The sequence below is a fragment of the Pseudomonas sp. LPH60 genome, from assembly GCF_030718165.1.
GTDB lineage: Bacteria > Pseudomonadota > Gammaproteobacteria > Pseudomonadales > Pseudomonadaceae > Aquipseudomonas > Aquipseudomonas danubii.
The window spans coordinates 391,231-448,901 of the sequence record NZ_JAVAJH010000003.1 but is presented as its reverse complement, the minus strand read 5'-3'; the positions used below and the strand labels follow the sequence as shown (position 1 = coordinate 448,901).

The 57,671-nt window shown below is 59.2% G+C and carries 51 protein-coding genes and 1 pseudogene (2 of these 52 only partly in view); 46 read left to right on the top strand and 6 right to left on the bottom strand.

Annotation, left to right across the window (positions count from 1 at the left end; all coding sequences use genetic code 11):
• The 4 genes and pseudogenes from Q8O96_RS12480 to Q8O96_RS12465 all read left to right on the top strand — a co-directional run.
• Positions 1-633 carry the 3' portion of a hypothetical protein gene (locus tag Q8O96_RS12480; protein WP_305948866.1) on the top strand. The gene continues 1,284 nt to the left of window position 1, outside the view, so only the last 633 of its 1,917 coding nucleotides appear in the window; its start codon lies off the left edge, out of view; the stop codon is at positions 631-633.
• A complete protein-coding gene (locus Q8O96_RS12475; RefSeq protein ID WP_305948865.1) occupies positions 634-2,598 on the top strand; it encodes a hypothetical protein in 1,965 nt (654 codons plus the stop codon).
• On the top strand, positions 2,595-2,999 hold the full coding sequence (locus Q8O96_RS12470) for a hypothetical protein (RefSeq protein WP_305948864.1): 405 nt from the start codon (positions 2,595-2,597) through the stop codon (positions 2,997-2,999). The genes Q8O96_RS12475 and Q8O96_RS12470 overlap by 4 nt, the downstream gene beginning before the upstream one ends.
• 1,081 nt (positions 3,000-4,080) lie before the next feature.
• Positions 4,081-5,283: pseudogene (locus Q8O96_RS12465) on the top strand (cation:proton antiporter); the annotation flags it as partial.
• Positions 5,284-5,347: 64 nt separating this feature from the next.
• Here Q8O96_RS12465 and dapC read toward each other — a convergent pair.
• Genes dapC through map form a run of 3 tightly spaced genes read right to left on the bottom strand, consistent with a single transcriptional unit; the run spans position 5,348 to position 10,119 of the window.
• Positions 5,348-6,547, bottom strand: coding sequence for a succinyldiaminopimelate transaminase (dapC, locus tag Q8O96_RS12460; protein WP_305948863.1), 1,200 nt, complete (start codon positions 6,545-6,547; stop codon positions 5,348-5,350).
• A 38-nt stretch (positions 6,548-6,585) separates the two neighbouring features.
• Entirely contained in the window at positions 6,586-9,288 is a 2,703-nt protein-coding gene (locus tag Q8O96_RS12455; RefSeq protein WP_102861365.1) for a [protein-PII] uridylyltransferase, read from the bottom strand.
• Positions 9,289-9,336: 48 nt separating this feature from the next.
• Positions 9,337-10,119 (bottom strand): type I methionyl aminopeptidase, encoded by a 783-nt coding sequence (gene map / locus Q8O96_RS12450; RefSeq protein ID WP_102861366.1) that lies wholly within the window; start codon positions 10,117-10,119, stop codon positions 9,337-9,339.
• Positions 10,120-10,515: 396 nt separating this feature from the next.
• Between map and rpsB the strand changes: the two genes are divergently transcribed.
• From rpsB to ispD, 23 genes are all read left to right on the top strand, one after another.
• Positions 10,516-11,253, top strand: coding sequence for a 30S ribosomal protein S2 (gene rpsB, locus Q8O96_RS12445; RefSeq protein ID WP_011059524.1), 738 nt, complete (start codon positions 10,516-10,518; stop codon positions 11,251-11,253).
• A 203-nt stretch (positions 11,254-11,456) separates the two neighbouring features.
• Entirely contained in the window at positions 11,457-12,323 is an 867-nt protein-coding gene (gene tsf / locus Q8O96_RS12440; RefSeq protein ID WP_016962579.1) for a translation elongation factor Ts, read from the top strand.
• 208 nt (positions 12,324-12,531) lie between these two features.
• A complete protein-coding gene (gene pyrH / locus Q8O96_RS12435) occupies positions 12,532-13,275 on the top strand; it encodes a UMP kinase (protein WP_011059526.1) in 744 nt (247 codons plus the stop codon).
• Positions 13,272-13,829, top strand: a complete 558-nt coding sequence (gene frr / locus Q8O96_RS12430) for a ribosome recycling factor (protein ID WP_102861367.1) — start codon at positions 13,272-13,274, stop codon at positions 13,827-13,829. Before pyrH ends, frr begins: the two co-directional genes overlap by 4 nt.
• A 15-nt stretch (positions 13,830-13,844) precedes the next feature.
• Entirely contained in the window at positions 13,845-14,600 is a 756-nt protein-coding gene (uppS, locus tag Q8O96_RS12425; RefSeq protein WP_011059528.1) for a polyprenyl diphosphate synthase, read from the top strand.
• Positions 14,600-15,406, top strand: coding sequence for a phosphatidate cytidylyltransferase (locus Q8O96_RS12420; RefSeq protein ID WP_102861369.1), 807 nt, complete (start codon positions 14,600-14,602; stop codon positions 15,404-15,406). Before uppS ends, Q8O96_RS12420 begins: the two co-directional genes overlap by 1 nt.
• A complete protein-coding gene (gene ispC / locus Q8O96_RS12415) occupies positions 15,403-16,593 on the top strand; it encodes a 1-deoxy-D-xylulose-5-phosphate reductoisomerase (RefSeq protein ID WP_115581700.1) in 1,191 nt (396 codons plus the stop codon). Before Q8O96_RS12420 ends, ispC begins: the two co-directional genes overlap by 4 nt.
• Before the next feature lie 48 nt (positions 16,594-16,641).
• Positions 16,642-17,994 (top strand): sigma E protease regulator RseP, encoded by a 1,353-nt coding sequence (gene rseP, locus Q8O96_RS12410; RefSeq protein ID WP_102861371.1) that lies wholly within the window; start codon positions 16,642-16,644, stop codon positions 17,992-17,994.
• A gap of 74 nt (positions 17,995-18,068) precedes the next feature.
• The gene (gene bamA / locus Q8O96_RS12405; RefSeq protein ID WP_102861372.1) at positions 18,069-20,459 is read left to right on the top strand and encodes an outer membrane protein assembly factor BamA; all 2,391 of its coding nucleotides are present in this window, start codon (positions 18,069-18,071) and stop codon (positions 20,457-20,459) included.
• A 44-nt stretch (positions 20,460-20,503) separates the two neighbouring features.
• Positions 20,504-21,007 (top strand): OmpH family outer membrane protein, encoded by a 504-nt coding sequence (locus Q8O96_RS12400; protein WP_102861373.1) that lies wholly within the window; start codon positions 20,504-20,506, stop codon positions 21,005-21,007.
• A gap of 3 nt (positions 21,008-21,010) precedes the next feature.
• Positions 21,011-22,066, top strand: coding sequence for a UDP-3-O-(3-hydroxymyristoyl)glucosamine N-acyltransferase (gene lpxD, locus Q8O96_RS12395; RefSeq protein WP_115581703.1), 1,056 nt, complete (start codon positions 21,011-21,013; stop codon positions 22,064-22,066).
• Between the two features lie 109 nt (positions 22,067-22,175).
• Complete coding sequence (fabZ, locus tag Q8O96_RS12390) at positions 22,176-22,616, top strand: 3-hydroxyacyl-ACP dehydratase FabZ (RefSeq protein WP_007924058.1); 441 nt, start codon at positions 22,176-22,178, stop codon at positions 22,614-22,616.
• Positions 22,613-23,389, top strand: coding sequence for an acyl-ACP--UDP-N-acetylglucosamine O-acyltransferase (lpxA, locus tag Q8O96_RS12385; protein WP_102861375.1), 777 nt, complete (start codon positions 22,613-22,615; stop codon positions 23,387-23,389). The genes fabZ and lpxA overlap by 4 nt, the downstream gene beginning before the upstream one ends.
• Before the next feature lie 2 nt (positions 23,390-23,391).
• On the top strand, positions 23,392-24,522 hold the full coding sequence (gene lpxB, locus Q8O96_RS12380) for a lipid-A-disaccharide synthase (protein ID WP_102861376.1): 1,131 nt from the start codon (positions 23,392-23,394) through the stop codon (positions 24,520-24,522).
• Positions 24,523-24,533: 11 nt separating this feature from the next.
• On the top strand, positions 24,534-25,166 hold the full coding sequence (rnhB, locus tag Q8O96_RS12375) for a ribonuclease HII (RefSeq protein WP_102861377.1): 633 nt from the start codon (positions 24,534-24,536) through the stop codon (positions 25,164-25,166).
• 69 nt (positions 25,167-25,235) lie between these two features.
• Positions 25,236-28,757: a DNA polymerase III subunit alpha gene (gene dnaE, locus Q8O96_RS12370; protein WP_115581704.1), complete on the top strand. Its 3,522-nt coding sequence runs from the start codon at positions 25,236-25,238 to the stop codon at positions 28,755-28,757.
• A gap of 139 nt (positions 28,758-28,896) precedes the next feature.
• On the top strand, positions 28,897-29,844 hold the full coding sequence (locus tag Q8O96_RS12365; RefSeq protein WP_016964689.1) for an acetyl-CoA carboxylase carboxyltransferase subunit alpha: 948 nt from the start codon (positions 28,897-28,899) through the stop codon (positions 29,842-29,844).
• Between the two features lie 115 nt (positions 29,845-29,959).
• Positions 29,960-31,276 carry a tRNA lysidine(34) synthetase TilS gene (tilS, locus tag Q8O96_RS12360; RefSeq protein ID WP_305948862.1) on the top strand — a complete coding sequence of 439 codons (1,317 nt, stop codon included), beginning with the start codon at positions 29,960-29,962 and terminating at the stop codon, positions 31,274-31,276.
• A gap of 274 nt (positions 31,277-31,550) precedes the next feature.
• The gene (locus Q8O96_RS12355; RefSeq protein ID WP_102878557.1) at positions 31,551-33,182 is read left to right on the top strand and encodes a CTP synthase; all 1,632 of its coding nucleotides are present in this window, start codon (positions 31,551-31,553) and stop codon (positions 33,180-33,182) included.
• A gap of 5 nt (positions 33,183-33,187) precedes the next feature.
• Entirely contained in the window at positions 33,188-34,033 is an 846-nt protein-coding gene (gene kdsA / locus Q8O96_RS12350; protein ID WP_011059542.1) for a 3-deoxy-8-phosphooctulonate synthase, read from the top strand.
• A 157-nt stretch (positions 34,034-34,190) separates the two neighbouring features.
• Entirely contained in the window at positions 34,191-35,480 is a 1,290-nt protein-coding gene (gene eno, locus Q8O96_RS12345) for a phosphopyruvate hydratase (RefSeq protein WP_102861381.1), read from the top strand.
• Between the two features lie 172 nt (positions 35,481-35,652).
• Positions 35,653-35,931, top strand: a complete 279-nt coding sequence (gene ftsB / locus Q8O96_RS12340; RefSeq protein WP_102861382.1) for a cell division protein FtsB — start codon at positions 35,653-35,655, stop codon at positions 35,929-35,931.
• The gene (gene ispD / locus Q8O96_RS12335) at positions 35,928-36,635 is read left to right on the top strand and encodes a 2-C-methyl-D-erythritol 4-phosphate cytidylyltransferase (protein WP_305948861.1); all 708 of its coding nucleotides are present in this window, start codon (positions 35,928-35,930) and stop codon (positions 36,633-36,635) included. Before ftsB ends, ispD begins: the two co-directional genes overlap by 4 nt.
• A 116-nt stretch (positions 36,636-36,751) precedes the next feature.
• On the opposite strand, the gene Q8O96_RS12330 is transcribed toward ispD, so the two are convergent.
• On the bottom strand, positions 36,752-37,651 hold the full coding sequence (locus Q8O96_RS12330) for a LysR substrate-binding domain-containing protein (RefSeq protein ID WP_102878559.1): 900 nt from the start codon (positions 37,649-37,651) through the stop codon (positions 36,752-36,754).
• 104 nt (positions 37,652-37,755) lie between these two features.
• Here Q8O96_RS12330 and Q8O96_RS12325 point away from each other — a divergent pair, with 104 nt between their 5' ends.
• The 8 genes from Q8O96_RS12325 to rpoS all read left to right on the top strand — a co-directional run bounded on the left by Q8O96_RS12325 (position 37,756) and on the right by rpoS (position 44,983).
• Positions 37,756-38,868: an S-(hydroxymethyl)glutathione dehydrogenase/class III alcohol dehydrogenase gene (locus Q8O96_RS12325; RefSeq protein ID WP_102861385.1), complete on the top strand. Its 1,113-nt coding sequence runs from the start codon at positions 37,756-37,758 to the stop codon at positions 38,866-38,868.
• Positions 38,869-38,955: 87 nt separating this feature from the next.
• Complete coding sequence (gene fghA / locus Q8O96_RS12320; RefSeq protein ID WP_102861386.1) at positions 38,956-39,801, top strand: S-formylglutathione hydrolase; 846 nt, start codon at positions 38,956-38,958, stop codon at positions 39,799-39,801.
• 52 nt (positions 39,802-39,853) lie between these two features.
• Positions 39,854-40,327: a 2-C-methyl-D-erythritol 2,4-cyclodiphosphate synthase gene (gene ispF / locus Q8O96_RS12315; protein ID WP_060837777.1), complete on the top strand. Its 474-nt coding sequence runs from the start codon at positions 39,854-39,856 to the stop codon at positions 40,325-40,327.
• A complete protein-coding gene (gene truD / locus Q8O96_RS12310) occupies positions 40,324-41,382 on the top strand; it encodes a tRNA pseudouridine(13) synthase TruD (protein WP_102861387.1) in 1,059 nt (352 codons plus the stop codon). Before ispF ends, truD begins: the two co-directional genes overlap by 4 nt.
• Positions 41,370-42,119 (top strand): 5'/3'-nucleotidase SurE, encoded by a 750-nt coding sequence (gene surE, locus Q8O96_RS12305; RefSeq protein ID WP_305948860.1) that lies wholly within the window; start codon positions 41,370-41,372, stop codon positions 42,117-42,119. The genes truD and surE overlap by 13 nt, the downstream gene beginning before the upstream one ends.
• A gap of 41 nt (positions 42,120-42,160) precedes the next feature.
• Positions 42,161-42,796 carry a protein-L-isoaspartate(D-aspartate) O-methyltransferase gene (locus Q8O96_RS12300; protein WP_170001073.1) on the top strand — a complete coding sequence of 212 codons (636 nt, stop codon included), beginning with the start codon at positions 42,161-42,163 and terminating at the stop codon, positions 42,794-42,796.
• A 212-nt stretch (positions 42,797-43,008) separates the two neighbouring features.
• Complete coding sequence (locus Q8O96_RS12295) at positions 43,009-43,869, top strand: peptidoglycan DD-metalloendopeptidase family protein (RefSeq protein ID WP_102878564.1); 861 nt, start codon at positions 43,009-43,011, stop codon at positions 43,867-43,869.
• A gap of 106 nt (positions 43,870-43,975) precedes the next feature.
• A complete protein-coding gene (gene rpoS, locus Q8O96_RS12290) occupies positions 43,976-44,983 on the top strand; it encodes an RNA polymerase sigma factor RpoS (RefSeq protein ID WP_102861391.1) in 1,008 nt (335 codons plus the stop codon).
• Positions 44,984-45,500: 517 nt separating this feature from the next.
• Here the strand turns inward: rpoS and fdxA are convergent.
• Both fdxA and mutS read right to left on the bottom strand, forming a co-directional pair.
• Positions 45,501-45,824, bottom strand: coding sequence for a ferredoxin FdxA (gene fdxA, locus Q8O96_RS12285; RefSeq protein ID WP_102861392.1), 324 nt, complete (start codon positions 45,822-45,824; stop codon positions 45,501-45,503).
• A 142-nt stretch (positions 45,825-45,966) separates the two neighbouring features.
• Positions 45,967-48,546 carry a DNA mismatch repair protein MutS gene (gene mutS / locus Q8O96_RS12280; RefSeq protein ID WP_102861393.1) on the bottom strand — a complete coding sequence of 860 codons (2,580 nt, stop codon included), beginning with the start codon at positions 48,544-48,546 and terminating at the stop codon, positions 45,967-45,969.
• Between the two features lie 186 nt (positions 48,547-48,732).
• Here mutS and Q8O96_RS12275 point away from each other — a divergent pair, with 186 nt between their 5' ends.
• The 11 genes from Q8O96_RS12275 to Q8O96_RS12225 all read left to right on the top strand — a co-directional run.
• Positions 48,733-49,479: an XRE family transcriptional regulator gene (locus Q8O96_RS12275; protein WP_102861394.1), complete on the top strand. Its 747-nt coding sequence runs from the start codon at positions 48,733-48,735 to the stop codon at positions 49,477-49,479.
• Between the two features lie 519 nt (positions 49,480-49,998).
• Positions 49,999-50,349, top strand: a complete 351-nt coding sequence (locus tag Q8O96_RS12270; RefSeq protein WP_102861395.1) for a phage holin family protein — start codon at positions 49,999-50,001, stop codon at positions 50,347-50,349.
• Positions 50,350-50,428: 79 nt separating this feature from the next.
• Positions 50,429-50,950 carry a hypothetical protein gene (locus Q8O96_RS12265; RefSeq protein ID WP_305948859.1) on the top strand — a complete coding sequence of 174 codons (522 nt, stop codon included), beginning with the start codon at positions 50,429-50,431 and terminating at the stop codon, positions 50,948-50,950.
• Complete coding sequence (locus Q8O96_RS12260) at positions 50,947-51,537, top strand: phage baseplate assembly protein V (RefSeq protein WP_221809318.1); 591 nt, start codon at positions 50,947-50,949, stop codon at positions 51,535-51,537. Before Q8O96_RS12265 ends, Q8O96_RS12260 begins: the two co-directional genes overlap by 4 nt.
• A gap of 103 nt (positions 51,538-51,640) precedes the next feature.
• Positions 51,641-51,844 carry a hypothetical protein gene (locus Q8O96_RS12255; protein ID WP_305948858.1) on the top strand — a complete coding sequence of 68 codons (204 nt, stop codon included), beginning with the start codon at positions 51,641-51,643 and terminating at the stop codon, positions 51,842-51,844.
• Positions 51,845-51,848: 4 nt separating this feature from the next.
• Complete coding sequence (locus Q8O96_RS12250) at positions 51,849-52,175, top strand: GPW/gp25 family protein (RefSeq protein ID WP_102861399.1); 327 nt, start codon at positions 51,849-51,851, stop codon at positions 52,173-52,175.
• Entirely contained in the window at positions 52,172-53,053 is an 882-nt protein-coding gene (locus Q8O96_RS12245) for a baseplate J/gp47 family protein (RefSeq protein ID WP_305948857.1), read from the top strand. Before Q8O96_RS12250 ends, Q8O96_RS12245 begins: the two co-directional genes overlap by 4 nt.
• A gap of 1 nt (position 53,054) precedes the next feature.
• Positions 53,055-53,660 carry a phage tail protein I gene (locus Q8O96_RS12240; RefSeq protein WP_102878569.1) on the top strand — a complete coding sequence of 202 codons (606 nt, stop codon included), beginning with the start codon at positions 53,055-53,057 and terminating at the stop codon, positions 53,658-53,660.
• Positions 53,657-56,080, top strand: a complete 2,424-nt coding sequence (locus Q8O96_RS12235; protein ID WP_305948856.1) for a phage tail protein — start codon at positions 53,657-53,659, stop codon at positions 56,078-56,080. The genes Q8O96_RS12240 and Q8O96_RS12235 overlap by 4 nt, the downstream gene beginning before the upstream one ends.
• Before the next feature lie 12 nt (positions 56,081-56,092).
• Positions 56,093-56,521, top strand: a complete 429-nt coding sequence (locus tag Q8O96_RS12230; RefSeq protein ID WP_305948855.1) for a phage tail assembly chaperone — start codon at positions 56,093-56,095, stop codon at positions 56,519-56,521.
• Positions 56,522-56,622: 101 nt separating this feature from the next.
• Positions 56,623-57,671: the 5' portion of a phage tail sheath family protein gene (locus Q8O96_RS12225; RefSeq protein WP_207167144.1), read on the top strand. Its footprint extends 118 nt past the window's final position; the window shows 1,049 of its 1,167 coding nt (coding positions 1-1,049); it begins with the start codon at positions 56,623-56,625; its stop codon lies beyond the right edge, outside the window.

Genomic DNA, 57,671 nt, shown 5'->3' with positions numbered 1-57,671 from the left:
TTGTTAGCCAAGCTCCGACGGGTAGTCAACCCAGGTTTGCATGGAGTTGGCTATCGTGAGCTTCGGGTATATCACCACCATTCGAAAACTTCGGAACACGGTTTGGCCATTGCGGCAGAGTCAGCACAACATTCTGAGGAAACTGCTCTCCAAAGCTACACTGCTGGGAATGAGGAAGCCGTTATTGTCGAGGGTGTGATGTACTTCTCTGCCTTTGGTAGGGTTGTACAGGATCATGTAATAACGCAAGCAGGTGGATGCACGAGTAATCTAATTGATGCTGCGCAAATTGACACCCCAGCAGTGATAATTCCCGACTGCAAAAATCTCATCGGCTGCCTATTCTGTAAATATTACATTTTGCACTTAGATCTAAATGACGCCGCAAAATTGATTAGCATGGAATATCTAATAACCCAACTCGAAGTTATTAAGAATGATCCCGCTGAGTTTGCATTGGTATATGGCCCCACCTTGGCAAGGATAAGATGGCTGTTAGGCGTAATTGAAGGTTTCAACGATGAGTTAGGTTTTGATCTGCCTAGGTTACGCCAGAAGATTTATCGAGAGGAGTCACTGACAAGTTACTGGCAGGCAAAACTCAGCATTTTGGACGAAGTAGGAGTGATCTGAGTGGCAAAGGTTAGTTTAATTGAATATTTTGATTCGGTATCATCGCCTTGGCCAGCATCAGCTACCGAGTGGACAATGCCTGACAGCGATTATGTGATCTCAGTAGGCCCGGATGACATTGTGGTACGTTTTCGGGATGATAAATGGTTCTATTTCAATCGTGGTGTCGCGGCTAATAAGAAGAATTATATCGCGCTCAGATATAAGGGCGAACCTGAAAGCATAAAATTGTCTGGTAATTTAGATCAGTCCAAAAGTATTTTGGTTGCTCTCGATAAGCATGCTTTCAAATCCCCAGGTATGCCGCTAGGTTTGGCTTCCATGAATCGTTATAACTTAGCGTTACAGCACGTAAGGCGTTACTGTGTCAAAACTGGTCTCAGTGTGTTTAACGTTCTTTCCGACTCGGTAAATCTTGGGGCTGCATATGAGCAGTATAAAAAATCTGCGCCGGGTAGTTGTACGGCGCTATATGATCTTGCAGTCAAGCTGAGCTCGCTGCCACTTCGATATGTTGGGTTCAAGCCAGCTTCTATTCCTTTCGTAATGAAACGCTCGGCGTCAGGTGATGCTGCTCGTGAATATCATCAAACTGAAATTATACCAACTCAGATTTATCTTGATCTTCTCGTCGACTACAAAGCTACTGTTGAGGAATTTCTTTTAGTTAAAGATAAGCTCTTGGATTTTTCTCTGCGTGTATCTAATGATAAGCACTACGCTAGAAATGGAAATAGTCATAAAGGGAACTCGGCTTCTTACGAAGATGCATTAGAGGCTGTCGGTCTTGTAGAGTATGCAAAAAAGTATAACGTTTCTTCAGTGGTGGAGTTGCTTCGCCAGTTTGGGGCTGTTTATTATGCTTCGATTATGTTGATCTATGCGTTTACAGGTATGCGAAAGTCTGAGGCTTACAGCCTTACTCTTGACTCACTTAAAAAGTTCTCAAAAAAAGGTTTGGTGCAGACTAGAAAGCTTGTTGGTTTTACGACGAAATTCCGAGGTTTGCGCAAACGTGTTTCTTGGTACACTTCTTTAGATGTCGAGGCCCCTTTCGAGGCGGCGTCTTTTCTATGCAGGTTGATCATGAAGTGCAATAAGGTTGATGTCCCTGGGCAGTGTTTATTTATATCAACTGGCTATCTTCCATTTGCCGCTGCAAACGATAACCTTGCCTCGCTAACCTCCAAAGCCCCCACGTGTGGGAACTACGAGCCATCTAGATATCAAATGCATTTTTCTTCGATTGTCATCGGTGCTCATCACATCGAAGAGTTGAAATCTATCAATCCATTTCGCGTGTGGGAAGCTGAGAGCAAGTTTGACGTAGGAAGGCAATGGCCGCTCAAAATCCACCAGTTGCGCAGATCCACAGCTGTGTATGCGATAGCGAGTGGGCTCGTAAGTTTGCCTGCCCTGAAGGAAATCCTCAAGCATCTCACACTTGCCATGTCTCGTTACTATGCTAAAGGTTCTGTATATGCGCCCAATATTCTTGAAAGAAGTAAGGGGGACAAGGATGCGTGGGTTGTTAGATACCAAGAATCAGAGCTGTTTGTTCGTTCCTTTCAGTATGTCAAAGAACTCATCATCCCTGATGAAGTTCTCAAAGGCCCAGCTGGAACTTGGATTGAGCGTAATTCTAAACCCAGTTTGAGGTCTCTAGGTTACGCCGAAAGCTTAGAGCAGACGCTCTTGAAAATGAAAAAAGGACAGATATTTTATCGCCCAACTCCCGTTGGTGGGTGCACATTGAATGGAATGTGTGAAAAGCGGATCACTGTAAGTTTTGTTGGGTGTGACGGATGTTCAAACTCGACGGTGGTTCAGTCTAAATTGATTAGGCTTATTGCTATTCAGGAGAAAATAGTGGATAGGCTGGTAGGCCAGCCCGAGTATCAATTTGAAAATAATACCTTGTCTGAATTGAACGAGTTCGCGCAAAAATTGGAGGTTTTGCTATGACTGACGGAGGATTGGTTTTGCTGTGGGCAGCACTGCTGCGAATCTTGGCTGGGAAACCATTAATCGTTAACAAGAATGATCCCTTGTCATATGACCTAGTGTGTTTGGAAGCTGGCTTTAAGCGGGGCTATTTGAAGGCTAACAGGAAGCAGCATGACGAAATCCGTGCCCGCATTCGAGCGGAAATTGAGCGTCTGCCTGCTGCTCCCAAAAAAGCGACTAAAGCAGCAACGCGGGCAGCTACTCAGAAAAAGAATGAAGAAATTAGGCAGTTGAAGGCTCGTTATGAGCTAGTGCTCAGCAGGGAAATTCTGCTTATCGACTACATTAATCAGCTGGAGAAGAGGTTGGAGATTAGAAATAAACCACGGCTAGTACATTCTAATACGCCCTCCAGCTAGGTGTCTTTGTAGTGCTCAATCGGCGCTGGGTACAGATTCAGGTTTCTTGCGCAACAGTCTATAGCGCGAAGCCGTTGTGCAAATCCGATATTGTCCAGCCTGGCCGCTGCACTAGACAACAGCCTTTATCTTACTCGGTCATCAGTGTCGTCAAGTCATCCGCTTACTGGAGCGGTGTCGCTGTGATTTTTCCTCAGATTCAGACTCTGAACCATCCAGGTAGCGTCTGCTCCGCTGACGAAGACTGTGTCTACCGTATTGGCCTTTTTGCTTGCGGCGCCACTTAGCTAATCATGCATCTTGTAGCCCTTTAGCGCGCCTCAATGGCCTAGCTAGGCATCGGGTATGGCGGACATCGCCCAATCCACCGGCCTGCGAATCTCCAAATCTATCTACAACGGCAAGTCATGCCATCGGCCTGGCGTACATACATCGTTCATGTCACCGCACCGTGCAGCACCGGGGCTGTCATGGTGAATGTTTGATCAAGGATATTGGCAGTGTCGTAGCGCTCAGCCGAGTTCTGCTAGTGCGCACAACACACATGCTGTTGACACGGGCTTGATGCTTATGGGGCGTCTCTTGTTCAATTGTGCGAGCCTTGGCAAGGTATGACCTCTCCACGTTCAAGTTGCTACTGGGCGACTCTCCGCCGTAATGTGGTTCACTCACCAAAGGATTTCGCGGCCCAAGGCAGCTTCAGCTTAGGTGTAGGATCAGGCTGACAGCCTCACGCTTGAGGGCGGGGTAATAAGGTGCGCTGTCGTCTGCTCATCGAACACTTCTTGGGCGCGAATGTACTCGTCTACAAATGTGTCCGGGATTCGTCGGCCACTACACATTGTCGTTGCGCTAACTCCGCGCGGGTTCGATCAGACGTATTAGGCACTGCTTTCAACATCTCCCTGAATCATCAACACCTCATCCTTCCCACTCCCCGTGGCGCTTCGAGTGCTATTTCATCATCTGCTCTGATGGCGGGAGGGTAGTCGTTCCTGTCAGTCAGTTCTTCGTCGGATGTGGGTGTCTGTCCATCTGCGCGTATGGCGAGTAGTTGTTTTGTGTCCACATATGGTGAGTAGCCCTGATGAACGATGCCTCGGGCCTGGTGACTTTCAAGTTCGCCCTGGTGGCCGCCGTTACCGGGGTGTTCTCCCTGGCCAATGCCAGCCTGACCTTTGTCCTGGTGGCGGTGGGTGGCTTGGCGGTCGGTGTGGCCCTGAGCTGGCTGGTCGGGCGCCTGCGGGCCTGGATGATCGCCCGCGGCTGGGACGATCCGGCGACCCATGTGGTGTTCATGTTGCTATTGCCCTTCGCGGCTTACGTCCTGGCCGAGCGCCTGGGTGCCTCGGGCATTCTCTCGGCGGTGGCGGCGGGCATGATGCAGAGCTGGCTCGACCTGCTGCCGCGCCAGACCAGCACCCGACTGCTCAATCGCAGTGTCTGGTCGCTGCTGGAATTTGCCTTCAATGGCCTGATTTTTCTGCTCTTGGGCCTGCAACTGCCGGACATCGTCAAGGCCGTGGTCAGTCACGAGACCTCGCTCTGGCCGACCCTGTTCTACCGCTGCCTGGATGTGCTGGCGATCTTCCTGGTGCTGTTGGTATTGCGCTTTATCTGGGTGCAGAGCATCTGGCGCCTGTCCGGGTTGCTGCGGCGCTGGCGCGGCAAGGGCGAGCTGACCCTGGTGCCCACGGCGCGCTCCTGCTGGCTGCTGACGGTGGGCGGGGTGCGTGGGGCGGTGACCCTGGCCGGCGTGATGTCGGTGCCCTTGTTCCTGGGCGCCGGGGAGGCCTTCCCCGAACGTGATCTGCTGATCTTTATCGCCGCTGGAGTGATCCTGCTGTCCCTGGTGGCGGCCTGCATTGCCCTGCCGCTGCTGTTGCGCGGCATTGTGAAGAGCCCCGACGATAAGCGCCGCGGCGAAGTGCGCGATGCCTGGCGCAAGACCGCCGAGGCGGCGATCCATGCGTTGGAAGCCGAGGAAGTGGCTGAAACCAGTGAGGCCCCCGATGCGGCCCAGGCGGCACTGGCCACCGAGCTCAAGGGCCGTTTGATGGCTGAGTACCGGCATCAGTTGGAGGTCTACAACGATTCCGCCGAGGCCCAGGCCTTGGCATTGCAGATGGACTTGCTGGAACGGCGCCTGCGGCTCAAGGCCCTGCGGGCGCAACGGCTGGAGCTGTACCGCCTGAGCCGGCATCACCAGATCGGTGATGATGTGCTGCGAGAGGTGTTGGCGGACCTGGATTTGAGCGAGGCGAATCTGGGGCAGGTGAAGTAAGGCGTTCGCCGGCCAGCCGGCTCCTGTGCAAGTGATGCAGGAGCCGGCGCGCCGGAGAGGGACTTTAAGCGCGACGCAACACGAAATCGCGAATCCGCTCGGCGGCTTCCACGCACTCCGCCAGCGGCGCGACCAGCGCCATGCGCACCCGTCCGGCGCCCGGGTTGGTGCCGTCCACATCCCGCGACAGGTAGGAACCCGGGACCACGGTCACGTGTTCCTGCTCGAACAGGTCGCGGCAGAAGGCGGCGTCATCCCCGGCCACGTTGGGCCACAGGTAGAAGCTGCCGTCCGGGCGCTGCACGTCCATTACCGGCGCGAGGATCGCCAGCACCGCGTCGAACTTCTCGCGGTAGAGGGCGCGGTTGGCGCGTACGTGCACTTCGTCGTTCCAGGCGGCGACGCTGGCCAACTGGGTCTGCACCGGCATGGCGCAGCCGTGGTAGGTGCGGTACAGCAGGAAGCCCTTGAGGATGTCGGCGTCGCCGGCCACGAAGCCGGAGCGCAGGCCCGGCAGGTTGGAGCGTTTGGACAGGCTGTGGAACACCACGCAACGCTTGAAGTCTTTGCGGCCCAGTTCGACGCAGGCGCTGAGCAGCCCCGGCGGCGGGGTCTGTTCGTCGAAGTACAGCTCGCTGTAGCACTCGTCGGCGGCGATCACAAAGTCGTGTTCGTCGGCCAGGGCGATCAGTTTTTTCAGGGTGTCCAGCGGGATCAGCGCGCCGGTGGGGTTGCCCGGGGAGCACAGGAAGAGGATCTGGCAGCGCTGCCAGATCTCGGCCGATACGGCGTCGAAATCCGGGTTGAAGCCGTTTTCATCCAGGCACGGCAGGTAGTGCGGCTTGGCCCCGGCAAGGAAGGCTGCGCCTTCGTAGATCTGATAGAAGGGGTTGGGGCTGACCACCAAGGCGTCGTCACCGCGGTTGACTACGGTCTGGGTGAAGGCGAACAGGGCTTCGCGGGTGCCGTTGACCGGCAATACGTTGCGCGCCGGGTCGATCCAGCCGGTCGGCACGCCGAAGCGGCGCTCGCACCAGCCAGCGATGGCTTCACGCAGCGCCGGGATGCCCAGGGTGGTGGGGTACACCGCCATCTGATCGAGGTTGCTGGCCAGGGCTTCGGCGACAAAGCTCGGCGAGCGGTGCTTGGGTTCGCCGATGGACAGGGCGATCGGGCGCTTGTCCGGGTTGGGGGTCACGGTGCCGAGCAGGGCTCGCAGCTTTTCGAACGGGTAGGGCTGCAACTGGTTCAGAGCGTTGTTCATCGGTGCGTTTTCTCACTCAAAGCGGCGGTTCGGACCCTTCAGATGCTCAGGCGGGTCATTTCGATAGTCGGTTCATGGCTGACACTCAACTGTTCGACGATCGCATCCTGCAAGCGGCTGCACAGCTGGGGGTCGGAAAGGGGCTGGTTGTGCGCGTCGGTGATGAAGAACACGTCTTCCACGCGCTCGCCCAGGGTGGCGATCTTGGCATTCTGCAGCGACAGGTCGAACTCCAGGAAGATCTTGCCGATCCGCGCCAGCAGGCCTGGGCGATCCGGGGCACTGAGCTCCAGCACTGTGACCGGGCGCTGGGCGTCGTTGTGGATGGTCACTTCGGGGGCGAAGGCAAAATGCTTGAGCTGGCGCGGCACCCGGCGCTGGATGATGGTCGGGTAGTCGTCGGGGTTGCGCAGGGCATCGGTCAGGCCCTTGCGGATCTGTTCGACCCGCTGCGGGTTGTTGCCGATGGACTCGCCGTCGTTGTCCAGGACGATGTAGGTGTCGAGGGTGAACTGGCTGCTGGAGGTGATGATGCGTGCGTCATGGATGTTCAGGTTGAGCTGGTCCATGGCGGCCACGGTCACCGCGAAGAAGTCGTGCTGGTCCGGGGCGTAGATGAAAATCTGGGTGCCGCCCTCGAACTCGCGCTGGGTGATTTCCTTGATCAGCACCAACGGGCCGCCGTCCGCCGGCTGCTGGAGGATCGCGTCGCTGTGCCAGGCCACATCGCCGGCGGTGTGGCGCAGGAAGTAGTCGTCCCCCAGTTGCGACCAGAGTTGTTCCACTTCGTCCGGGTCGGTGCCGTTGCGCACCAGGATGTCCAGGGCGGCGCTCTGGGTCTGGCGGATCTGCTCTTCGCGGTCCACCGGGTTTTCCAGACCGCGGCGCAGGGCGCGCTTGGTTTCGGTGTAGAGCTGGCGCAACAGGCTGGCGCGCCAGGAGTTCCACAGGGTCGGGTTGGTGGCGTAGATGTCGGCGACCGTCAGCACGTAGAGATAGTCGAGACGGGTCTGGTCGACCACGGTCTGGGCGAAATCGTGGATCACCTGCGGGTCGGACAGGTCCTTGCGCTGGGCGGTGGTGGACATCACCAGATGGTTCTGCACCAGCCAGACGATCAGCCGGGTGTCCCATAAAGGCAGTTGGTGACGCACACAGAAGGCTTCGGCATCCACCGCGCCAATTTCCGAGTGGTCGCCGTGGCGGCCCTTGCCGATGTCGTGATACAGGCCGGCCAGGTAGATCAGCTCGGGCTTGGGCAGCTTGCCCATGAGCTTGCTGGCCAGGGGGAATTTCTCGGAGATCGGCGTGTACTGCATCTTGCGCAGGTGCTTGATCAGATTCAGCGTGTGGGCGTCCACGGTATAGATGTGGAACAGGTCGTGCTGCATCTGTCCGACGATGAAGCCGAACTCCGGCAGGTAGCGTCCGAGGATGCCGTAGCGGTTCATCCGCCGCAGGTTGCGGTGGATGCCGATCTCGCACTTGAACAGCTCGATGAACAGGCTGGTGTTGCGGATGTCGTGGCGGAAGTCGTCGTCGATCAGGTGCCGGTGTTCGCGCAGCAGGCGGATGGTGTCGGCGCGCACGCCCTTGATCTCCGGGTGCTGGGCCATCAGCACGAAGATTTCCAGCATGGCGAACGGCGTGCGTTTGAACACGTTGTCGTTGATCGCCTCGATATAGCCGTCATGCAGCTGGAAGCGGGCGTTGATCGGCTGCGGCGGGGCTTCGTCCTCGGGGGCGAGGATCACTTCCTCGAAGTGCTGGATGATCAGGTCGCTCAACTGAGCGATGCTCATCACCACCCGGTAGTACTGCTGCATGAAGCTTTCAATCGACTGTTTGACGTCTTCACCGCTGAAACCCAGTAGCTCGGCGATGGAGCGTTGGTGGTCCAGCAGCAGGCGGTCTTCGGCGCGGCCGGCGAGCATGTGCAGGGCGTAGCGGACCTTCCACAGGAACTCCTGAGAGGAGGCCAGCAGGGCGTTTTCGCTTTCCACCAGGAAGCCTTCGCCGGCCAGGGCTCGCAGATTCAGGGTGCCGTACTGGCGGCGGGCGACCCAGAGAATGGTCTGGATATCCCGCAGGCCGCCTGGGGAGCCTTTGACGTTGGGCTCCAGGTTGTATTCGGTGTCGTTGTACTTGTGGTGGCGGGCCTTCTGCTCGGCGTGCTTGGCCAGGAAGAAGTCCTTGCTCGGCCACATATGTGCGGTGCTGGTGACGTCCAGCATGCGCTGGCGCAGGCGCTCGGGGCCGGCGATGGTGCGGCTTTCCATCAGGTTGGTGATCACCGTCAGGTCGGCCCGGGCCTCCTCGGCGCATTCATCCACCGAACGCACGCTTTGCCCGACTTCCAGGCCGATGTCCCAGAGCAGGGTGAGAAAGCGTTCGATGGAGTCGCGAAAGATCTCGTGATCGGCGCTGTCCAGGAGGATCAGCAGGTCGATATCGGAATAGGGGTGAAGCTCGCCGCGGCCGTAGCCGCCGACCGCCACCAGGGCGATGTCGGCCTCGTTGCTCCAGGTGAACTGGTCCCAGGCCTTTTGCAGGATGTTATCGATGAACCAGGCGCGGTCCTCGATCAGCCGGCGGATTTCCCGTCCGCTGCGAAAGCGGTTGTCGAGCACTTCCCGTGCCTGACGGATGGCTTTCTTGAAGGCGGCGATGGGGCTGGCCTTCAGTGCCAGTTCCGCCTGGAACTGGCCACGGTCGAAGAGTTCGGGATCCACCTGCGGCATCGATTGGCTTTCCTTTCTATCTATAAGGTCGGGACGCGGCGTTGTGGATCAGGCAGATACCCGGGGGATGGTGTCATCGCTGCGCAGGGTAAAGATCTCGTAGCCGGTTTCGGTCACCAGCAGGGTGTGTTCCCACTGTGCCGAGAGCTTGCGGTCCTTGGTGATGGCGGTCCAACCGTCGCCCAGTACCTTGGTGTCGGCCTTGCCCTGGTTGATCATCGGCTCGATGGTGAAGGTCATGCCGGCCTTGAGTTCCATGCCGGTGCCGGCGCGGCCGTAGTGCAGGATCTGCGGCTCTTCGTGGAATACCTTGCCGATGCCGTGGCCGCAGAATTCGCGCACGACCGAGAAGCCGTTCTTTTCCGCGTGCTTCTGGATCACTTCGCCGATGTCGCCCAGGCGGCAGCCCGGCTTCACCAGTTCGATGGCCTTGTACATGCATTCCTGGGTGATCTGCGACAGGCGCTCGGCCCAGACTGGCACGGTGCCGACGTGGAACATGCGGCTGGTGTCGCCGTGGTAGCCGTCCTTGATGACGGTGACGTCGATGTTCAGGGTGTCGCCGTCCTTCAGGGGCTTCTCGTTGGGAATGCCGTGGCACACCACGTGATTGATCGAGGTGCAGATGGACTTGGGGAAACCCTTGTAGTTCAGCGGGGCTGGGATAGCGCCCTGCACGTTGACGATGTAGTCGTGGCAGATTCGGTCCAGTTCTTCGGTGGTGACACCGGGTTTGACATGCTCGGCAATCATTTCCAGGACTTCGGCGGCCAGTTTGCCGGCGACACGCATTTTGGCGATGTCCTCGGGAGTTTTGAGGGTGACGGTCATACAGGCTCTCTTGACGCTCAATGGCGCGATATACACGGAATGGCTTGAAAACCTGCCCCTGCAAGGCTGGAATCGGTGAGGTTTTCGGAAGCCGCAAAGATGCGATTCTAACAGAGGCTCAGCGTAAATCTGAGGTTCTGCTGGCGCTTGTCTCCATACAATGGTGCATTCAGGGCTGTTTCCAAGGTCAGGGCGAAAACTGCAAGGATCGACGGATGTGAATCCGGGTTCCGTTTTGGCCCTTGCTGTGGTATAAAATGCGCCGCTTTCCGGGGATGCCCCGAAAAGCTCAAACCCACACACGTGTCGACACGATGACCTGGGTGCCCTCAGCACATGCTGTTGGTTGGTCATTGGGATACGTGGAGGCCTAACCCGACTTATTAAGGAACTATCATGTCCCAAGTCAACATGCGCGATATGCTGAAGGCCGGTGTGCACTTCGGTCACCAAACCCGTTACTGGAACCCGAAAATGGGTAAGTACATTTTTGGTGCGCGTAACAAGATTCACATCATCAACCTTGAAAAAACCCTGCCAATGTTCAACGAAGCTCTGACTTTCGTAGAGCGTCTGGCCCAGGGCAAAAACAAGATTCTGTTCGTCGGCACCAAGCGTTCCGCTGGCAAGATCGTTGCTGAAGAAGCAGCACGTTGCGGTTCGCCGTACGTCGATCACCGCTGGTTGGGCGGCATGCTGACCAACTACAAAACCATCCGTGCTTCCATCAAGCGTCTGCGTGACCTTGAAGTGCAAGCAGAAGACGGCACCTTCGCCAAGCTGACCAAGAAAGAGGCGCTGATGCGCACTCGCGACCTGGAAAAGCTGGATCGTTCCCTGGGTGGTATCAAGGACATGGGCGGCCTGCCTGACGCACTGTTCGTGATCGACGTTGATCACGAGCGCATCGCGATCACCGAAGCCAACAAGCTGGGCATCCCGGTCATCGGCGTTGTCGATACCAACAGCAGCCCGGAAGGCGTTGACTACATCATCCCAGGCAACGATGACGCCATTCGCGCCATCCAGCTGTACATGGGTTCGATGGCTGACGCTGTGATCCGTGGTCGCAACAACGTTGCTGGCGGCACCGAAGTGTTCGAAGAAGCTGCAGCACCGGCGGCTGAAGCCTGAGTAACTGACGCTTAGCGTTTACTCAGTACGCAAAAAGGGGGCTTGGCCCCCTTTTTGCCAACTCGAAAATCATTTCGTCGTTGCGCCCCGGCAGTTTCTGTAATGCGGGGCTGTTATGAAGTGAATTCGGGGCAGCGCCCAAGAATTGAACGCCCGTTCGATCGGGTGGAATGGTTGAAAACCTATCCAAGAGGATTTTGAAAATGGCAGAGATTACTGCAGCGTTGGTCAAAGAACTGCGCGAGCGTACCGGCGAAGGCATGATGGATTGCAAAAAGGCCTTGACCAAGGCCGGCGGCGACATCGAAAAAGCCATTGATGACATGCGTGCTTCCGGCGCCATCAAGGCTGCCAAGAAAGCAGGCAACGTGGCTGCTGAAGGTGCTATCGCCATCAAGGACGACGGTAAAGCCGCTGTCCTGCTGGAAGTGAACTCGCAGACCGACTTCCTGGCTCTGCAGGACGACTTCAAGGCATTCGTTGCTGCCAGCGTTGAAAAAGCGTTCGCTGACAAACTGACCGACGCCGCTCCGCTGATCGAGGCTCAGGAAGCTGACCGTCTGATCCTGGTGGGCAAGACCGGTGAGAACGTCAACATCCGTCGTCTGGCTCGCGTTGAAGGTGACGTGGTCGGTACTTACCTGCACGGTAACAAGATCGGTGTTGCGGTTGTCCTGAAGGGCGGCTCCGTTGAGCTGGCCAAAGACATCGCCATGCACGTAGCGGCAAGCAACCCTGAGTTCCTGCTGCCTTCGCAGGTTTCTGCCGAAGCCATCGAGCGCGAAAAAGCGGTGTTCCTGCAGCTGAACGAAGACAAGATGAAAGGCAAGCCAGCCGAAATCGTCGAGAAAATGATCGCTGGCCGTATCAGCAAGTTCCTGGCTGAAGCCAGCCTGGTTGAGCAAGCTTTCGTCAAGGATCCAGAAGTCACCGTAGGTGCTCTGGCCAAGAAAGGCGGCGCTGAAATCGTTTCCTTCACCCGTTTCGCAGTAGGTGAAGGCATCGAGAAGAAAGAAGACAACTTCGCTGAAGAAGTTGCTGCACAACTGGCTGCTGCCAAGCAACAGTAAGACGGTTTTTCAACTGTCGCCCAGAAGAGGCTGCCCGCTCACGCGCGCAGCCTCTTTTCAAATGGGCAGGGCAATTTTGTTGCTTTACCTCGGAACCGGTTTACAAAGTCGTGTTCTGATGGCGCTGTGACAGCGTCAAGCTAGAGTGAACGCAGGCTGAAAACAGCCCGCAAAGAATTTTTAAAATACGCCGCAGGAGAGATTCGCAATGGCTCAGCAGGGCAGTGGTTATCAAGCTCGCTATAAACGCATTCTACTCAAGCTTAGCGGCGAGGCCCTGATGGGCTCGGAAGAGTTCGGGATCGACCCCAAGGTGCTGGACCGCATGGCGCTGGAAGTTGGCCAACTGGTCGGCATCGGCGTCCAGGTAGGCCTGGTGATCGGTGGTGGCAACCTGTTCCGTGGCGCCGCCTTGAGTGCTGCCGGGATGGATCGGGTCACAGGCGACCACATGGGCATGCTGGCCACTGTGATGAACGCCCTGGCCATGCGCGACGCGCTGGAACGTGCGAATATCTCGGCCATCGTGATGTCCGCTATTTCCATGGTGGGTGTGACCGATCACTATGACCGTCGCAAGGCCATGCGCCACCTGAACTCCAAAGAAGTGGTGATTTTCGCGGCCGGTACCGGCAACCCGTTCTTCACTACCGACTCCGCAGCCTGCCTGCGCGCCATCGAGATCGATGCCGATGTCGTGCTCAAGGCAACCAAGGTCGACGGTGTTTACACTGCAGACCCGTTCAAGGACCCACATGCCGAGAAGTTCGATCATCTGACTTACGATGAAGTGCTGGATCGCAAGCTGGGAGTGATGGACCTGACGGCCATTTGCCTGTGTCGCGACCACAAGATGCCGCTGCGGGTATTCAACATGAACAAGCCCGGCGCCCTGCTGAATATCGTGCATGGTGGCGCTGAAGGAACCCTGATCGAGGAAGGCGAGCAATGATCAACGAAATCAAGAAAGACGCTCAAGAGCGCATGAAGAAAACCCTGGAGTCTCTGGCGCATGCATTCGGCCAGATCCGCACCGGCAAGGCACACCCCAGCATTCTGGGCAGCGTGATGGTGCCTTACTACGGTACCGACACGCCGTTGAGCGGCGTTGCCAACGTGACCGTGAAGGACTCCCAGACCCTGCAGGTCGTGCCGTTCGAGCGCAACATGCTCGGAGCCATCGACAAGGCCATTGGCAGTGCCGGTCTCAACCTCAACCCGACCAACCTGGGCGAGCTGCTGCTGATCAAGATGGCGCCGCTGACCGAGGAAACCCGCAAGGGCTTCACCAAGCAGGCGCGCGCCGCAGCCGAAGATGCGCGGGTTGCCGTGCGCAACATCCGTCGCGACGCCCTTGGCGAGTTGAAGAAACTGACCAAGGACAAGGAAATCAGCGAAGACGAAGAGCGTCGTGGCAGCGCCGAAATCGACAAGTTGATCAAGGACTTTGAAGCTCAGATCGCCAAGGCGACTGAGGAAAAAGAAAAGGACTTGATGGCCGTATAAGGGTCAGGCGTTTTCATGGAAAAGACCAAGCAGTCCGTGTTGTCCTCGGTGCCGCGCCATGTGGCGATCATCATGGACGGTAATAACCGCTGGGCAAAAAAACGCTTTATGCCGGGTGTTGCCGGGCATAAAGCGGGCGTTGACGCGGTACGTGCAGTGATCGAAGTGTGCGCTGAGGCCAAGGTCGAAGTCCTGACCCTGTTTGCCTTTTCCAGTGAAAACTGGCAGCGCCCGGCCGATGAGGTCAGTGCCTTGATGGATCTGTTCTTCAAGGCGCTGCGGCGTGAGGCTAAGCGTCTTAACGAGAACAACATCAGTCTGCGGATCATTGGCGACCGTTCGCGTTTCCATCCCGAGTTGCAGGCGGCGATGCGCGAGGCGGAAGCGATTACCGCGGGCAGTGATCGTTTCATTCTGCAGATTGCTGCCAACTACGGCGGTCAATGGGATATCGCCCAGGCCGCCCAGCGCCTGGCGCGTGAGGTTCAGGCCGGTCACCTGCGGCCCGAGGACATCACGCCGGGCCTGTTGCAGACCTGTCTGGCAACCGGCGACTTGCCGTTGCCGGACCTCTGCATCCGCACCGGTGGTGAGCATCGCATCAGTAATTTCCTGCTGTGGCAGCTGGCCTATGCCGAGCTGTATTTCTCCGACCTGTTCTGGCCGGACTTCAAACACGAAGCCATGCGCAACGCGCTGGCCGATTACGCATCTCGACAGCGGCGCTTCGGTAAAACGAGCGAGCAGGTCGAGGCTGGAGCCCGGGTTTAATGCTTAAACAACGAATCATTACTGCGCTGATCCTGCTGCCGATCGCCTTGTGCGGGTTTTTCCTGCTCGAAGGTTCGGGGTTTGCCCTGTTCATCGGTCTGGTGGTGAGCCTGGGGGCCTGGGAGTGGGCGCGCCTGGCGGGTTTCGAGGCGCAGCCGGCTCGGGTGGCTTACGCGCTGGTAGTGGCGGCGCTGCTGTTCTTGATGCATCTGGTCCCGGGTGTTGCGCCTTGGGTGCTGGGTGCCGCGGTGTTGTGGTGGGGGTTGGCGACTTTCCTGGTGCTGACCTATCCGCGCACCAGTGAGCAATGGTCCGGGGCGGCCCCCAAGCTGCTGATCGGTCTATTGATCCTGTTGCCGGCCTGGCAGGGCTTGGTGTTCATCAAGCAGTTGCCACTGGGCAATTGGTTGATCATGGCGGTAATGGTGCTGGTTTGGGGGGCAGATATCGGTGCCTACTTCTCCGGCAAGGCCTTCGGCAAGCGCAAGCTGGCGCCACAGGTGAGTCCTGGCAAGAGCTGGGAGGGCGTCTATGGCGGCCTGGTATTGAGCCTGGTGATCACGGCAGTGGTCGGGCTGGTGCGTGATTGGTCCTTCGGACAGATCCTGTTGGGGCTGTTGGGTGCGGCCATTGTGGTCTTCATTTCGGTGGTCGGTGACCTGACCGAGAGCATGTTCAAGCGTCAGTCCGGCATCAAGGACAGCAGCAATCTGTTGCCGGGGCATGGCGGTGTGCTCGATCGGATCGACAGTCTGACGGCGGCGATTCCGGTGTTTGCGGTGTTGCTGTGGATGGCTGCACTGTGAGTCGTGTGCAACAGATCACGGTTCTGGGGGCTACGGGCTCCATTGGCCTGAGTACGCTGGATGTGATTGCTCGTCATCCGGATCGCTATCAGGTGTTTGCCCTTAGCGGGTTCAGCCGTCTGGCCGAGTTGCTGGCGTTGTGCGTGCGCCATGTGCCGCGTTTTGCCGTGGTGCCTGAGGTCGCTGCGGCGAGGACTTTGCAGGACGATCTGCGAGCCGCTGGCCTGTCGACTCGGGTGTTGGTGGGGGAGCAGGGGTTGTGTGAAGTTGCCTCGGCGCCTGAAGTCGATGCGGTGATGGCGGCCATTGTCGGGGCGGCGGGCCTGCGTCCGACCCTCGCGGCGGTGGAGGCCGGCAAAAAGATCCTCCTGGCCAATAAAGAAGCGCTGGTGATGTCCGGCGCACTGTTCATGCAGGCGGTAGGCAAGAGTGGCTCGGTGCTGCTGCCTATCGACAGTGAGCACAACGCGATTTTCCAATGCATGCCTGGGGATTTTTCTCGGGGCTTGAGTCAGGTCGGGGTGCGACGGATTCTGTTGACCGCTTCGGGCGGTCCATTCCGTCAGACGCCTCTGGCCGAGCTCGAACATGTTTCGCCGGAACAGGCCTGTGCCCATCCGAACTGGTCCATGGGGCGCAAGATCTCCGTGGATTCGGCGAGCATGATGAACAAGGGGTTGGAGTTGATCGAGGCCTGCTGGTTGTTCGATGCCAAGCCTTCTCAGGTCGAGGTGGTGGTGCATCCGCAGAGCGTGATCCATTCCCTGGTGGATTATGTCGACGGCTCGGTGCTTGCCCAGTTGGGGAACCCGGATATGCGCACGCCTATCGCCAACGCCCTGGCCTGGCCGGAACGTATCGACTCCGGTGTCGCCCCGTTGGATCTGTTCGCGATTGCCCGTCTGGACTTCCAGGCACCCGACGAGCAGCGGTTCCCTTGCCTGCGTCTGGCGCGTCAAGCTGCCGAGGCGGGGGGCAGCGCTCCGGCGATGCTCAATGCGGCCAATGAAGTGGCTGTTTCGGCCTTTCTTGATCGGCGCATCCGTTACCCGGAGATCGCGAGTATCATCGACGAAGTCTTGCTCCTTGAACCTGTAGTTGCAGTCAATGAGCTCGATGCAGTGTTTGCGGCGGATGCCAAGGCCCGAAGCCTGGCAGAACAATGGTTGCAGCGTAACGGGCGATAGGATTTGCGACCGGGCGAGTGGCGGCGAATAGGATTGCGGAGAAAGTAGATGAGCGCGCTCTATATGATTGTCGGCACCCTGGTAGCCCTGGGTGTGCTGGTCACCTTCCATGAATTCGGTCACTTCTGGGTCGCACGTCGCTGTGGCGTCAAGGTGCTGCGCTTCTCCGTGGGCTTTGGCATGCCGTTGCTGCGCTGGCACGATCGTCGCGGTACCGAGTTTGTGATCGCCGCCATTCCCCTGGGTGGCTACGTGAAGATGCTCGACGAGCGTGAAGGCGAAGTGGCCCTCGATGAACTCGACCAGTCCTTCAATCGCAAGTCCGTGCGCCAGCGTATCGCTATTGTTGCCGCCGGCCCGATCGCCAACTTCCTACTCGCCCTGGTGTTCTTCTGGGCTCTGGCGATGCTGGGCAGTCAGCAGGTCCGACCGGTCATCGGTGGCGTAGAGGCGGGGAGCATAGCCGCCAAGGCCGGCCTCGGTGCCGGCGAGGAAATTGTTGCCATCGATGGTGAGCCAACTTCCGGTTGGGCGGCGGTGAATCTGCAACTGGTGCGCCGTCTGGGTGAAAGCGGAACGCTGCAGGTGCAGGTGCGCGAGCAGGGCGCGACGGTTGACTCCTCTCGCCAGCTGGTGCTGGACAAATGGCTCAAGGGTGCCGACGAGCCGGACCCGATCCGCTCCCTGGGGATTCGCCCATGGCGCCCGGCATTGCCCCCCGTGCTGGCTGAGCTCGATCCGAAAGGCCCGGCCCAAGCTGCCGGCCTGAAAACCGGCGACCGTCTGCTGGCGCTGGATGGGCAGTCGCTCAGTGACTGGCAGCAGGTGGTTGATTGGGTCCGTGTGCACCCTGATACGAAAATTGTGCTGCAAGTCGAGCGCGATGGTGCTCAAATCGACGTCCCTGTGACCTTGGCCAGCCGTGGCGAAAACAAAGCGCCCAATGGCTACCTTGGGGCTGGGGTGAAAGCTGTCGACTGGCCTGCGGAGATGCTTCGCGAGGTCAGTTATGGCCCGCTGGAGGCGATTGGCGAAGGGGCTCGACGGACCTGGACCATGAGTGTCCTGACCCTCGAATCACTGAAGAAAATGTTGTTCGGCGAGCTCTCGGTAAAAAACTTGAGTGGACCGATAACCATTGCTAAAGTGGCGGGCGCTTCTGCCCAGTCGGGCATTGCTGATTTCTTGAATTTCCTTGCTTATCTGAGTATTAGCCTGGGTGTTCTGAATTTGTTGCCCATTCCGGTATTGGATGGGGGGCATTTGTTGTTCTATCTGATCGAGTGGGCGCGTGGTCGTCCCTTGTCGGATCGGGTGCAAGGTTGGGGGATACAGATCGGTATCAGCTTGGTGGTCGGAGTCATGCTGCTTGCTCTGGTCAACGATCTGGGTCGTCTGTAACGCTTCGCTGAATTGCGAATCTGCCGCATTTTGCGGCAGTTTGTTTATTGCCAGTTGGAATAAGAAAGGACTTCATGAAACGTCTGCTGCTAACTGCGGTTCTCACCGTATTGATGATCGCCGAAGTTCACGCCGAGTCCTTCACTATCTCCGATATCCGCGTCAACGGCCTTCAGCGCGTTTCCGCGGGTAGCGTCTTTGGTGCCTTGCCGTTGAACGTCGGCGAGCAGGCGGACGACCGTCGCCTGGTGGAATCCACTCGTGCGCTGTTCAAAACCGGTTTCTTTCAAGACATCCAACTGGGCCGCGATGGCAACGTCCTGGTCATTACGGTAGTCGAGCGGCCGTCGGTTGCCAGTATCGAGATCGAAGGCAACAAGGCGATCTCCACCGAAGACTTGATGAAGGGCCTGAAACAGTCCGGTCTGGCCGAAGGTGAGATCTTCCAGCGTGCAACACTCGAAGGCGTTCGTAACGAGTTGCAGCGCCAATATGTCGCCCAGGGCCGTTACTCGGCCACCGTTGAGACTGAAGTGGTTCCGCAGCCACGCAACCGTGTCGGCCTGAAGGTCAATATCAACGAAGGCACGGTCGCAGCCATCCAGCACATCAACGTGGTGGGCAACACTGTCTTCCCAGACGAAGACCTGATTGGCCTGTTCGAACTCAAGACCACCAACTGGCTGTCGTTCTTCAAGAACGACGACAAGTACGCCCGTGAAAAGCTCTCCGGTGACCTGGAGCGTCTGCGTTCCTACTACCTGGACCGTGGCTATATCAATATGGATATTGCTTCGACCCAGGTGTCCATCACCCCGGACAAAAAGCACGTCTACATTACCGTCAACGTCAACGAAGGCGAGAAGTACAGCGTTCGTGACGTGAAGCTCAGCGGCGACCTGAAAGTACCTGAAGATCAGGTCAAGGCACTGTTGCTGGTGGAGAAGGGCCAGGTGTTCTCGCGCAAGCTGATGACCACCACTTCCGAACTGATTACCCGCCGTCTGGGTAACGAGGGCTACACCTTCGCCAACGTCAACGGCGTGCCTCAGCCTCATGATGAAGACCACACCGTGGACATCACCTTCGTGGTAGACCCGGGTAAACGTGCCTACGTCAACCGTATCAACTTCCGTGGCAACACCAAGTCCGAGGACGAAGTGCTGCGTCGTGAAATGCGTCAGATGGAAGGCGGCTGGGCTTCGACCTACCTGATCGACCAGTCCAAGACCCGTCTTGAGCGCCTGGGCTTCTTCAAGGAAGTCAACGTCGAGACCCCGGCTGTTCCGGGTGTTGATGACCAGGTTGACGTGAACTACGCGGTTGAAGAGCAAGCATCCGGTTCGATCACCGCCAGTGTCGGTTTCGCCCAGAGCGCTGGTCTGATCCTCGGTGGTTCCATTACCCAGAACAACTTCCTGGGTACCGGTAACAAGGTCAGCATCGGTCTGACCCGCAGCGAATACCAGAGCCGCTACAACTTCGGCTACGTTGACCCCTACTGGACCGCCGACGGCGTGAGCCTGGGTTACAACGCTTTCTATCGCACCACTGACTACAAAGACCTCGACGTCGACGTGGCCAGCTATGCGGTGGACAGCCTCGGTGCCGGCGTCAGCGTGGGCTACCCGATCAGTGAGACTTCGCGTCTGACCTTCGGCCTGACCGCGCAGCAGGACAAGATCAAGACCGGCCTGTACACCGTCGATGAAATCTTCGACTTCGTGAACAAGCAGGGCGACAGCTACCTCAACTTCAAGGCGTCGGCCGGCTGGTCCGAGTCGACCCTGAACAAAGGTGTGCTGGCCACTCGCGGCCATTCGCAAAGCCTGGTTCTGGAAACCACTACTCCAGGTAGCGACCTGTCGTTCTTCAAGCTCGACTACCGTGGTCAGTTGTTCACTCCGCTGAGTGAGAACTACACCATGCGCTTCCATACCGAACTGGGTTATGGCGACGGCTTTGGTGATACCAAGGGCTTGCCGTTCTACGAGAACTACTATGCTGGTGGTTTCAACTCGGTACGTGGCTTCAAGGACAGTACCCTGGGGCCGCGCAGTACTCCGAGTCGTGGTGCTGGTGTAACCGGTAACGCCGGTACAGCTGCCGACCCAGACCAGGATCCACTGCCATTCGGCGGTAACGTATTGATCCAGGGTGGTGCCGAGTTGCTGTTCCCGCTGCCGTTCGTCAAAGATCAGCGTTCCCTGCGCACTTCGTTGTTCTGGGATGTGGGTAACGTCTTCAACTCTCGCTGTGAAAGCACGTCCAACACCATTGCGGCGTCGAATGTGAAAACGCAGTGCAACGATATCAGCTTGAGCAATCTGGCCAGTTCGGTGGGTGTTGGTGTGACTTGGGTCACTGCTTTGGGGCCATTGAGCTTTGCCCTGGCGATGCCGATCAAGAAACCGGATGACGCTGAAACTCAGGTGTTCCAATTCTCTCTCGGTCAGACTTTCTAATAGTCTACCCAAGATAACGACAATGGATTTTGTAGGAGTGCATCGTGCGTAAGTTGACTCAATTGGTTCTCCTGGCCTCCGTACTGGTCGCGAGCCCGGCGTTTGCCGAAATGAAAATCGCTGTTCTGAACTATCAGATGGCTCTGCTGGAGTCCGACGCGGCCAAGAAGTACGCGGTGGATGCCGAGAAGAAATTCGGCCCGCAACTGACCAAGCTGAAGACTCTGGAAAGCAGTGCCAAGGGCATCCAGGATCGCCTGGTGGCCGGTGGCGACAAGATGCAGCAAGGCGAGCGTGAGCGTCTGGAGCTCGAATTCAAGCAAAAGGCTCGGGACTTCCAGTTCCAGTCCAAGGAACTGAACGAAGCCAAGGCTGTTGCTGACCGCGAGATGCTCAAGCAACTGAAGCCGAAGCTGGACAGCGCCGTTGAAGAAGTCATCAAGAAAGGTGCTTTCGACCTGGTTTTCGAGCGTGGCGCAGTGATCGATGTCAAACCTCAGTACGACATCACTCGCCAAGTTATCGAGCGCATGAATCAGCTGAAGTAAGCCATGACCGCGACCATAAAACTCGGCCAATTGGCCGAGTTCCTCGGCGCCACCTTGCGTGGCGACGCGGAGAAGGAAATCACTGGGCTAGCCACCTTGCAGGAGGCTGGCCCAGCTCAGTTGAGCTTTTTGGCAAATCCGCAGTATCGCAAGTACCTGGTGGACTGCCAGGCGGGCGCGGTATTGCTGAAGGCCGCTGATGCCGAGGCTTATGCCGGCGATGCATTGGTGGTGGCTGATCCTTATCTGTCCTACGCCCGTATTTCCCATCTGTTCGATCCCAAGCCCAAGGCGCCAGCGGGTATCCATCCGTCAGCGGTGATTGCTGCCGATGCGCAGGTGCACCCGGCGGCCAGCATTGGTCCGTTTGCAGTGATCGAGTCTGGTGTGCGGATTGCGGCTGGAGTAACCATCGGTGCCCACTGCTTTATCGGTGCTCGCTGCGAAATCGGCGAAGGCGGCTGGCTGGCCCCGCGGGTGACCTTGTACCACGATGTGCGCATTGGTCAGCGTGTGGTCATCCAGTCGGGGGCGGTGCTCGGGGGTGAAGGTTTCGGCTTTGCCAATGAAAAAGGCATCTGGCAGAAGATCGCGCAGATTGGCGGTGTGACCATCGGTGACGATGTGGAAATCGGCGTCAATACGGCGATTGACCGCGGCGCTCTGGCCGATACCGTCATCGGCAACGGTGTGAAGCTGGATAACCAGATTCAGATTGCCCACAACGTCCAGGTCGGCGATCACACGGCGATGGCGGCTTGTGTGGGAATTTCCGGCAGCACCAAGATCGGCAAGCACTGTATGCTCGCCGGCGGTGTGGGTCTGGTAGGGCACATCGAGATTTGTGACAACGTATTCCTCACTGGAATGACCATGGTGACCCACTCGATTACCGAGCCGGGCGCTTACTCTTCCGGTACGGCCATGCAACCTGCTGCCGAGTGGCGCAAAAGCGCGGCACGCATCCGTCAGCTCGATGACCTTGCGCGGCGTTTGCGCCAGTTGGAAAAGCGCGTTGGGGACGTGACCCCTGACGGCAATGCTTCATCAGATGGCTGATACCATTTCCATATCAAGTGTGCACAGCCGCTAGACTGCCTCCTTGATTTGCTAGAGGGGCGTGCGTTAGTCGCGCGCTCCCACTCTTTACTACAGGCTTCCCCCCGAAATGATGGACATCAACGAGATTCGCGAATACTTGCCTCACCGTTACCCTTTCCTGTTGGTGGATCGGGTAGTGGACCTGGATGTCGAGGGCAAGTGCATTCGTGCCTACAAGAATGTCAGCATCAACGAGCCGTTCTTCAATGGTCACTTCCCGGCGCATCCGATCATGCCGGGCGTGTTGATCATCGAGGCCATGGCTCAGGCTGCGGGCATTCTCGGTTTCAAGATGCTCGACGTGAAGCCAGCCGACGGCACCCTTTATTACTTCGTCGGTTCCGACAAGCTGCGCTTCCGTCAGCCAGTACTGCCGGGCGACCAACTGATTCTTGAAGCCAAGTTCATCAGCTGCAAGCGTCAGATCTGGAAGTTCGAGTGCCAGGCGTCGGTAGACGGCAAGCCTGTCTGCTCCGCTGAAATCATCTGTGCGGAACGCAAACTATGAGTTTGATTGACCCTCGCGCAATCATCGATCCGACGGCCATCCTGGCCGACGACGTTGAGGTTGGCCCGTGGTCGATCATCGGCGCTGGTGTGGAAATCGGCGAGGGTACAGTGATCGGGCCCCATGTGATTCTCAAGGGCCCTACCCGGATCGGTAAGCACAACCGCATCTACCAGTTTTCCTCGGTAGGTGAGGACACGCCTGATCTGAAGTACAAAGGCGAGGAAACCCGCCTGGTTATTGGCGACCACAACGTGATCCGCGAAGGCGTGACCATTCACCGTGGCACCGTCCAGGACCGTTCCGAAACCACTCTGGGCGATCACAACCTGATCATGGCCTATGCCCATATCGGCCACGACAGTGTCATTGGCAACCACTGCATCCTGGTCAACAACACTGCGTTGGCCGGGCATGTGCACGTGGATGATTGGGCGATTCTCTCCGGCTTCACCCTGGTGCATCAGTACTGCCATATCGGCGCTCACAGCTTCTCCGGCATGGGCACCGCCATCGGCAAGGATGTGCCGGCATTCGTCACGGTGTTCGGCAACCCTGCCGAAGCCCGCAGCATGAACTTCGAAGGCATGCGCCGTCGCGGTTTTAGCGAAGATGCAATCCATGCACTGCGTCGCGCCTACAAGACGGTCTATCGCCAAGGGCTGACGGTGGATCAGGCCCTGGCCGAACTGGCCGAGCCGGCTGCACAGTTCCCCGAAGTCGCGGTGTTTCGTGACTCGATCCAGTCTTCGACTCGCGGCATCACCCGTTAATCATGAACACTCTGCGTATTGCGCTGGTGGCTGGCGAAGCTTCCGGCGACATTCTCGGCGCCGGTTTGATGCGAGCCTTCAAGGCTCAGCACCCGGCCGTTGAATTTATTGGCGTCGGCGGTCCGCTGATGGAAGCCGAAGGCCTCACTTCCTACTTTCCCATGGAGCGCCTGGCGGTCATGGGGTTGGTGGAGGTGCTTGGGCGGTTGCGTGAATTGCTGGCGCGACGCAAGAAGCTGATCCAGACCCTGATTGCTGAAAAGCCGGATGTGTTCATCGGGATCGATGCCCCGGATTTCACCCTGAATATCGAACTCAAGTTGCGTCAGGCCGGGATCAAGACGGTGCACTACGTCAGTCCGTCGGTCTGGGCATGGCGGCAGAAGCGGGTTCTGAAGATCCGCGAAGGCTGCGATCTGATGCTGACCCTGTTTCCCTTCGAGGCTCGCTTCTATGAAGAGCAGGGTGTACCGGTGAAGTTCGTCGGTCACTCCCTGGCCGATGCCATTCCGTTGCAAGCCGATCGCGCTGCAGCGCGTGCGGAGCTGGGCTTGCCCGACGGTCCGCTGGTGGCCTTGATGCCCGGCAGCCGTGGCGGCGAAGTAGGGCGCCTGGGTGCCTTGTTCCTCGATGCCGCCCAGCGTTTACGAGCCATGCGCCCAGGCGTGCGCTTCATCATGCCGTGCGCCAGCCCGGAGCGTCGGGTCCAGCTGGAAGAGCTGCTGGCCAGTCGCGACCTGCCGCTGACCTTGCTCGATGGTCAGTCCCATAAGGCCTTGGCCGCTTGTGACGCGGTGTTGATCGCCTCCGGTACCGCCACACTGGAGGCCTTGCTCTACAAGCGTCCGATGGTGGTGGCCTATCGCCTGGCGCCGCTGACTTTCTGGATTCTCAAGCGCATGGTCAAGAGTCCATATATTTCCTTGCCGAACCTGCTGGCCCAGCGTTTGCTGGTGCCCGAGTTGCTGCAGGACGACGCTACTGCCGAGGCCCTGGCTCAGACGCTGTCGCCGCTGATCGATGGTGGTGAAGAGCAGACCCGCGGCTTTGACGAGATCCACCGAACCTTGCGCCGTGATGCGTCCAACCAGGCCGCGCAAGCGGTACTTGGGTTGATCGGCAAAACCCTGTGAGTAATTCAAAGATGCAGATGGGCCTGGATTTCACCCTGGTGGCCGATGCCGAGGACCTGGTGGCCGGTGTCGACGAAGTTGGCCGTGGCCCTTTGTGCGGGGCGGTTGTCACTGCTGCGGTGATTCTTGATCCGCAACGGCCGATTCTGGGCCTCAACGACTCGAAGAAACTCACTGAGGCCCGTCGCGAGAAGCTGTTCGATGAAATCTGTGAGAAGGCCCTGAGCTGGTGCATTGCTCGGGCTGAAGTCGAAGAGATCGACGAGCTGAACATCCTCCACGCCACCATGCTGGCGATGCAGCGAGCGGTGGAAGGCCTGAGCGTGACGCCGAAGCTGGCGATGATCGACGGCAACCGTTGCCCGAAGCTGGCGATGCCGGCCGAGGCGGTGGTCAAGGGCGATAGCAAGGTTCCGGCGATCGCTGCAGCGTCGATTCTGGCCAAGGTCAGCCGCGACCGGGAAATGGCCGCTTTCGAGCTGATCTACCCGGGTTACGGTATCGGTGGCCACAAGGGCTATCCGACGCCGGTGCACCTGGAGGCCCTGGCCCGCCTGGGGCCGACGCCGATTCACCGGCGTTCCTTCGCCCCGGTGCGGCAGGCCTATGAAGCCCGTGAGGCGCAGGGCGAGATTCAGTCCTGAGGCTGATGTTTTAGTCGAGGCCCGGTACAATCCGGGCCTTGTTGTTTTCGCGCTTATTACAGGATCACTATGCCGGCTTCATTCGTTCACCTGCGCCTGCACACTGAATACTCCCTGGTCGACGGTCTGGTGCGGATCAAGCCGCTGGTCAAGGCTCTCACCGGCATGGGCATGCCTGCGGTGGCGGTCACCGACCAGAACAACATGTGTTCCCTGGTCAAGTTCTACAAAAACAGCATGGGTGCGGGGATCAAGCCGATCTGCGGCGCCGACCTGTGGCTGTCGAACAAGGACCCGGATAACCCCCTGAGCCGCATCAGCCTGCTGGTGATGAACGCCGTGGGTTACCGCAACCTGACCGAGCTGATTTCCCGCGGCTTTATCGATGGCCAGCGCAATGGCCAGATCATCATCGAGCGCGAGTGGGTAGCAGAGGCCGCAGAAGGCCTGATCATGCTCTCGGCGGCCAAGGAGGGCGAGATTGGCATGGCGCTGATCGCCGGTGACCTGGAGGTCGCCGAAACCCTGGCCCGGGAGTGGATGGCGGTCTTCCCGGACCGGTTCTACCTGGAAGTGCAGCGTACCAACCGACCCAATGATGAAGAGCAACTGCACGCCGCCGTGGCCCTGGCCGACAAGATCGGTGCGCCGCTGGTGGCCACCAACGATGTGCGTTTCATCAAGCAGGAAGATTTCGAGGCTCATGAAACCCGGGTGTGCATCGGCGAAGGCCGGGCCCTGGACGATCCGCGCCGTTCGAAGAACTACAGCGATCAGCAGTACCTGAAAAGCGCCGAGGAAATGGCCGAGCTGTTCAGCGACCTGCCCGAGGCGCTGGAAAACACGGTCGAGATCGCCAAGCGCTGCAATATCGAAGTCAAGCTGGGTAAGCACTTCCTGCCTGATTATCCGATTCCAGATGGCATGACCATCGATGAGTATTTCCGCAAGGTTTCCTTCGATGGCCTGGACGAGCGCCTCAGCGTGCTGCTGCCCAAGGACACCACCGAGGACTATGAAGCCAAGCGCCAGGTCTACGTCGATCGGCTGAATTTCGAGCTGGATATCATCATCCAGATGGGATTCCCCGGTTACTTCCTGATCGTTATGGACTTTATCCAGTGGGCCAAGAGCAACGGCGTGCCGGTAGGTCCGGGCCGAGGCTCGGGTGCCGGCTCCCTGGTGGCCTACGTGCAGAAGATCACCGACCTCGACCCCTTGGAATACGACCTGCTGTTCGAACGTTTCCTTAACCCGGAACGGGTTTCCATGCCCGACTTCGACGTCGACTTCTGCATGGACGGTCGCGACCGGGTGATCGATTACGTGGCCGAGAAGTACGGCCGCAACGCGGTAAGCCAGATCATCACTTTTGGTTCCATGGCGGCCAAGGCGGTGGTGCGCGACGTGGCGCGGGTTCAGGGCAAGTCCTATGGCCTGGCCGACCGTCTGTCGAAGATGATCCCCTTCGAAGTTGGCATGACCCTGGAAAAAGCCTACGAGCAGGAAGAGATCCTGCGGGACTTCATCAAGGTCGATGAAGAAGCGGCGGAAATCTGGGAAATGGCGCGCAAGCTTGAAGGCGTGGTGCGTAACGTCGGTAAACACGCCGGTGGTGTGGTGATCGCGCCGACCAAGCTCACCGACTTCTCGCCGATCTACTGCGACGAAGAAGGCGGCGGCCTGGTGACCCAGTTCGACAAGGATGACGTCGAGGCGGCCGGTCTGGTGAAGTTCGACTTCCTCGGTCTGCGGACCCTGACCATTATCGATTGGGCGCTGAAAACCATTAACCGCGACCGCGCCAAGGTCGGCGAGGAACCGCTGGATATCGCCTTTATCCCGCTGGACGACAAGCCGACCTATAGCCTGTTGCAGAAAGCTGAAACCACTGCGGTATTCCAGCTTGAATCCCGGGGTATGAAGGAGCTGATCAAGAAGCTCAAGCCCGACTGCCTGGAAGACCTGATTGCACTGGTGGCCCTGTTCCGTCCGGGGCCGCTGCAATCGGGCATGGTGGATGACTTCATCAACCGTAAACACGGTCGCGCCGAACTCGCCTACCCGCACCCCGACTATCAGTACGATGGCCTGCGCCCGGTTCTGGCGCCGACCTACGGCATCATCCTGTATCAGGAACAGGTGATGCAGATTGCCCAGGTCATGGCCGGTTACACCCTCGGTGGTGCGGACATGCTGCGTCGGGCCATGGGTAAGAAAAAGCCCGAGGAAATGGCCAAGCAGCGTGGCGGTTTCATTGAGGGTTGCGCCAGCAACAACATCGATGCGGACCTGGCGGGCAACATCTTCGACCTGGTGGAAAAATTTGCCGGTTACGGTTTCAACAAATCCCACTCCGCCGCCTACGGCCTGGTGTCGTACCAGACTGCCTGGCTCAAGGCTCACTACCCGGCGCCCTTCATGGCGGCGGTACTGTCCGCGGATATGCACAACACCGACAAGGTCGTGACCTTAATCGAGGAAGTGCGGACCATGAAACTGCGCCTCGATGCGCCAGACGTAAACACTTCCGAATTCAAGTTCACGGTGAACGATGAAGGTCGCATCGTTTATGGCCTTGGCGCGATCAAAGGGGTGGGCGAGGGACCGGTGGAAGCCATCACCGAAGCCCGTGCTGAGGGGCCGTTCAAGGACCTGTTCGATTTCTGTGCCCGGGTCGACCTCAAGCGCATTAACAAACGGACCCTGGATGGTCTGATTCGCAGTGGTGCCCTGGACCGTCTCGGCCCGCACTTCTTCGACGAGCCCAAGGCCTACCAGGCCAACATCGACCAGAACCGCGCGGTACTGCTGGCCGCCATGGAAGAGGCGATCAAGGCGGCGGAGCAAACTGCCCGTACCCACGACAGCGGCCACGCCGACCTGTTTGGCGGGGTGTTCGTCGATGAGGACGCGGATGTCTACGCCAACCATCGCAAGGCCAAGGAACTGACCCTCAAGGAGCGCCTTAAAGGCGAGAAAGATACCCTCGGCCTGTACCTGACCGGGCACCCGATTGATGAGTATGAAGGCGAGATCCGCCGCTTCGCTCGTCAGCGCATCATTGACCTGAAACCGGCCCGGGATACCCAGACGGTAGCGGGCATGATCATTGCCCTGCGGGTGATGAAGAACAAAAAGGGCGACAAGATGGGTTTCATCACCCTCGACGACCGTTCGGGGCGGATCGAGGCCTCCTTGTTTGCCGATGCCTTCCACTCGGCCCAGTCGCTGTTGCAGACCGACGCCATGGTGGTGGTGGAAGGCGAGGTGAGCAACGACGACTTCTCCGGCGGCCTGCGTTTGCGGGTCAAGCGGGTGATGAGCATGGAAGACGCGCGGACCAACCTGGCGGAAAGCCTGCGCCTGAAAGTCCATACCGATGCCCTCAAGGGCGATCAGCTACGCTGGCTGGGTGAGTTGTTCAAGCGTCACCGCGGTGCGTGCCCGATTACCATGGAGTACACCCGTAACGACGCCAAGGCCTTGCTGCAGTTTGGCGAGAACTGGCGGATCGACCCGGCAGACAGCTTGATTCAAGCCCTGCGTGACCAGTTCGGGCGAGACAACGTCTTCCTCCAATACCGTTGACGGTGAGGTGCCATCATTGCGCCTCATCGCCACATGAATTTTTAATCTCGACCTCAACGCGTCCGTCCCTTAAGGTAGGGCGCGAATAGACAACCGGCCGGCCCAAGCCCCCTTGGACGTCGAGCCCAGACGGACGCCTATGAACCCGAATTTTCTTGATTTCGAACAGCCGATCGCCGACCTGCAAGCCAAGATCGAAGAGTTGCGCTTGGTCGGTAATGACAATTCGCTGAATATCGGCGATGAGATTTCCCGCCTGCAGGACAAGAGCAATACCTTGACCGAAGACATCTTCGGCAAGCTCACCAGCTGGCAGATCGCACGTCTGGCGCGGCACCCGCGTCGTCCGTACACCCTGGATTACATCCAGCACATCTTCACCGAGTTCGACGAGCTGCATGGCGATCGCCACTTCTCTGACGACGCCGCGATCGTCGGCGGCGTTGCTCGCCTGGACGAGCAGCCGGTGATGATCATCGGTCATCAGAAAGGCCGCGAAGTGCGCGAGAAGGTACGCCGCAACTTCGGCATGCCGCGTCCGGAAGGCTACCGCAAGGCCTGCCGCCTGATGGAAATGGCCGAACGCTTCAAGATGCCGATCCTGACCTTCATCGACACCCCGGGTGCCTACCCGGGCATCGACGCTGAAGAGCGCAACCAGAGCGAGGCGATTGCCTGGAACCTGCGGGTCATGGCGCGCCTGAAGACCCCGATCATCGCCACCGTGATCGGTGAGGGTGGTTCCGGCGGCGCATTGGCCATTGGCGTCTGCGACCAGTTGAACATGCTGCAATATTCCACTTATGCGGTGATCTCGCCGGAAGGCTGCGCCTCGATCCTGTGGAAAACCTCGGAAAAGGCCGCCGATGCAGCCGAGGCCATGGGCATCACCGCCGAGCGTCTGAAAGGCCTGGGCATTGTCGACAAGGTCATCAGCGAGCCGCTGGGTGGCGCCCATCGTGATCCAGCCGCCGCGGCTGCCTCGATCCGTGCCGAACTCAGCTCGCAGCTGGCAATGCTCAAGGAAATGGATAACGACACCCTGCTGGCCCGTCGTTATGACCGCCTGATGAGCTACGGTCTCTGATCGAGCACTGTTCCCCCTTGTAGGGGTACGCTTGCTCGCGACCCAGGCGCCGCAATCGATCAGATTGCGGCGTCGTCCTTTCTCGAGCACATGCTCCTGCGGGGCTTGAAGCTTCATGAACTCTCTCTCCGCCAAACTCCTAAAAAGCCTGGCGCCCTGGCGTGAAGCCGCTCATTGGCGCATCGCTTTCTCCGGTGGACTTGATTCCACTGTCCTGCTGCATCTCCTTGTCGATCTGGCGCATCAACATGGCCTTCCACGGCTCACGGCTGTGCATGTTCATCACGGTCTGCAAGCGGCGGCGGATGCTTGGCCGGCCCACTGTCAGGCGATCTGTGCTGCCCTGGGTGTGCCGTTGCAGGTGATTCATGTCCAGGTGCGGGCCGGTTCCAGTCTCGAAGGGGCTGCCCGGGAGGCGCGTTATGGGGCATTCGAGCGCTTGACCGCTGCCAATGAGTTGCTGCTGACAGCCCAGCATCGTGATGATCAGGCCGAAACCCTGTTGTTTCGACTGTTGCGCGGTGCTGGCGTCCGGGGGCTATCGGCAATGCCGGAAAGCCGACCTTTGGGCGCAGGGCACCTGTTGCGGCCTTTGCTTGGCGTGTCCCGTGCCGAACTTGGACGTTACGCCGCCGAGCATTGCCTGAGCTGGGTCCAGGATCCTTCAAATGCCGATCATCAATATTCGCGCAATTATCTGCGGCATCAGGTGATGCCGTCGTTGATTGCTCGCTGGCCTCAGGCCGCGACCGGCATGAGTCGCAGCGCCGCCCACCTGAGAGAAGCACAGGGCCTGCTCGATGAGCTGGCGATGATGGATCTGGCGCCAGCCGAGGTGGAGAGCGACTTTCCCTGGCTGGACTTGCCGTCACTGGCCCTTGCTCCTTTGCAGTCGTTATCCCCGGCCCGGCAGCGCAACGTCTTGAGTCACTGGCTGAGCAAGCGTGGCCGTTTACCGGACACCGATCATTGGGCCGGCTGGGAGAGTCTGCGGGATGCCAGCGCGCAGGGGCATCCTCGATGGTGTCTGGCCGACGGCGAAGTGCATCGCGCGGGAGGGCGAATCTGGTGGCTGTCTGGTGCTTGGTTGCAGCAGGTGAAAAGCGGGATCGAATGGCAGGATCCGGGCAGTCCGTTGCAGTTGCCTAACAATGGCCAGGTGTTTTTCGTCGGCTCGGCGCCCCAGGGCCCGTTGCACATCCGTTATCGGCAGGGTGGGGAAGTCATGCAGGTGGCCGGACGTGGTCATCGTGACCTGAAGCGTCTGCTCAACGAGGCCGGACTACCGAGCTTCGTCCGTGGCAGATTGCCGCTGCTGTACCAGGATGAGCGGTTGCTGGCAGTGGCAAACCTGCCGGCGCTTGCGGCAAATCCCCAGGCCGACTGGCAATTGCATTGGCGACCACTGACCAGCGATCAAGGTTTGAGCTGAAAGGGGCTTTCCGGTAGACTACGCTCCCTTCTTGATACAACTTCTGTGGATTCGCCTGAATTGCAGGAGTTGCCGATTACCAAGCAGTCTTTGCTGGGCGATTCCAAAAAATGTGTAGCGAGCAACCTACCGGTGTTTTTGCATCCGGTCTGTCACCACGCGGCGGTTTTTTTGAAAGGTGCACTGTGATTAATGCAGGTGATCGGGGGCTTCGGCCTTCCTTCGCTTTCCCCGGCGGCACTGACCGCTTTAACGCAGACTTCTAGGGTTTTTCATGACGCGCTACATATTCGTCACGGGCGGTGTTGTTTCTTCATTGGGGAAAGGCATTGCCTCGGCTTCATTGGCGGCCATCCTGGAGGCGCGGGGGCTTAAGGTCACCATGCTCAAGCTGGACCCGTACATCAACGTCGACCCGGGCACCATGAGCCCGTTCCAGCACGGTGAAGTGTTCGTCACCCACGACGGCGCCGAGACCGACCTGGACCTGGGCCACTACGAGCGGTTCATCCGCACGACCATGACCCAGAACAACAACTTCACCACTGGCCGTGTCTACGAGCACGTGCTGCGCAAGGAGCGCCGTGGTGATTACCTGGGCGCCACCATCCAGGTGATTCCGCACATCACCGACGAGATCAAGCGTCGCATCATCAAGGGCGCCGGCGATGCCGACGTGGCCCTGGTGGAAATCGGCGGTACCGTGGGCGACATCGAGTCGCAACCGTTCCTTGAAGCCATCCGCCAACTGCGGGTCGAAGTCGGCTCCAAGCGCGCGATGCTGATGCACCTGACCCTGGTTCCGTACATCGCCACCGCTGGCGAGACCAAGACCAAGCCGACCCAACACTCGGTGAAGGAACTGCGCTCCATTGGTCTGCAGCCTGACGTGCTGATCTGCCGCTCCGACCATCCGGTGGATGTGTCCTCGCGTCGCAAGATCGCCCTGTTCACCAACGTTGAAGAGCGTGCGGTGATCTCCCTGGAAGACGTCGACACCATCTACAAGATCCCGGCCGTACTGCACGCCCAGGGTCTGGACGATTTCGTCGTCGAGCGTTTCGGCCTGCAATGCAACGGCGCCGATCTGTCCGAGTGGGAAAAGGTGGTAGACGCCAAGCTCAACCCTGAGCATGAAGTCACCATCGCCATGGTCGGCAAGTACATGGAACTGCTGGACGCCTACAAGTCGCTGATCGAAGCGATGAGTCACGCCGGCATCACCAACCGCACCAAGGTCAACCTGCGCTATATCGATTCCGAAGACATCGAGAACCAAGGCACCGCGCTGCTGGAAGGCGTTGATGCGATCCTGGTCCCGGGCGGTTTCGGCCTGCGTGGCGTGGAAGGCAAGATCACTGCAGTGCAATACGCCCGCGAGAACAAGGTGCCGTACCTGGGTATCTGCCTGGGCATGCAAGTAGCGGTCATCGAGTTCGCCCGTAACGTCATGGGCTGGAAAGATGCCAACTCCACCGAATTCGATCGCACCAGCGGTCACCCGGTCGTCGGTCTGATCACCGAGTGGGAAGACGCCACCGGCGCTGTCGAAGTGCGTAACGAAGCGTCCGATCTGGGTGGCACCATGCGTCTGGGCGCCCAGGAATGCTTGCTGGAAGCGGGCTCCAAGGTCCACGACTGCTACGCCAAGGACGTGATCATCGAGCGTCACCGTCACCGTTACGAAGTGAACAACAAGCTGCTGCCACAGCTGATCGAGGCTGGCCTGAAGATCTCTGGTCGCTCGGGCGACGGCGCGCTGGTTGAAGTGGTCGAAGCTGCGGATCATCCATGGTTCGTCGCTTGCCAGTTCCACCCTGAGTTCACCTCGACGCCACGTGACGGTCACCCACTGTTCAGCGGTTTCGTCAAAGCAGCATTGGCTCAACACCAGAAGAAGGCTTGAACCTGATGGCGCAGAAGATCATCCGCGTAGGCAACATCGAGATCGCCAACGACAAGCCGATGGTGCTGTTCGGCGGCATGAACGTGCTGGAAAGCCGCGACATGGCGATGCAGGTCTGTGAAGAGTACGTACGGGTTACCGAGAAGCTCGGTATTCCCTACGTGTTCAAGGCCAGCTTCGACAAGGCCAACCGTTCGTCGGTGACTTCTTATCGTGGTCCTGGCCTGGAAGAGGGCATGCGGATTTTCGAAGACGTGAAGCAGGCCTTCGGCGTGCCGATCATCACCGATGTCCACGAGCCGGCCCAGGCCGCCGTGGTTGCCGAAGTCTGCGACATCATCCAGTTGCCGGCGTTTCTCTCGCGGCAGACCGACCTGGTGGTGGCCATGGCCAAGACCGGCGCGGTGATCAACATCAAGAAGGCCCAGTTTCTCGCGCCTCAGGAAATGAAACACATCCTGAGCAAGTGTGAAGAGGCGGGTAATGATCAGTTGATCCTCTGCGAGCGCGGTTCCAGCTTCGGTTACAACAACCTGGTGGTGGACATGCTCGGCTTCGGCATCATGAAGCAGTTCGAGTACCCGGTGTTCTTTGACGTGACCCATGCCCTGCAGATGCCGGGCGGTCGCGCCGACTCCGCTGGTGGTCGTCGGGCTCAGGTCACCGACTTGGCCAAGGCCGGCATGAGCCAGTCCTTGGCCGGCCTGTTTCTGGAAGCCCACCCGGATCCGGACAACGCCAAGTGCGACGGCCCTTGTGCTTTGCGCCTGGACAAGCTTGAGCCGTTCCTGGCTCAGCTCAAGGCTCTGGACGAGCTGGTCAAGAGTTTCCCCACGGTAGAAACCGCGTAAAACCGGCGACTTCCTCTGTAGGAGCCGGCTGGCCGGCGAAGGTGTCCTCGCGGGCCCGTTCGCCAGCCAGCCGGCTCCTACAAGAATGCAATTTGACCCACAAGTTATAAATCGAGCGGTACTCAGCGTTTTCGTCAACTTTGGAGTGTTTACAACAATGGCAAAAATCGTCGACATCAAAGGTCGTGAAGTTCTCGACTCCCGTGGCAACCCCACTGTCGAAGCGGACGTGCTTCTCGACAACGGCATCATCGGCAGTGCTTGCGCGCCGTCCGGTGCCTCCACCGGCTCGCGCGAAGCGCTGGAGCTGCGTGATGGCGACAAGAGCCGTTACCTGGGCAAGGGCGTGCTCAAGGCGGTAGCCAACATCAACGGTCCGATCCGCGACCTGTTGCTGGGTAAAGACCCGATCGACCAGAAAGCGCTGGATCAGGCGATGATCAAGCTCGACGGTACCGAGAACAAGGCCTCCCTGGGCGCCAACGCCATCCTCGCCGTGTCCCTGGCCGCGGCCAAGGCTGCCGCCCAGGACCAGGACCTGCCGCTGTACGCTCACATCGCCAACCTCAACGGCACCCCAGGCGTCTACTCGATGCCGGTACCGATGATGAACATCATCAACGGTGGCGAGCACGCCGATAACAACGTCGACATCCAGGAGTTCATGGTGCAGCCGGTCGGCGCCAAGTCCTTCTCGGAAGGTCTGCGCATGGGCACCGAGATTTTCCATCACCTCAAAGCCGTGCTGAAGGCCCGTGGCCTGAACACCGCTGTGGGCGATGAAGGTGGCTTCGCCCCGAACCTGGCTTCCAACGAAGATGCGCTGAAAGTCATCTCCGAGGCCGTGGCCAATGCCGGTTACACCCTGGGCACCGACGTGACCCTGGCTCTGGACTGCGCCGCCAGCGAGTTCTACGAAGACGGCAAGTACAACCTGTCCGGCGAAGGCCAGGTGTTCACCGCCGAAGGTTTTGCCGAGTACCTCAAAGGCCTGACTCAGCGCTACCCGATCATCTCCATCGAAGACGGCCTGGATGAGTCCGACTGGGCTGGCTGGAAGATCCTCACCGACAAGATCGGCGACAAGGTGCAACTGGTCGGTGACGACCTGTTCGTGACCAACACCAAGATCCTGAAAGAAGGCATCGACAAGAAGATCGCCAACTCGATCCTGATCAAGTTCAACCAGATCGGCACCCTGACCGAAACCCTGGAAGCCATCCAGATGGCCAAGGCTGCCGGTTACACCGCCGTGATTTCGCACCGTTCCGGCGAAACCGAAGACTCGACCATCGCCGACTTGGCCGTGGGCACCTCGGCTGGCCAGATCAAGACCGGCTCCCTGTGCCGTTCCGACCGCGTATCCAAGTACAACCAATTGCTGCGTATCGAAGAGCAATTGAACGGCAAGGCCAAGTACAACGGTCGCAGCGAGTTTCGCGGCTAAGCCGTAGATGGTAAAAAGACACCGGATTGTGTCGGGAAAATCGCTACAGCGAGTTTTTTGCCACTAATCTGATGCCTTAAGAGCACAAGCCTGGTTCTTCCAGGCTTCGTGCTATCAGTAGGTCCGAAGTTGTTGGCATGGCTGTCTTTTTTCACTGGATACCCGATATTCGATGCGCAGTCCCAATTGGTTGTTCCTGGTCTTGCTCTTGCTGCTGGCTGGCTTGCAGTACCGCCTGTGGGTGGGGAGCGGCAGCTTGGCCCAGGTAGCTGACCTGACTCAGCAGATTGCCGACCAGCACGCTGAAAACGAGCGTTTGCTGGAGCGAAATCGCGTACTCGATGCGGAAGTCATGGAACTGAAGAAGGGCATGGAGACCGTTGAAGAACGGGCTCGCCACGAATTGGGCATGGTCAAGGAGGGTGAAACCCTCTACCAGTTGGCCCAATGATCGATAGATTGCCGGCCTTCTGGGCCGTGATTCCTGCCGCGGGCGTCGGTGCTCGCATGGCCGCGGATCGTCCCAAGCAGTACCTGCAACTGGGCGGACGCACAATTCTCGAACACAGCCTCGGCTGTTTCCTCGACCATCCTGGCCTCAAGGGGCTGGTGGTCAGCCTGGCGCTGGACGATCCCTACTGGCCAACCCTGGCCTGTGCCCACGACTCGCGGATTCAGCGGGTCGAAGGCGGCGCCGAGCGTTCCGGGTCGGTACTCAATGCCTTGCTTCATCTGCATGCTCAGGGCGCGGCCGATGAGGATTGGGTTCTGGTTCACGATGCCGCACGCCCCAATCTTTCCCGAGATGACCTGGACAAGCTGCTGAGTGAATTGGCGCACGACCCGGTGGGCGGGCTGTTGGCGGTGCCGGCCCGGGACACCCTGAAGCGGATCGACAAGCACGGAAGGGTTTTGGAAACCGTGGATCGCAGCCTGATCTGGCAAGCCTACACACCGCAGATGTTCCGTCTTGGCGCGCTGCACCGCGCCCTGGCTGACAGCCTGGTGGCCGATGTGGCGATCACCGATGAGGCTTCGGCAATGGAATGGGCCGGGCAGGCGCCACGCCTGATCGAAGGCCGTTCCGACAATCTCAAGGTCACTCGCCCCGAGGATCTTGAGTGGCTGCGCCAGCGTTGGTCCAATCGGCGCTGATCGCGGGCGGGCGCTGAACCTTGTAGCCGCTGCCGCAGGCAGCGAACGACTCCGAAGGAGGCGCCGCTCCTGAAACCCCGAAGGCTCTGCGGGCCTTGCCGCAGCCTGCGGCAAGGCTACACATCACGGTATTCCGGGCGTTCGGCCAAGCCCTGCTTGAGATAGTCCACCAGCTTGCGCACTTTCGGCGACAGATGCCGTTGCTGTGGATAGAGCGCCCAGACTGCGGTGTTGGGCGGCTGGTGAGCTTCCAGCAAGGAAACCAGCGTACCGTCCTGCAGGTGCTCCAGAACGTAGTAGTCCGGCAGTTGGCAGAGTCCGACGCCTTGTAACGCCGCGTCCAGCACTGCCTGTCCGCTGTTGCAGCGCCAGTTGCCCTGCACCCTTTGCGAAAATTCGCGCCCGTCGACCTCCAACTGCCAGATATCCGAGCTGCCGATCAGGCAGTTGTGCCGGCTCAATTCCGACAGGCTGTGAGGGCGGCCATAGCGTTCCAGATAGGACGGCGATGCACATAGGTACATGCGGCGTGGTGCCAGGCGAGTGGCGACCAGGCGTGAGTCCTGCAGGCGTCCCAGGCGAATGGCCAGGTCGAGCCCCTCGTGCACCAGGTCCAGGGGACGGTTGCTCAGTTCTATGTCCACCCGCAACTGCGGATAAAGGCTCATGAAACGCGTGACCAGCGGCACGATAAAACGCTCGCCATAGGCCACTGCGCAAGTCATGCGCAGCATGCCCTTGGGCTCGCTGGTCAGGTCCCCCACGGCGCGCAACGCTTCCTCGCGCCCGTCCTGCAAGCGTTGGCAATGCTGGAGAAAGGTCTGCCCGGCCTCGGTCAGGGTGACGCGGCGGGTACTGCGATACAGCAGGCGGGTCTGCAAGCGCTCTTCTAGGCGCACCACCTGGCGGCTGATATGAGATGAGGACACCCCCAGGCGTTCGGCAGCGGCAGTGAACTGGCTGCATTCGGCGACTGCGACAAATTCGTCGATGCCTTCCCAACGGTTTTCGCTCATTGATTATCCCTGCATGGCAATAATGTTTTGCTTTTGCCTGGATTATTCATCGCCTTGCGCTGTTTTACACTCACTGCCTCGTTTTTATTCGCTGGAGAGTCAGGATGATCAAGTCACGTGCTGCCGTAGCCTTCGAGGCCAAGAAGCCCCTGGAAATCGTCGAAGTGGATGTTGCCATGCCCAAGGCCGGCGAAGTGCTGTTGCGGGTTGTCGCTTCCGGCGTCTGCCACACCGACGCCTATACCCTGTCCGGCGCCGACCCGGAAGGTATCTTTCCGGCGATCCTCGGCCATGAGGGTGGTGCAGTGGTGGAAGCGGTGGGCGAGGGCGTGACCTCGGTGGCCGTGGGCGATCATGTGATCCCGCTCTACACCCCGGAATGTGGCAAGTGCAAATTCTGTCTGTCGGGCAAGACCAACCTCTGTCAGGCCATTCGCGCTACCCAGGGCAAAGGCTTGATGCCTGACGGCACCACGCGCTTTTCCTACAAGGGTCAGCCCATTTTCCACTACATGGGTACCTCGACATTCTCCGAGTACACGGTGCTGCCGGAAATCTCCGTGGCCAAGATTCCCAAGGACGCGCCTCTGGAGAAGGTCTGCCTGCTGGGTTGCGGCGTGACCACAGGCATTGGCGCGGTGATCAACACCGCCAAGGTCAAGGCCGGTGACACCGTGGCCATCTTCGGCCTGGGCGGCATTGGCCTGTCGGCGGTAATCGGCGCGGTCAAGGCCAAGGCCGGGCGCATCATCGCCATCGATATCAACCCGGCCAAGTTCGAGATCGCCAAGCAACTGGGCGCCACCGACTGCGTCAACCCCAAGGACTTCGATCGTCCGATCCAGGAGGTCATTGTCGACATGACCGACGGCGGTGTGGATTTCTCCTTCGAATGCATCGGCAACGTACAGTTGATGCGCGCCGCACTGGAATGCTGCCACAAGGGCTGGGGCGAATCGGTGATCATCGGTGTGGCTGGTGCCGGTCAGGAAATATCGACCCGTCCCTTCCAACTGGTGACTGGCCGCGTTTGGCGCGGTTCGGCATTCGGTGGCGTGCGTGGTCGCAGCGAGCTGCCAAGCTACGTGGAAATGTCCCAGACCGGCGAAATCCCGCTGGATACCTTCATTACTCACACCATGGGCCTGGAAGATATCAACAAGGCTTTCGACCTGATGCACGAAGGCAAGAGCATTCGTTCGGTCATTCATTTCTAAGAGCAGCGGCAAGCGGCAAGCCACAAGCACCAAGAGGGGCTTCCCACTTGCTGCTCGTAGCTTGCGGCTTGTGGCTGGAGGTCTGCCATGAGTCTGGAAAACCTTTCCTGCCAGAAGAGCTTCGGCGGCTGGCACAAACGCTACAAGCATCATTCTCAGGTGTTGGGCTGTGACATGGTGTTCGCCGTGTACTTGCCGCCCCAGGCGGAGCTGGGGGGCAAGTTGCCGGTGCTTTACTGGTTGTCCGGCCTGACCTGCACCGACGAGAACTTCATGCAAAAGGCCGGCGCCCAGCGCCTGGCGGCGGAACTGGGCCTGATCATCGTCGCTCCGGATACCAGCCCTCGCGGCGCTGGGGTGCCCGGTGACCCGGAGGGCGCCTGGGACTTTGGCCTGGGGGCCGGGTTCTATCTGAACGCGACACAGGAGCCCTGGGCCCAGCATTATCGGATGCATGACTATGTGGTGAACGAGCTGCCGGAGTTGGTGGAGGCGCACTTTCCCGCGTCGCAGAAACGTGGGATCAGCGGCCACTCCATGGGTGGTCACGGGGCGTTGGTCTGTGCGTTGCGTAATCCCGGTCGCTATCAGTCGGTTTCGGCGTTCGCTCCTATCAGTAATCCCATGGATTGTCCTTGGGGGCAGAAAGCGTTTTCCCGGTATCTGGGGGAAGAGCGCTCACGCTGGCGCGAGTGGGATGCCAGCGTATTGATCGCCGAGGCTACGGAGAAGCTGCCGTTGCTAGTGGATCAGGGGGATCGCGACGATTTCCTTGCCGGCCAGCTCAAGCCTGAAGTTCTGCAGCAAGCGGCAAAGAATGCCGGGCATGAGCTCACGCTGCGCATGCAGCCCGGTTATGACCACAGCTACTTCTTTATCGCCAGCTTTATAGACGATCACTTGCAGCACCATGCACGTGCTCTTAACGCCTAATACCCGCCAAAGCAGGTAGAATCACGCCCTGACTTTTTCGGGGCGTTTTTTTATGCGTATTGGCCACGGCTACGATGTGCACCGTTTCGCTGAGGGCGACTTCATTACTTTGGGTGGTGTGCGTATCGCCCATCATTGCGGCTTGCTCGCCCACTCCGACGGTGATGTGTTGTTGCACGCACTCAGTGATGCCCTGCTGGGCGCCGCGGCGCTGGGGGATATCGGCAAGCATTTTCCGGACACCGATCCGCAGTTCAAAGGTGCCGACAGCCGCGTCCTGCTGCGTCATGTTGTCGCGCTGATCCATGCCAAAGGCTGGAAGGTCGGCAACGTCGACAACACCATCGTCGCCCAGGCCCCAAAAATGGCGCCTCATATTGAAACCATGCGGGCCTTGATTGCCGAGGACCTGCAAGTCGAACTGGATCAAGTGAACGTGAAGGCCACCACCACTGAAAAACTCGGTTTCGTCGGTCGCGAGGAAGGTATCGCGGTGCACTCCGTGGCCTTGTTGCTGCGCCCATGAATGAACTGCAACTGTTGGGCCCGCGGGCCTATGGTGATGCCCTGGGCAGCGCGGTGCTCAAGGCTACTGCCGAAGATTTCCAGGTCGATGAAGTGCTCGATATCCCGCTGAGCGGTGAAGGCGAGCACCTGTGGCTGTGGGTGGAAAAGCGTGGCTTGAACACCGAAGAGGCCGCGCGGCGGATTGCCAAGGCCGCCGGAGTGTCGTTGCGCACCGTGAGCTACGCCGGGCTCAAGGATCGCCAGGCGCTGACTCGCCAATGGTTCAGTGTGCAACTACCGGGCAAGGCTGATCCGGATCTTGGCGCGGCGGAAAACCACACCCTGAAAATCCTCAAGGCCACCCGCCACAAGCGCAAGCTACAGCGTGGAGCCCATGCGGCCAACGGTTTTACCCTGCGTCTCACAGAGCTTACGGCGGACCATTCGGCCATTGATGAGCGTTTGCAGCAGATTGCCCAGTTTGGGATTCCCAACTATTTCGGCGCCCAGCGTTTTGGCCACGACGGCGGCAATCTAGTGGATGCCCGCGGCTGGGCCGCGCGCCAGGCACTGCCAGAGCAGCGCAATGTGCGTTCGCGGTTGTTGTCTACAGCCCGCAGCTACTTGTTCAACCAGGTGCTGGCAGCACGGGTGGCGGACGGCAGCTGGCAGCAGGCGCAGATAGGTGACCTGCTGGCGTTTACCGACAGTCGCAGCTTTTTCATGGCCGGGCCTGATGAATGCTCGGACCCACGCCTGGCGATTCTCGACCTGCACCCCACCGGGCCGCTGTGGGGGGAGGGTGTTTCTCCGGCGGGCGGTGTATCCCATGAGCTTGAGCAACAGATTGCCGATCGTGAGGCGGCACTGTGCGATTGGCTGATTAAAGCCGGCATGAGCCACGAACGACGCATCCTGCGGCTGCCCATTGGCGGTTTGACGTGGCATTATCCCGAGCCTGACATTCTGCAACTGGAATTCGTCCTGCCGGCCGGGTGTTTCGCCACCGCATTGGTGCGTGAACTCGTCGATCTGGTGCCGGTGGGGCAGACGGACAGCTCATGCGTATTCTGATTTCTAACGATGATGGGGTAACTGCACCCGGTATCGCCGCGCTGCATGCTGCGTTGGCGGATTACGCCGAGTGTGTGGTTATCGCACCGGATCAAGACAAAAGCGGCGCCAGCAGTTCGCTGACGCTCGACCGTCCGTTGCATCCGCATACCCTCGGCAATGGCTTCATCAGTATCAATGGCACACCGACCGACTGTGTTCACCTTGGGCTTAACGGCCTGTTGGAGCATGAGCCGGACATGGTGGTGTCGGGAATCAACCTGGGGGCCAACCTCGGTGATGACGTGCTGTATTCCGGAACGGTCGCCGCTGCGCTTGAAGGACGTTTCCTGCAGCGCCCGGCGATTGCCTTTTCGCTGGTGTCGAGGCAGGTAGAAAACCTTGCCACGGCTGCCCATTTCGCGCGCAAGCTGGTACAGGCTCAGGGCTTGCTGGATTTGCCACCACGGACGGTGTTGAACGTGAATATTCCCAATCTGCCGCTTAATCATATCCGTGGCATACAGCTGACCCGCCTGGGCCATCGCGCGCGCGCAGCGGCTCCCATGAAGGTCGTCGATCCCCGTGGCAAGTCGGGTTACTGGATTGCCGCCGCAGGGGACGCTGAAGATGGCGGTCCAGGTACTGACTTCCATGCTGTCATGCAAGGTTATGTGTCGATCACGCCGTTACAGCTCGATCGCACCTTCAATGAGGCGTTCAGGAGTCTGGATGGTTGGTTGGAGGGGCTGCGCTGATGGCTCGTGAGCAGGACGATTTGCTACGACGGGGAATAGGCATGACTTCCCAGCGAACCCGCGAGCGCCTGATCCAACGGCTTTACGATGAGGGCCTGTCCAATCCCCAGGTATTGGAAGTCATTCGTCGTACACCACGGCATCTGTTCGTTGATGAGGCTCTAGCGCACCGTGCCTATGAAGACACAGCGCTGCCCATCGGCCATAACCAGACGATCTCCCAGCCTTATATGGTGGCTCGCATGAGCGAGTTGCTGTTGGCGGCAGGTCCGCTGGACAAAGTGCTGGAGATCGGTACCGGTTCCGGCTACCAGACGGCAGTACTGTCGCAGTTGGTTGAGCGGGTGTTTTCGGTGGAGCGGATCAAGGTCCTGCAGGATCGGGCCAAGGAGCGTCTGCAGGAATTGAACCTGCGTAATGTGGTGTTCCGCTGGGGCGATGGTTGGGAGGGCTGGCCAGCGTTGGCGCCTTACAACGGCATCATCGTCACCGCCGTGGCTACCGATATTCCTCAGGCACTGCTTGATCAACTGGCGCCTGGTGGGCGCCTGGTCATTCCAGTGGGAGCCGGAGAAGTACAGCAGTTGATGCTGATCATTCGTGAAGAACATGGCTTTGCCCGACATGTCCTGGGGGCGGTGCGGTTTGTGCCGTTGCTCAATGGGCCACTGGCCTGAGCATTTATCGCCGCGTGGGTGAATTCTGTTTGCCGGGTTGTGTCTTATTGCCGTATTGATCGGCAATGAGTAGGACGGCGATCAATGGCAACCTCTTCTGACTGTGTGTTGCGCTTTGCCAGCCGTAAAGCGCCTGCCTCCAGTTATACTTGCGTCATTTCATGCCTGAGCCAGGCAATTAATATCGTCAACCACCATAAAGGGAGCGGCGGGTGAGTCTCACAGTCATTGCGCAGCGTATGGGTATAACAAGCTTTCAGCGACTGATGATTGGCCTTGTCTTGAGTTCCTTGTTGGTCGGTTGCTCCAGCACCAAGTCCAGCAGTGTGGGTGTGGTTGAACGCAGTAATAATGCGGCGCCTCAGCGTCCAACTGTGACCACGGGACAGTATGTAGTACGTCGCGGGGATACGCTGTTCTCCATCGCGTTTCGCTACGGCTGGGATTACAAGGCGTTGGCTGCTCGTAACAATATTGCCGAGCCCTATACCATCCATCCTGGGCAAACCATTCGTTTTGATGGTCGCACGGGTGTTGCGCCGACAACTGTGGTTACCAGCACCCAGTCTGGTGCATCGTCCTCCAGCAAGACCACGGTTATTCGTCGTCCGGCGGGGGCAACGACAGCCACCGCAACGGGCACTTCTACAGCTACTGCAAGCAAGCCGGCGCCCGCTCCGGTTACGCCTGCAGGCCCCGCTCCGACGGGCTGGGGCTGGCCTTCCAATGGTGTTCTGATTGGAAAATTCTCTTCAAACGGTAGTTTGAATAAAGGCATTGATATCGCCGGGGATTTGGGACAGCCTGTTTTAGCTGCGTCTGATGGGACGGTGGTTTACGCCGGGAGTGGCTTAAGGGGCTACGGCGAATTAGTCATCATCAAACACAACGAAACCTACGTCAGTGCTTACGGCCACAACCGCAAGCTATTGGTTCGGGAGGGACAGCAGGTCAAAGTCGGACAGACAATTGCCGAGATGGGATCAACTGGTACAGACCGGGTGAAACTGCACTTTGAGATTCGCCGACAAGGTAAACCTGTAGATCCGCTGCAATTCCTGCCACGTCGTTGATCCGTTACCAGCCTGTTCCGCTCACGTAGAGGGAACAGGCTCCAGCGTTGCCAAGGATTAAGGCGACGCTTGAGCCTGAGGTCGAACTCACCAAAGGACTATAACAATGGCTCTCAGTAAAGAAGTGCCGGAGTTTGACATCGACGATGAAGTTCTCCTTATGGAGAGCAGCATCGATATGGATTCGATGTCGAATAATGAGGGGGCAACTCCACCTTCCGTTCGCGCCAAATCCAAAAGCTCCGCTTCAGTTAAGCAACACAAGTACATTGATTACACGCGTGCCCTCGATGCAACGCAGTTGTACCTCAATGAAATCGGCTTTTCTCCATTGCTCTCTCCTGAAGAGGAAGTGCACTTTGCGCGTTTGTCGCAGAGTGGCGACCCCGCCGGGCGCAAGCGCATGATTGAAAGTAACTTGCGACTGGTGGTGAAAATTGCCCGGCGCTATGTCAATCGTGGATTGTCGCTGCTGGACCTGATCGAAGAGGGTAACCTCGGCCTGATCCGGGCAGTGGAGAAGTTCGACCCGGAACGCGGCTTCCGCTTTTCGACCTACGCCACCTGGTGGATTCGCCAGACCATCGAACGGGCGATCATGAATCAAACCCGGACCATTCGGTTGCCGATTCATGTGGTCAAAGAGCTTAACGTCTACTTGCGCGCCGCCCGTGAGTTGACGCAAAAACTCGATCATGAACCCTCTCCCGAAGAAATCGCCAACCTGCTGGAGAAGCCGGTGGCTGAAGTCAAACGCATGCTCGGTCTGAATGAGCGGGTTTCTTCGGTTGATGTCTCGCTGGGACCGGATTCGGATAAAACCCTGCTGGATACCTTGACTGACGATCGTCCAACGGATCCTTGTGAACTGTTGCAGGACGATGATCTGTCGCAAAGCATCGATCAATGGCTGTCCGAATTGACTGAAAAGCAGCGTGAAGTGGTGGTTCGCCGCTTTGGCCTGCGAGGTCATGAGAGCAGCACTCTTGAAGATGTTGGCCTGGAGATTGGCCTGACCCGTGAGCGGGTTCGACAAATCCAGGTTGAAGGCCTCAAGCGCCTGCGAGAGATCCTTGAAAAGAATGGGTTGTCCAGTGAGTCTCTATTTCAGTAGCTTCTGGAACTGACTCGCAAGAGCCCCGATCTATTCGGGGCTTTTTATTGCTTGATTATTTTGATTCTGAGCTTTGGGATTCTGGTCAGGGTTGGGATTACTCTTCACTGGCGTGTAAGCAATAGATTACGTTTTCGTAAGTGTTCGGTTCTCGATTGCTTCAGACTTGCCTGAAATGTTTTAAGTGATTTTTTATGTTTTTGATTTATAAGTATTTTTTAAGTCTTTCTGTTTGTGTTCGACAAGTTTTCCGGGGAATAGTGCGATTGCTCTTACCAGGGAATTCTCTAATATCAGCCCTGTGTCGACGGATAGACACAGCCATCAAGGATGATGGTCAGGACATCGCAGGAAGCGATTCATCAGGACGATGAAAAGGAACACAGGGACTAGGGAAAAATGTGGGCGGGTCATACCGCCCCTTTTTTTTGCCTGTCGAAAAGTCCCGAGGACAAGAGCCCTATTCCCAGAAATGCAAAAAGGCCCGCAAGGGGCCTTTTCAGGAACGCGGGGGCAATCAGCGTTCGAGGTCTTTGATCTTGCCTTTGACGCCATCCCACTCTGCGGCATCCGGCAACGATTCTTTCTTTTCAGTGATATTCGGCCAGATCTCTGCCAGCTCGACGTTCAGCTGAATGAACTCCTGCATCTCCTCCGGGACTTCATCCTCGGAGAAAATGGCTACAGCCGGGCATTCAGGCTCGCACAGCGCGCAGTCAATGCACTCATCCGGGTGAATCACCAGGAAGTTCGGCCCTTCGTAAAAGCAGTCCACCGGACAGACTTCTACGCAGTCGGTGTACTTGCACTTGATGCAGTTGTCGGTGACGACGAAGGTCATTTCTAATTCTCTCCTCAGGCGGCGGCAGCGGAGCCCCTACATGACGGGGTCGCCAGGTTTGGGAGCGATAGTCTGCGAACCAGGCTAATAGTCCGCAGCATCCCAAACCGCGCGAGATTCTAACAGCTTGAAGGCGTTCGCGTTAGATGCGTGTCTTCAATGTATAGAGCATTTCCAGTGCCCGGCGTGGCGTCAGGTCATCCAGATCCAGTTTGGCCAGTTCCTCGAGGACTGGGTGCGGCAGGCTGGCAAACAGGTCGCTTTGCTGCGGAACCGAGGCTTTGCCTGGCGCGGGGCGTGGCGTTTCATGGGGCAGGCTGGTGGTCTCCAGGCGGCTCAAATGTTCACGGGCTCGCCCGATGACGGCGCTGGGAACCCCCGCCAGCTGGGCTACCGCCAGGCCATAGCTCTGGCTGGCAGGGCCGGGCAATACATGGTGCAGGAAGACGATGCGCTCGTTGTGCTCAGTGGCATTGAGGTGCACGTTGGCCACCAGCGGCTCGCTTTCCGGCAGTACGGTCAGTTCAAAATAGTGGGTGGCGAACAGGGTGTAGGCCCGCAGATGGGCGAGACGTTCTGCCGCAGCCCAGGCCAGGGAAAGTCCGTCGAAAGTACTGGTGCCGCGGCCCACTTCGTCCATCAGCACCAGGCTGCGTTCAGTGGCGTTGTGCAGGATGTTCGCGGTTTCACTCATTTCCACCATGAAGGTCGAGCGACCGCCGGCCAGGTCGTCGCTAGAGCCGATCCGAGTAAAGATCCGATCCACCAGGGACAGCTCGCAGCTCGCCGCCGGGACAAAACTGCCGATATGGGCCAGCAGTACGATCAGCGCAGTCTGGCGCATGTAGGTGGATTTACCGCCCATGTTAGGACCGGTGATCACCAGCATCCGGGTGTTGTCGTCCAGATTCAGGTCGTTGGCCACAAAAGGTGTGGTCAATACTTGCTCCACCACCGGGTGACGGCCCTGGGTGATGCGCATGCAAGGCTCGCTGACAAAACGCGGGCAATTGAGGTCCAGGTTCAGCGCGCGTTCGGCCAGATTGCTCAGCACGTCCAGTTCCGCCAGGGCACCGGCGGTATCCTGCAGCGGCGGCAGATGGCTGATCAGGGTTTCCAGCAGCGCATCGTAGAGCATCTTTTCCCGGGCCAGGGCGCGGCTCTTGGCCGACAGCGCCTTGTCTTCAAACTCCTTGAGTTCCGGAGTGATGAAGCGCTCGGCGCCCTTCAGGGTCTGGCGACGAATGTAATCCGCCGGTGCCTGCTCGGCCTGTTTGCTCGGCAGCTCGATGAAGTAGCCATGAATGCGGTTATAGCCGACTTTGAGGTTGGCCAGGCCGGTACGGGCTTTTTCCCGCGCTTCCAGATCGATCAGGAATTGCCCGGCGTTCTCGCTCAACGATTGCAGTTCGTCGAGCTCGGCGTCGTAGCCGGTCTTGAGCACGCCGCCGTCGCGGATCACCGCCGGCGGGTTGTCTATGATCGCTTTGGCCAGCAACGCGGCCAGTTCCGGGTAGGTGCTGGTGGTGACTGCCAATTGCTTGAGGTGCTCTGCCTCCAGTTCGGTCATCGCCTCTTGCAGCTCTGGCAAGGCTGCCAGGGCATCACGCAGGCGGGCCAGGTCCCGCGGGCGGGCGTTACGCAAGCCGATTCGCGCGAGAATCCGCTCGATATCGCCGATTTCCTTCAACTGCGGCTGCAGCCGTTCGAAACGGTAGCCGTCCAGCAGGCAGGTGATCGATGACTGACGCGCCTGCAAGACCTTGAGATCCCGCAGCGGGCGGTTCAGCCAGCGGGTCAGCAGGCGGCTGCCCATGGCGGTCTGGCAGCGATCGACTACCGATTGCAGGGTGTTGTCGCGTCCACCGGCCAGGTTGGTGTCCAGCTCCAGGTTGCGGCGACTGGCACCGTCCAGCACCACCGTGTCGTCCAGGCGTTCGTGCCGCAGGCTGCGCAAGTGGGGCAGGGCGGTGCGCTGGGTTTCCTTGGCGTAGCTCAACAGGCATCCGGCGGCGCCGATGGCCAGGGTCAGGGTCTCGCAACCAAAGCCCTTGAGGTCTTGGGTAGAGAATTGCTGGCAGAGGCTCTTGTGGGCCGAGTCGCGCTCGAAGTCCCAGGGGGCGCGACGTCGAACACCCCGGCGCTTTTCCGCCGGCAGGCCTTGTGGCCAGTCATCAGGGATCAGCAGCTCCACTGGATTGATGCGTTCCAGCTCCGCCAGCAAGTTCTCCCAACCCTTGATTTCCAGGACACTGAAATTGCCGCTGGTGATGTCCAGCACCGCCAGGCCGAACAAGCGCTCATCACCCAGTACGGCCGCGATCAGGTTGTCGCGGCGCTCATCCAGCAGGGCTTCGTCGCTGACGGTGCCCGGGGTAATGATGCGCACCACCTGACGTTCCACGGGGCCTTTGCTGGTGGCCGGATCACCCACTTGCTCGCAGATGACCACCGACTCGCCGAGCTTCACCAGCTTGGCCAGGTAACCTTCGGCGGCGTGGTAGGGAATGCCACACATGGGAATCGCCTGTCCCGCCGACTGTCCGCGTGCCGTCAGGGTGATGTCCAGCAGCTTGGCGGCCTTCTTTGCGTCTTCATAGAAGATCTCGTAGAAGTCGCCCATGCGGTAGAACATCAGTTGATCAGGGTGCTGGTTCTTGAGGCGCCAGTACTGCTGCATCATCGGCGTGTGGGAGGACAGATCGGAGGTATTTTTACTCATTGGTATTTAGGCGGATTCGTTGAATGGGTGAAGCAAAGGAGCGCTGGGCCCGGCTTTTTGCAGATGGCGGCAAGGTTACCATGGGCGCCCTGGCCTCGCAGACACCAAGGCACTACTGCGTTTGTCCGGTAAATGCAGCACAAATATGCAAAACAGCATTTGTCATGGGCTAAAAGTTCGAGCACTATGCGTTCTATGCAAATACGCAATGTTTCTACCGTCTTAAGAGAGCTGCTGGATCGTGATGGAATCTCCCCCACGGAGCTTCACCGTCGGACTGGTGTGCCTCAATCCACCCTCTCGCGGATTCTCAGCGGGAAGATCGTCGATCCTTCGGATAAACACATCTCGCGGATCGCTGAATACTTCCAGGTGAGCACCGACCAATTGCGCGGGCGCGTGGATATCGCGCCTGCCCGGGTTGCTGCGCCCCGCGACGAGATTCATTCGGAACTCAAGGACATAAGCCTGTGGGACGACGATACCCCTGTCGATGACGACGAGGTGTCGGTTCCTTTTCTGCGTGAGGTTGAATTGGCTGCTGGATCAGGAAGATTCGTCATCGAGGAGAGCGAGCGCGCCAGCCTGCGCTTCGGCAAGCGCAGCCTGCGGCACAACGGCGTGCAGTTCGATCAGGCCAAATGCGTCACGGTGCGGGGCAACAGTATGTTGCCGGTGCTGCGCGATGGTGCCACGGTCGGGGTCAATGCCGGCAAGTGTGCCATCGGCGATATCGTCGATGGCGACCTGTATGCGATCAACCACAATGGCCAACTGCGAGTGAAGCAGCTTTATCGCCTGCCCACCGGGATTCGCCTGCGCAGCTTCAACCGCGATGAGCATCCGGATGAGGACTACAGCTTCCAGGAAATCCAGGAGGAGCAGATCAGCATCCTCGGTCACGTCTTCTGGTGGGGCATGTACGCCCGCTAAGCCATCACTGTCAGACAAAGCCCGCCACTGAGCGGGCTTTTTTTCGCCCTCGAAAAATCCCTACCGCCCTGCATCTATGCGGCTCTTATGCACTTGCGCAATTCGTATGCATAAATAAATGCATTTACGCATTGACTGCATATGCATGAATGCATATTATCCATCTCAAGCCGTTCAACAACGGCTGCAACGACGCTCTTTAGTGGCAAAGCAAAGGCAGCGATGAACCGGCCTCGACGGTTCAGAGGGTTGGCAACTGACCCGGGTGTGCAGCGTAAAGCACCAGAAGCAGTTATCCGGCGGACAGGGTCGCGGTCGGAGGAACAATTTGAATGGGTCCGTACCGCACCAGTCGTGCCGAAAGACCAAGGTTTGCATTACTGAAAAGCCCGGGCGACCGGGCTTTTTGGAATGCCTGCCTAACGTGGGCCACCAACAGACAGGGACCCCTTGAAACATCGTTATCAGCCTTCTATCAACTGGCCATCTCGCTGGCCTCAATCCGCACGGGAGACGTGAATGACAAACGAGCAACAAGCGTTGCTGGACATGCCGATCTGGCTGGTCATCGTCCTGGCGCTGGTCGGTGGCGTTTCCGGCGAAATGTGGCGCGCCGACAAGGAGGGCGCTCGTGGCTGGTCGCTGCTGCGGCGCCTGGCGCTGCGCTCCGGAGCCTGCGTGGTGTGCGGGGTCTCGGCGATCATGCTGCTGTATGCCGCCGGCGTCTCGATCTGGACCGCCTGCGCCTTCGGCTGCCTGACCGCCATGGCCGGCGCTGACGTCGCCATCGGCCTTTATGAGCGCTGGGCGGCCAAGCGCATCGGGGTTTGCGAACCGCCGTCACGGGATTCGAACTCGGATCAGCGCTGATCCGCTCCGGCCTTTCAAAAGGTCCACTGGACTTGAGCCCGAAGGCTGGACCGCCTCGACCTTATTCTGGAACTAGACAATGAACGAACTGACCCAGCTAAAAGACGCCATCACGTCCACGATCAAGCTGGCGATGCCCCATCTGCAGACGGTTGAGGCATTCCCCAAGGCGTTTGAAGGCGCCACTGAGCCGGCGCTCTACTTTGCCGTCACCGGCCTGGACCAGGCAGCCGACCCGGGTGACGGTCGCTGCTGCATGCGGGCCACTTTGGAGGCCCGGGTACGGGTTGACCCCGAACTTGCACAGGCACCTTTGCAGGCGGCCATTCTGGCGGCTCAGCTAATCGAGCTGCTGCGTTGTCAGCAGTGGGATCTGGACTTTGTCGAAGGCGCGACGGCGGTGTGGGCCAAGCCTGTTGGTACGGCTGCAGAGTCGGTTTACCGGGCCGAGTGGGTCGTGCAGTGGCAGCAGCTTATCTACCTGGGTCAGGAGCAATGGCCCTGGCCGAATCAACCACCGGGCACCCTGGTGTTGGGGTTCAGCCCCGATACCGGCCCAGGTCATGAGGGCGGCTACCAGTCGCCGGAGCACATGGCGTGAGTTACGTGTCTGCAACCCACGACCGCATGATTGCCGGCCTGATCCTGCCTTGCAGCGTGGTCGGCGTGGATCTGGCTGCTGGCCTGGTGCGGGTATCCGATGGCGCCGGCTGGACCAGCGCCTGGGTGCGCTGGCACAGCCAGGCCGCCGGCAAGGCCCGGCACTGGCGGGCGCCGAGCCTGGGGGAGCAGGGCGTGCTGATCAGCCCCAGCGGCGAGCCGGCCCAGGGCACCTTCGTTCCCGGCCTGTATGGTAACGCCGGTCCCCAGCCGGACAACCGTGACCATGTCGAGGTCTGGCGTTTCGAGGATGGCGGCTCGCTGGTCTATGACTGGCAGGCCAAGAGCTACAGCATCAGCCTGCCCAGCGGCACGGTGACCATTCAGGTCGGCGGCAGCTCGGCGGTGGTGACCGACAGCGCCCTGACCGGCAAGGCCGACAGCATCACCCTGAGCGGAGCGATCACCTTGAATGGCGATGTGCACATCAACGGCGGCAGCTTGAAGCACAACGGGGTCAACGTCGGCTCGACCCATACCCATCTGGGTGTGATGCCGGGTCCCGGTTCAACTGCAACGCCGCAGTGACCCATGCGGGTCGTGGCCCTCACGACTCAGCGCTCACGTCTCACCCATCACCGAACACCCCATCAACCCGCCCCGAGCGGTTTTTTTGTACCCGGAGATACCTATGGCCACCCCTAAGAAAACTCCCGGTCGCCCTGTGGGCGCCGGCACTGTGGTGTTTCGCGACACCCTTTACACCTCGCGCAATTTGATCCTGCCGGATGGCCGCCAGTTGCGGGTTGCCCGGGGACAGGTGTCGGTAAAGGCCGGCGACCTTGTCGCCCTGGACTACCTGAACGCCCACCCGGATCTGCAAGCGCAGGAGTGACACGATGATCGGAATGGATCGCCGTACCGGCCTGTCGCTGTCCGGCATCGAGCATGTGCGGCAGTCCATCGAGGACATCCTGACCACGCCGCTGGGCAGTCGGCGGATGCGCCCGGAATACGGCAGCAACCTGCGCCGCTACGTCGACTTGCCGGTAACCGGCGGGTGGAAAAGCGCGGTGCAGGCCGAAGTGGCCCGAGCGCTGTTGCGCTGGGAGCCCCGGCTGAAGCTGGAACGGGTAAGAGTGGTTGCGGTGGTGGGTGGTCAGATCAGCTTTCAACTGACCGGCCAGTACCTGGGCGATAGCGCGGTTTTGGAGGTGACGGCATGAGTACGTTGGACTTGTCGGCGCTGCCGGCGCCGCAGGTGCTTGAGGCCCTGGATTTTGAGGCCTTGTACCAAGGCAAGCTGGCCACCTTTCGCCGGCATATGGGCGATAACTGGACGGCCAACCTGGAAAGCGACCCGGTGAGCAAACTGCTGGAGCTATCGGCCTACGGTGATATGCAATTGCGGGCCCGGGTCAACGACGCGGCCAAGGCGCTGCTGCTGGCCCATGCCAAGGGCACGGACCTGGATCAGCTGGCGGCCAACGTCAAACTGCAGCGCCTGGTGATCCTGCAGGGTGACCCGCAGGCGGTGCCGCCGGTGGAGGAGGTCAAGGAAGCCGACGACGCTCTGCGCGAGCGTGTGCAATTGGCCTATGAAGGACTGACCACGGCCGGCCCGCGCAACAGCTACATCCTGCATGCCCGTAACGCTTCTGCGCTGGTAGCAGACGCCGAGGCCGAAAGCCCGGCACCGGCCCGGGTGACGGTCACGGTGCTGAGCCTGGAGGGAAATGGCGCGGCCAGTCCTGACTTGCTGGCGACCGTTGCCGCAGCCCTCAACGATGAAGACGTGCGACCGCTCGGCGACCGGGTCACGGTCCAGAGTGCCCAGGTCTTGCCGTATCGCATCGACGCGGTGCTGCACATGAAGGGCTCCGGCCCGGAAGGTGACGCTGCCCTGGCAGAAGCCGAGCGCAAGCTGGCTGCCTGGGTCAACCCACGCCGGCGCCTGGGCATCGAGGTGGCCCGTTCGGCCATTGATGCGCAGTTGCATGTGGCCGGCGTGGCTCGGGTCGATCTGGCGGGTTGGCAAGACATCACCCCGACCAAGGCTCAAGCGGCGTATTGCACTGGTTACAGCGTCACGCTGGGGAGCTGAGATGACCAGCCTATTGCCGATCAATAGCACGCCGCTGGAGCGCGCCCTTGAGGCGGCCAGCGCAGGCGATACCGCCATCATGCTGCGCACCCTGTACAACCCCTCCACCTGCCCGGTGCATCTGCTACCGCAGTTGGCCTGGGCCTGGTCGGTGGATCGCTGGGACCCGCGCTGGTCCGAGACGGTCAAGCGCAACGCCATTCGTGCCTCGTACTTCATCCACGCTCGCAAAGGCACCATCGGTGCACTGCGCCGGGTGGTGGAACCGCTGGGCTACCTGATCGAAGTGGTCGAATGGTGGCAGACGGTCCCTGAAGGCGAACCGGCCACCTTTGCCTTGAAAGTCGGGGTGCTGGATACCGGCATCACCGAGGAGATGTACCAGGAGCTGACCCGGCTGATCGATGACGCCCGGCCTGTCAGCCGGCACATGACTGGCCTGGCCATCAGCCTGGAAAGCTCCGGAGTGATTGGTCTTGGCGCCTATGAATATCAGGGCGAAGACATCGACGTTTATCCCCCGACACCCCGCGATATCGAAGTGACCGGCCGTTATGGCCAGGTCATGTGTATTGATGAAACAGACACCCTGGATGTGTACTCATGATTGATTCCAACAGTCAGTTCTTTGCCATTCTCACGGCGGTGGGCGAGGCGAAACAGGCGAATGCCACGGCCCTGGGCACGCCCTGGACTTTCAAGGAAATGGCGGTCGGCGATGCCAACGGCACCGACCCCATCCCGAACCGGGCTCAGACCAAACTGGTCAACGAGTGGCGCCGCGCCCCGGTCAACCAGGTACGCACCGACCCGGCCAACCCCAACGTCATCATCACCGAACAAGTCATCCCGCCTGATGTTGGCGGTCGCTGGATTCGTGAGATCGGCTTGTTCGATGCCGACGGCGACCTAGTGGCGGTGGCCAACTGCGCCCCGAGCTTCAAGCCCCTGCTGGCCCAGGGCACCGGCAAGACCCAAGTCATCCGCATGAACTTCATCGTCGCCAACACCGCGCAGATCGTGTTGAAGATCGATCCGGCGGTGGTCCTGGCCACCCGCGAGTATGTCGACAACGCGGTGATCGAGGCCCTGGCTAAGCTGGACTTCAAGCATTCGGCGCTGGTGGCCACCACCGCCAACATCGCCTTGAGCGGAATTCAGACCATCGACGGCGTGCTGCTGCCGGCCGATGCCCGGGTGCTGGTGAAGAACCAGACTCAGGCCAAGGACAACGGCTTGTATGTGGTGTCGTCGACGGGCGTCTGGACCCGTGCCCAGGATGCGGACACCAGCCTGGAGGTCACCCCCGGGCTGTTCGTCAGCATCGAGAAGGGCACGGTCAACGGCGACAGCGTCTGGCAGTTGGTCACCGACGGGCCGATTGTCCTCGGCACTACGCCGCTGGCCTTCGAGATGGCCATCGGGCGAACCGGTATCAGCGCGGGCTCCTATGCCAACGTCACGGTCGACAAGTACGGCCGGGTGATCGCCGGGACCAACCCGAGCACCCTGGCCGGGCATGGCATTACCGACACCTACACCAAGGCTGAGATCGAGTCGATTGTGGCGCAGTCGTCATCGTTGCCGGTGGGCTCGATGGTGGCGTTTCCCAGGGCCAGCGTGCCGCCGGGGTTTCTGGAGATCGATGGCAGTGTGCAGAGCATTGCGGCTTATCCAGACCTGGCGGCGTATCTGGGGACTAGCTTCAACAAGGGTGATGAAGGTGCCGGTAACTTCCGACTGCCAGAGTCGCGGGGTGAGTTTTTGCGGGGGTGGGATCATGGGCGTGGCGTTGACCTGGGGCGGGCAGTCGGCAGCTACCAACTCGATGCCCTGCAGAACATTACGGGATCGGTTGCGACGGATGGTGTAAATGTTTCTCCGATTGGGGTGTTTGGATCACAGCCGGGAATCCCACAGGTTTCTAGCCCCACGATAGACAGCAGTACCAGTCTCTTGACGTTTGATGCGTCCCGGGTTGTGCGAACTTCGACAGAAACCCGTCCCCGCAGTCTTGCTGTCATGTGGTGCATTAAGGCCTGGGGCGCTCCGGTCAATCAGGGAAACATCGATGTTGCGGCACTCGTAAAGGAGCTGGCAGCACTCAAGTCTGCACACCCTGTCGGCGCCATCATTCCATTTCCCAAGGCTGAGGTTCCAGCGGGCTACCTTGAACTCAACGGTAGCGTGCACAGTATTGCCGCTTATCCAGATCTCGCCGCGTATCTGGGAACCACCTTCAACAAGGGCGATGAGGGCGCAGGTAACTTTCGCCTGCCCGAGTCGCGGGGTGAGTTCCTGCGTGGTTGGGATCATGGGCGTGGTGTGGATGCAGGGCGAGCGCTTGGCACCTATCAAGCGTCGATGTCAAACACGTTATCTAAAGTCAGAATGGAGGTGGGGTATGACATCGCAACCAACATGGATATGTCGATTCCAGATGATGGCACATGGTCTAAAAAGCTGGCGTATGACTGGGTCGGACATGGCCTGAAGTTAGCGAACTCCGGTAGTGAAACTCGCCCGTGCAACTTGGCGGTGATGTGGTGCATCAAGGCGTGGAACGCGCCAGTCAATCAGGGAAACATCGATGTTGCGGCTCTTGCCCCGCTGGCGGCCCAGGCTACTGAGATCAATCAGGGCACAGCAAAAGTCTCTACCACTGCGCAAATGCTTGATAGCGCGAACGATTTTGTCCTTGCAACACCGAAGAAGCTGCGGTGGGGCTTCTCAATCAGCCTCGCGACGAATGGATACATTGCGTTTCCTTCCTGGCTCGGTGGTCTGATTATTCAGTGGGGCGCGGCAACATCATCCGGAACCGCTGCAGATAATATCTCGGTGTCAATGCCAATCGCCTGGCCGACTGGTTCTCTCGCAGAAGTTGCCACGGTGGTGGGTATTGCCATTGGTAATTACACGGTTACACGTGGGGCAATGACTTCAAACTCGATGAAAATGACAGCTTCGCTCAATGGCTCATTCGCAAACGGTGTTGCTGTTCGTTGGATAGCGCTGGGCAGTTAAGGAGTGGCATCTATGAAACGTTTCTATAGTCAAACTACTCAAACCTCCTACTTGCAGGGCGTGCATTCACTGATGCCGGATGATGTGGTGGAGATACCCGAAGCGCTTTATCTGTCGGTAATCGGCAACCCTGCGTCTGGAAAAGTTCGTGCTCACGATGCACAGGGCTTGCCCTATCTGATCGATGCCCCCGAGGTGCTTCCGGATCCAGCAGCACAGGAACGCCAGTGGCGCGATGCAGAGCTGGCATCTGTCATGTGGCTGCGCGAGCGGCACCGGGATCAACTGGAAGTTGAAGCCCCTACGACGCTGACAGGCGAGCAGTTCAAGGAGCTGCTTGTGTACATGCAATCCCTACGCGACTGGCCCCAATCCCCGGACTTCCCACAAGCCGAGCACCGCCCAGTAGCCCCATCCTGGATCGCCGAGCAAACCGATTAAACGCCCCGCACCGCCGGGGCGTTTTCTTTCCCGCTTCCCACTAATCAATCATCCCTACGAGCCCCCTTCACCCGGGGCTTTTTCATGTCTGGAGTTTATCCATGAGTGGTTTTTTCCACGGCGTTACCGTGACTAACGTCGACACCGGCACGCGCACTATTTCGCTGCCGTCGTCTTCGATCATCGGCCTGGTGGACACCTTCACCGAAGGCCCGACCGCCACTGCCAAGGTCAATGACCTGCTGCTGATCACCAACGAGCGTGAGGCCATTGCGGCCTGGGGCCCGGATGCGGCCATCACCAAGGCTTGCCAGGCCATCTACCAGCGGGCCAAGGCGGTGATCGTCGCTTGTGGCGTGGCCAAGATGACCGACGCGGCCGAGCAGACTTCGGCGATCATCGGCGGGGTGCTGGCCGACGGTAAGCGTACCGGTCTGCAGGCGCTGCTGGACGGCAAGAGCCGTTTCAACGCCCAGCCACGTCTGCTGGTCACCCCCAAGCACAGTTCGACCCTGGCCATCGGCACCGCCCTGGTGGCCCTGGCGGACAAGCTGCGTGGCCTGGCCATTCTCGATGGTCCCAATACCACCGACGAAGCGGCCATGGCCTACGCCAAGAACTTCGGCGCCAAGCGCGCGTACATGGTCGACCCGGGTGTTCAGCACTGGGACAACGGCGCCAATGCCACCGTCGATGCGCCGGCCTCGGCCTGGGTTGCCGGTCTGTTCGCCTGGACCGACAACGAGTACGGCTTCTGGGCCTCGCCGTCGAACAAGGAGTTCGTCGGCATCACCGGCACCAAGCGGCCGATCGAGTTCCTCGACGGCGATGAAACCTGCCGCGCCAACCTGCTGAACAACGCCAACATCACCACCATCATTCGCGATGCGGGCTTCCGGCTGTGGGGCAACCGCACGCTGTCCAGCGATCCGAAATGGGCCTTCGTCACCCGGGTGCGGACCATGGACATCGTCATGGACGCCATCCTCTTCGGCCACAAATGGGCCGTGGACCGCTCGATCACCGCGACCTACGTCAAGGACGTCACCGAGGGCCTGCAGGCCTTCATGCGTGATCTGAAGAACCAGGGCGCGATCATCAATTTCGAGGTCTACGCCGACACCGAGCTCAACACCGCCAGCCAGTTGGA

Coding starts and splice junctions, on each gene's coding strand:
- rnhB (WP_102861377.1), top strand. CDS start 24,534: ATGCAGATGGGCCTGGATTTCACCCTGGTGGCCGATGCCGAGGACCTG.
- Q8O96_RS12300 (WP_170001073.1), top strand. CDS start 42,161: ATGACTTCCCAGCGAACCCGCGAGCGCCTGATCCAACGGCTTTACGAT.
- kdsA (WP_011059542.1), top strand. CDS start 33,188: ATGGCGCAGAAGATCATCCGCGTAGGCAACATCGAGATCGCCAACGAC.
- rpsB (WP_011059524.1), top strand. CDS start 10,516: ATGTCCCAAGTCAACATGCGCGATATGCTGAAGGCCGGTGTGCACTTC.
- Q8O96_RS12270 (WP_102861395.1), top strand. CDS start 49,999: ATGACAAACGAGCAACAAGCGTTGCTGGACATGCCGATCTGGCTGGTC.
- bamA (WP_102861372.1), top strand. CDS start 18,069: ATGAAACGTCTGCTGCTAACTGCGGTTCTCACCGTATTGATGATCGCC.
- ftsB (WP_102861382.1), top strand. CDS start 35,653: ATGCGCAGTCCCAATTGGTTGTTCCTGGTCTTGCTCTTGCTGCTGGCT.
- tsf (WP_016962579.1), top strand. CDS start 11,457: ATGGCAGAGATTACTGCAGCGTTGGTCAAAGAACTGCGCGAGCGTACC.
- mutS (WP_102861393.1), bottom strand. CDS start 48,546: ATGAGTAAAAATACCTCCGATCTGTCCTCCCACACGCCGATGATGCAG.
- pyrH (WP_011059526.1), top strand. CDS start 12,532: ATGGCTCAGCAGGGCAGTGGTTATCAAGCTCGCTATAAACGCATTCTA.
- Q8O96_RS12250 (WP_102861399.1), top strand. CDS start 51,849: ATGATCGGAATGGATCGCCGTACCGGCCTGTCGCTGTCCGGCATCGAG.
- fdxA (WP_102861392.1), bottom strand. CDS start 45,824: ATGACCTTCGTCGTCACCGACAACTGCATCAAGTGCAAGTACACCGAC.
- Q8O96_RS12325 (WP_102861385.1), top strand. CDS start 37,756: ATGATCAAGTCACGTGCTGCCGTAGCCTTCGAGGCCAAGAAGCCCCTG.
- rseP (WP_102861371.1), top strand. CDS start 16,642: ATGAGCGCGCTCTATATGATTGTCGGCACCCTGGTAGCCCTGGGTGTG.
- tilS (WP_305948862.1), top strand. CDS start 29,960: ATGAACTCTCTCTCCGCCAAACTCCTAAAAAGCCTGGCGCCCTGGCGT.
- Q8O96_RS12420 (WP_102861369.1), top strand. CDS start 14,600: ATGCTTAAACAACGAATCATTACTGCGCTGATCCTGCTGCCGATCGCC.
- Q8O96_RS12355 (WP_102878557.1), top strand. CDS start 31,551: ATGACGCGCTACATATTCGTCACGGGCGGTGTTGTTTCTTCATTGGGG.
- map (WP_102861366.1), bottom strand. CDS start 10,119: ATGACCGTCACCCTCAAAACTCCCGAGGACATCGCCAAAATGCGTGTC.
- eno (WP_102861381.1), top strand. CDS start 34,191: ATGGCAAAAATCGTCGACATCAAAGGTCGTGAAGTTCTCGACTCCCGT.
- Q8O96_RS12470 (WP_305948864.1), top strand. CDS start 2,595: ATGACTGACGGAGGATTGGTTTTGCTGTGGGCAGCACTGCTGCGAATC.
- lpxD (WP_115581703.1), top strand. CDS start 21,011: ATGACCGCGACCATAAAACTCGGCCAATTGGCCGAGTTCCTCGGCGCC.
- fghA (WP_102861386.1), top strand. CDS start 38,956: ATGAGTCTGGAAAACCTTTCCTGCCAGAAGAGCTTCGGCGGCTGGCAC.
- Q8O96_RS12265 (WP_305948859.1), top strand. CDS start 50,429: ATGAACGAACTGACCCAGCTAAAAGACGCCATCACGTCCACGATCAAG.
- rpoS (WP_102861391.1), top strand. CDS start 43,976: ATGGCTCTCAGTAAAGAAGTGCCGGAGTTTGACATCGACGATGAAGTT.
- Q8O96_RS12365 (WP_016964689.1), top strand. CDS start 28,897: ATGAACCCGAATTTTCTTGATTTCGAACAGCCGATCGCCGACCTGCAA.
- uppS (WP_011059528.1), top strand. CDS start 13,845: ATGGAAAAGACCAAGCAGTCCGTGTTGTCCTCGGTGCCGCGCCATGTG.
- Q8O96_RS12240 (WP_102878569.1), top strand. CDS start 53,055: ATGACCAGCCTATTGCCGATCAATAGCACGCCGCTGGAGCGCGCCCTT.
- fabZ (WP_007924058.1), top strand. CDS start 22,176: ATGATGGACATCAACGAGATTCGCGAATACTTGCCTCACCGTTACCCT.
- Q8O96_RS12230 (WP_305948855.1), top strand. CDS start 56,093: ATGAAACGTTTCTATAGTCAAACTACTCAAACCTCCTACTTGCAGGGC.
- surE (WP_305948860.1), top strand. CDS start 41,370: ATGCGTATTCTGATTTCTAACGATGATGGGGTAACTGCACCCGGTATC.
- Q8O96_RS12330 (WP_102878559.1), bottom strand. CDS start 37,651: ATGAGCGAAAACCGTTGGGAAGGCATCGACGAATTTGTCGCAGTCGCC.
- lpxA (WP_102861375.1), top strand. CDS start 22,613: ATGAGTTTGATTGACCCTCGCGCAATCATCGATCCGACGGCCATCCTG.
- Q8O96_RS12235 (WP_305948856.1), top strand. CDS start 53,657: ATGATTGATTCCAACAGTCAGTTCTTTGCCATTCTCACGGCGGTGGGC.
- ispF (WP_060837777.1), top strand. CDS start 39,854: ATGCGTATTGGCCACGGCTACGATGTGCACCGTTTCGCTGAGGGCGAC.
- truD (WP_102861387.1), top strand. CDS start 40,324: ATGAATGAACTGCAACTGTTGGGCCCGCGGGCCTATGGTGATGCCCTG.
- Q8O96_RS12245 (WP_305948857.1), top strand. CDS start 52,172: ATGAGTACGTTGGACTTGTCGGCGCTGCCGGCGCCGCAGGTGCTTGAG.
- Q8O96_RS12455 (WP_102861365.1), bottom strand. CDS start 9,288: ATGCCGCAGGTGGATCCCGAACTCTTCGACCGTGGCCAGTTCCAGGCG.
- lpxB (WP_102861376.1), top strand. CDS start 23,392: ATGAACACTCTGCGTATTGCGCTGGTGGCTGGCGAAGCTTCCGGCGAC.
- dapC (WP_305948863.1), bottom strand. CDS start 6,547: ATGAACAACGCTCTGAACCAGTTGCAGCCCTACCCGTTCGAAAAGCTG.
- dnaE (WP_115581704.1), top strand. CDS start 25,236: ATGCCGGCTTCATTCGTTCACCTGCGCCTGCACACTGAATACTCCCTG.
- Q8O96_RS12275 (WP_102861394.1), top strand. CDS start 48,733: ATGCGTTCTATGCAAATACGCAATGTTTCTACCGTCTTAAGAGAGCTG.
- frr (WP_102861367.1), top strand. CDS start 13,272: ATGATCAACGAAATCAAGAAAGACGCTCAAGAGCGCATGAAGAAAACC.
- ispD (WP_305948861.1), top strand. CDS start 35,928: ATGATCGATAGATTGCCGGCCTTCTGGGCCGTGATTCCTGCCGCGGGC.
- Q8O96_RS12255 (WP_305948858.1), top strand. CDS start 51,641: ATGGCCACCCCTAAGAAAACTCCCGGTCGCCCTGTGGGCGCCGGCACT.